This is a genomic window from Streptomyces sp. cmx-18-6, from assembly GCF_046548915.1.
Classification (GTDB): Bacteria; Actinomycetota; Actinomycetes; order Streptomycetales; family Streptomycetaceae; genus Streptomyces.
Map to the genome: position 1 here is coordinate 286,375 of NZ_JAEBEP010000009.1, position 56,647 is coordinate 343,021.

At 72.4% G+C, this 56,647-nt stretch carries 46 protein-coding genes and 1 pseudogene (2 of these 47 running past the window's edge); 17 read left to right on the forward strand and 30 right to left on the reverse strand.

The genetic code is table 11. The annotated features are described in order from the left end of the window. The 3 genes from ACLJPL_RS22605 to ACLJPL_RS22615 form a co-directional block, all read left to right on the forward strand. A protein-coding gene (locus tag ACLJPL_RS22605) for a GOLPH3/VPS74 family protein (RefSeq protein WP_093692004.1) crosses the window boundary here: on the forward strand, positions 1-115 show its final stretch. The gene continues 605 nt to the left of window position 1, outside the view; 115 of the gene's 720 nt are visible here — the last part of the coding sequence; the start codon falls outside the window, past its left edge; its stop codon occupies positions 113-115. A 370-nt stretch (positions 116-485) separates the two neighbouring features. Continuing rightward, a complete protein-coding gene (locus tag ACLJPL_RS22610) occupies positions 486-1,343 on the forward strand; it encodes a helix-turn-helix domain-containing protein (RefSeq protein WP_411082698.1) in 858 nt (285 codons plus the stop codon). 300 nt (positions 1,344-1,643) lie between these two features. Next, positions 1,644-1,850: a DUF397 domain-containing protein gene (locus ACLJPL_RS22615; RefSeq protein ID WP_411082699.1), complete on the forward strand. Its 207-nt coding sequence runs from the start codon at positions 1,644-1,646 to the stop codon at positions 1,848-1,850. A 180-nt stretch (positions 1,851-2,030) separates the two neighbouring features. Here ACLJPL_RS22615 and ACLJPL_RS22620 read toward each other — a convergent pair whose 3' ends face one another. Beyond that, positions 2,031-2,876 carry a hypothetical protein gene (locus ACLJPL_RS22620; protein WP_411082700.1) on the reverse strand — a complete coding sequence of 282 codons (846 nt, stop codon included), beginning with the start codon at positions 2,874-2,876 and terminating at the stop codon, positions 2,031-2,033. 108 nt (positions 2,877-2,984) lie between these two features. On the opposite strand from ACLJPL_RS22620, the gene ACLJPL_RS22625 reads away from it, so the two are divergent. Then, a complete protein-coding gene (locus ACLJPL_RS22625; RefSeq protein ID WP_411082701.1) occupies positions 2,985-3,767 on the forward strand; it encodes an SDR family oxidoreductase in 783 nt (260 codons plus the stop codon). A gap of 27 nt (positions 3,768-3,794) precedes the next feature. Here ACLJPL_RS22625 and ACLJPL_RS22630 read toward each other — a convergent pair whose 3' ends face one another. From ACLJPL_RS22630 to ACLJPL_RS22640, 3 genes are all read right to left on the reverse strand, one after another. Continuing rightward, on the reverse strand, positions 3,795-4,913 hold the full coding sequence (locus tag ACLJPL_RS22630) for an ADP-ribosylglycohydrolase family protein (protein ID WP_411082702.1): 1,119 nt from the start codon (positions 4,911-4,913) through the stop codon (positions 3,795-3,797). A 185-nt stretch (positions 4,914-5,098) separates the two neighbouring features. Next, on the reverse strand, positions 5,099-5,722 hold the full coding sequence (locus ACLJPL_RS22635) for an AAA family ATPase (protein WP_411082703.1): 624 nt from the start codon (positions 5,720-5,722) through the stop codon (positions 5,099-5,101). A gap of 9 nt (positions 5,723-5,731) precedes the next feature. Further along, positions 5,732-8,143, reverse strand: coding sequence for a tetratricopeptide repeat protein (locus ACLJPL_RS22640; RefSeq protein WP_411082704.1), 2,412 nt, complete (start codon positions 8,141-8,143; stop codon positions 5,732-5,734). Here ACLJPL_RS22640 and ACLJPL_RS22645 point away from each other — a divergent pair. Continuing rightward, complete coding sequence (locus tag ACLJPL_RS22645; protein ID WP_411082705.1) at positions 8,142-8,267, forward strand: hypothetical protein; 126 nt, start codon at positions 8,142-8,144, stop codon at positions 8,265-8,267. The two genes, ACLJPL_RS22640 and ACLJPL_RS22645, sit on opposite strands and share 2 nt — an antisense overlap. A 74-nt stretch (positions 8,268-8,341) precedes the next feature. On the opposite strand, the gene ACLJPL_RS22650 is transcribed toward ACLJPL_RS22645, so the two are convergent. The 4 genes from ACLJPL_RS22650 to ACLJPL_RS22665 form a co-directional block, all read right to left on the reverse strand. Next, positions 8,342-8,947, reverse strand: a complete 606-nt coding sequence (locus ACLJPL_RS22650) for an HD domain-containing protein (RefSeq protein WP_411082764.1) — start codon at positions 8,945-8,947, stop codon at positions 8,342-8,344. A gap of 273 nt (positions 8,948-9,220) precedes the next feature. Next, positions 9,221-11,740, reverse strand: coding sequence for a hypothetical protein (locus tag ACLJPL_RS22655; protein WP_411082706.1), 2,520 nt, complete (start codon positions 11,738-11,740; stop codon positions 9,221-9,223). Continuing rightward, a complete protein-coding gene (locus ACLJPL_RS22660; RefSeq protein WP_411082707.1) occupies positions 11,737-14,658 on the reverse strand; it encodes an ATP-binding protein in 2,922 nt (973 codons plus the stop codon). Before ACLJPL_RS22660 ends, ACLJPL_RS22655 begins: the two co-directional genes overlap by 4 nt. A 5-nt stretch (positions 14,659-14,663) precedes the next feature. After that, positions 14,664-16,529 (reverse strand): hypothetical protein, encoded by a 1,866-nt coding sequence (locus tag ACLJPL_RS22665; protein WP_411082708.1) that lies wholly within the window; start codon positions 16,527-16,529, stop codon positions 14,664-14,666. A 227-nt stretch (positions 16,530-16,756) separates the two neighbouring features. Between ACLJPL_RS22665 and ACLJPL_RS22670 the strand changes: the two genes are divergently transcribed. After that, entirely contained in the window at positions 16,757-17,368 is a 612-nt protein-coding gene (locus tag ACLJPL_RS22670) for a hypothetical protein (protein ID WP_411082709.1), read from the forward strand. 178 nt (positions 17,369-17,546) lie between these two features. On the opposite strand, the gene ACLJPL_RS22675 is transcribed toward ACLJPL_RS22670, so the two are convergent. The 4 genes from ACLJPL_RS22675 to ACLJPL_RS22690 all read right to left on the reverse strand — a co-directional run bounded on the left by ACLJPL_RS22675 (position 17,547) and on the right by ACLJPL_RS22690 (position 21,567). Then, positions 17,547-17,756: a helix-turn-helix domain-containing protein gene (locus ACLJPL_RS22675; RefSeq protein WP_411082710.1), complete on the reverse strand. Its 210-nt coding sequence runs from the start codon at positions 17,754-17,756 to the stop codon at positions 17,547-17,549. Then, positions 17,756-18,253, reverse strand: a complete 498-nt coding sequence (locus ACLJPL_RS22680) for a DUF2975 domain-containing protein (RefSeq protein ID WP_411082711.1) — start codon at positions 18,251-18,253, stop codon at positions 17,756-17,758. Before ACLJPL_RS22680 ends, ACLJPL_RS22675 begins: the two co-directional genes overlap by 1 nt. 42 nt (positions 18,254-18,295) lie before the next feature. Beyond that, positions 18,296-19,675 carry an MFS transporter gene (locus ACLJPL_RS22685; RefSeq protein WP_411082712.1) on the reverse strand — a complete coding sequence of 460 codons (1,380 nt, stop codon included), beginning with the start codon at positions 19,673-19,675 and terminating at the stop codon, positions 18,296-18,298. Positions 19,676-20,094: 419 nt separating this feature from the next. Further along, positions 20,095-21,567, reverse strand: a complete 1,473-nt coding sequence (locus ACLJPL_RS22690) for an FAD-binding protein (RefSeq protein ID WP_411082713.1) — start codon at positions 21,565-21,567, stop codon at positions 20,095-20,097. Positions 21,568-21,769: 202 nt separating this feature from the next. Here ACLJPL_RS22690 and ACLJPL_RS22695 point away from each other — a divergent pair, with 202 nt between their 5' ends. Further along, entirely contained in the window at positions 21,770-23,041 is a 1,272-nt protein-coding gene (locus tag ACLJPL_RS22695; protein ID WP_411082714.1) for a LuxR C-terminal-related transcriptional regulator, read from the forward strand. An 8-nt stretch (positions 23,042-23,049) separates the two neighbouring features. Here the strand turns inward: ACLJPL_RS22695 and ACLJPL_RS22700 are convergent, their stop codons facing one another. Together ACLJPL_RS22700 and ACLJPL_RS22705 are read right to left on the reverse strand one after the other, a co-directional pair. Beyond that, positions 23,050-23,952 (reverse strand): NPP1 family protein, encoded by a 903-nt coding sequence (locus ACLJPL_RS22700; RefSeq protein WP_411082715.1) that lies wholly within the window; start codon positions 23,950-23,952, stop codon positions 23,050-23,052. 171 nt (positions 23,953-24,123) lie between these two features. After that, entirely contained in the window at positions 24,124-26,712 is a 2,589-nt protein-coding gene (locus tag ACLJPL_RS22705) for a bifunctional FO biosynthesis protein CofGH (RefSeq protein WP_411082716.1), read from the reverse strand. Positions 26,713-26,855: 143 nt separating this feature from the next. Here ACLJPL_RS22705 and ACLJPL_RS22710 point away from each other — a divergent pair, with 143 nt between their 5' ends. After that, positions 26,856-27,695, forward strand: a complete 840-nt coding sequence (locus tag ACLJPL_RS22710) for an alpha/beta fold hydrolase (protein WP_411082717.1) — start codon at positions 26,856-26,858, stop codon at positions 27,693-27,695. 95 nt (positions 27,696-27,790) lie between these two features. Beyond that, the gene (locus ACLJPL_RS22715) at positions 27,791-28,498 is read left to right on the forward strand and encodes an HAD family hydrolase (RefSeq protein ID WP_411082765.1); all 708 of its coding nucleotides are present in this window, start codon (positions 27,791-27,793) and stop codon (positions 28,496-28,498) included. Positions 28,499-28,741: 243 nt separating this feature from the next. Here ACLJPL_RS22715 and ACLJPL_RS22720 read toward each other — a convergent pair whose 3' ends face one another. Then, positions 28,742-29,194 carry an Lrp/AsnC family transcriptional regulator gene (locus ACLJPL_RS22720; protein WP_411082718.1) on the reverse strand — a complete coding sequence of 151 codons (453 nt, stop codon included), beginning with the start codon at positions 29,192-29,194 and terminating at the stop codon, positions 28,742-28,744. 152 nt (positions 29,195-29,346) lie between these two features. Between ACLJPL_RS22720 and ACLJPL_RS22725 the strand changes: the two genes are divergently transcribed. Next, complete coding sequence (locus tag ACLJPL_RS22725; RefSeq protein WP_411082719.1) at positions 29,347-30,291, forward strand: SMP-30/gluconolactonase/LRE family protein; 945 nt, start codon at positions 29,347-29,349, stop codon at positions 30,289-30,291. A gap of 203 nt (positions 30,292-30,494) precedes the next feature. Here ACLJPL_RS22725 and ACLJPL_RS22730 read toward each other — a convergent pair whose 3' ends face one another. Beyond that, on the reverse strand, positions 30,495-31,979 hold the full coding sequence (locus ACLJPL_RS22730) for a peptidoglycan D,D-transpeptidase FtsI family protein (RefSeq protein ID WP_411082720.1): 1,485 nt from the start codon (positions 31,977-31,979) through the stop codon (positions 30,495-30,497). Positions 31,980-32,195: 216 nt separating this feature from the next. Beyond that, positions 32,196-33,041: an LLM class F420-dependent oxidoreductase gene (locus ACLJPL_RS22735; RefSeq protein WP_411082721.1), complete on the reverse strand. Its 846-nt coding sequence runs from the start codon at positions 33,039-33,041 to the stop codon at positions 32,196-32,198. A gap of 252 nt (positions 33,042-33,293) precedes the next feature. Between ACLJPL_RS22735 and ACLJPL_RS22740 the strand changes: the two genes are divergently transcribed. Continuing rightward, positions 33,294-34,868: a CehA/McbA family metallohydrolase gene (locus ACLJPL_RS22740; protein WP_411082722.1), complete on the forward strand. Its 1,575-nt coding sequence runs from the start codon at positions 33,294-33,296 to the stop codon at positions 34,866-34,868. A 60-nt stretch (positions 34,869-34,928) separates the two neighbouring features. Here the strand turns inward: ACLJPL_RS22740 and ACLJPL_RS22745 are convergent, their stop codons facing one another. Next, positions 34,929-35,654 (reverse strand): hypothetical protein, encoded by a 726-nt coding sequence (locus tag ACLJPL_RS22745; protein ID WP_411082723.1) that lies wholly within the window; start codon positions 35,652-35,654, stop codon positions 34,929-34,931. Between the two features lie 236 nt (positions 35,655-35,890). Here ACLJPL_RS22745 and ACLJPL_RS22750 point away from each other — a divergent pair, with 236 nt between their 5' ends. Further along, complete coding sequence (locus tag ACLJPL_RS22750) at positions 35,891-36,358, forward strand: sel1 repeat family protein (protein WP_411082724.1); 468 nt, start codon at positions 35,891-35,893, stop codon at positions 36,356-36,358. A 223-nt stretch (positions 36,359-36,581) separates the two neighbouring features. On the opposite strand, the gene ACLJPL_RS22755 is transcribed toward ACLJPL_RS22750, so the two are convergent. Then, positions 36,582-39,482: a GNAT family N-acetyltransferase gene (locus ACLJPL_RS22755; RefSeq protein ID WP_411082725.1), complete on the reverse strand. Its 2,901-nt coding sequence runs from the start codon at positions 39,480-39,482 to the stop codon at positions 36,582-36,584. Between the two features lie 126 nt (positions 39,483-39,608). Between ACLJPL_RS22755 and ACLJPL_RS22760 the strand changes: the two genes are divergently transcribed. After that, positions 39,609-40,337: a siderophore-interacting protein gene (locus tag ACLJPL_RS22760; RefSeq protein ID WP_411082766.1), complete on the forward strand. Its 729-nt coding sequence runs from the start codon at positions 39,609-39,611 to the stop codon at positions 40,335-40,337. 49 nt (positions 40,338-40,386) lie between these two features. Here ACLJPL_RS22760 and ACLJPL_RS22765 read toward each other — a convergent pair whose 3' ends face one another. The 8 genes from ACLJPL_RS22765 to ACLJPL_RS22800 all read right to left on the reverse strand — a co-directional run bounded on the left by ACLJPL_RS22765 (position 40,387) and on the right by ACLJPL_RS22800 (position 49,652). Continuing rightward, positions 40,387-40,548: a hypothetical protein gene (locus ACLJPL_RS22765; protein ID WP_411082726.1), complete on the reverse strand. Its 162-nt coding sequence runs from the start codon at positions 40,546-40,548 to the stop codon at positions 40,387-40,389. Positions 40,549-40,602: 54 nt separating this feature from the next. Then, positions 40,603-42,186: an APC family permease gene (locus tag ACLJPL_RS22770; protein ID WP_411082727.1), complete on the reverse strand. Its 1,584-nt coding sequence runs from the start codon at positions 42,184-42,186 to the stop codon at positions 40,603-40,605. Positions 42,187-42,426: 240 nt separating this feature from the next. After that, a complete protein-coding gene (locus ACLJPL_RS22775; protein WP_411082767.1) occupies positions 42,427-43,893 on the reverse strand; it encodes an aldehyde dehydrogenase family protein in 1,467 nt (488 codons plus the stop codon). 32 nt (positions 43,894-43,925) lie between these two features. Continuing rightward, on the reverse strand, positions 43,926-45,665 hold the full coding sequence (locus ACLJPL_RS22780) for an N-acyl-D-amino-acid deacylase family protein (RefSeq protein ID WP_411082728.1): 1,740 nt from the start codon (positions 45,663-45,665) through the stop codon (positions 43,926-43,928). A gap of 287 nt (positions 45,666-45,952) precedes the next feature. Continuing rightward, positions 45,953-47,074, reverse strand: coding sequence for an LLM class flavin-dependent oxidoreductase (locus ACLJPL_RS22785; protein WP_411082729.1), 1,122 nt, complete (start codon positions 47,072-47,074; stop codon positions 45,953-45,955). 135 nt (positions 47,075-47,209) lie between these two features. After that, positions 47,210-47,995 carry an SDR family NAD(P)-dependent oxidoreductase gene (locus tag ACLJPL_RS22790; RefSeq protein ID WP_411082730.1) on the reverse strand — a complete coding sequence of 262 codons (786 nt, stop codon included), beginning with the start codon at positions 47,993-47,995 and terminating at the stop codon, positions 47,210-47,212. A 10-nt stretch (positions 47,996-48,005) separates the two neighbouring features. Then, on the reverse strand, positions 48,006-48,914 hold the full coding sequence (locus ACLJPL_RS22795) for a TIGR03619 family F420-dependent LLM class oxidoreductase (protein WP_411082731.1): 909 nt from the start codon (positions 48,912-48,914) through the stop codon (positions 48,006-48,008). A 330-nt stretch (positions 48,915-49,244) separates the two neighbouring features. Further along, complete coding sequence (locus ACLJPL_RS22800; RefSeq protein ID WP_411082732.1) at positions 49,245-49,652, reverse strand: ArsR/SmtB family transcription factor; 408 nt, start codon at positions 49,650-49,652, stop codon at positions 49,245-49,247. 284 nt (positions 49,653-49,936) lie between these two features. Between ACLJPL_RS22800 and ACLJPL_RS22805 the strand changes: the two genes are divergently transcribed. Next, positions 49,937-51,337, forward strand: coding sequence for a peptidase (locus ACLJPL_RS22805; protein WP_411082733.1), 1,401 nt, complete (start codon positions 49,937-49,939; stop codon positions 51,335-51,337). A 294-nt stretch (positions 51,338-51,631) separates the two neighbouring features. After that, positions 51,632-52,681: an aldo/keto reductase gene (locus tag ACLJPL_RS22810; protein WP_411082734.1), complete on the forward strand. Its 1,050-nt coding sequence runs from the start codon at positions 51,632-51,634 to the stop codon at positions 52,679-52,681. On the opposite strand, the gene ACLJPL_RS22815 is transcribed toward ACLJPL_RS22810, so the two are convergent. Next, complete coding sequence (locus tag ACLJPL_RS22815) at positions 52,678-53,250, reverse strand: hypothetical protein (RefSeq protein ID WP_411082735.1); 573 nt, start codon at positions 53,248-53,250, stop codon at positions 52,678-52,680. The two genes, ACLJPL_RS22810 and ACLJPL_RS22815, sit on opposite strands and share 4 nt — an antisense overlap. A gap of 344 nt (positions 53,251-53,594) precedes the next feature. After that, positions 53,595-54,446 carry a helix-turn-helix domain-containing protein gene (locus tag ACLJPL_RS22820; protein WP_411082736.1) on the reverse strand — a complete coding sequence of 284 codons (852 nt, stop codon included), beginning with the start codon at positions 54,444-54,446 and terminating at the stop codon, positions 53,595-53,597. Between the two features lie 164 nt (positions 54,447-54,610). On the opposite strand from ACLJPL_RS22820, the gene ACLJPL_RS22825 reads away from it, so the two are divergent. Then, complete coding sequence (locus ACLJPL_RS22825) at positions 54,611-55,042, forward strand: ATP-binding protein (protein ID WP_411082737.1); 432 nt, start codon at positions 54,611-54,613, stop codon at positions 55,040-55,042. 84 nt (positions 55,043-55,126) lie between these two features. Beyond that, a pseudogene (locus ACLJPL_RS22830) lies at positions 55,127-55,762 on the forward strand (TetR family transcriptional regulator); the annotation flags it as partial. On the opposite strand, the gene ACLJPL_RS22835 reads toward ACLJPL_RS22830, so the two are convergent. Further along, positions 55,713-56,647: the 3' portion of a PhlD gene (locus ACLJPL_RS22835; RefSeq protein WP_411082738.1), read on the reverse strand. Its footprint extends 331 nt past the window's final position; 935 of the gene's 1,266 nt are visible here — the last part of the coding sequence; the start codon falls outside the window, past its right edge; its stop codon occupies positions 55,713-55,715. The pseudogene ACLJPL_RS22830 and the gene ACLJPL_RS22835 overlap by 50 nt on opposite strands.

The window sequence follows — 56,647 nt, forward strand, 5'->3', positions numbered from 1 at the left end:
CGTCCAGAACGGTGTGGCAGTCCAGCCGCGCCGTACGCAGCAGGCAGCGGGCGTTCCGTTGCAGCCGCAAGCACAGGCGCGTCGCGGCAGCATGGCGCACACCGCCGCGAGCTGACCCGGCACGCTCGGGCAGCACCGCGGAACCGCACGCCCGAGCAGAACCGCACGACCGCACCACCGAGCACGACCGCAGGCCGCGCAGAGGACCGCGCGGACGGCGGACAACCGCACACCGCCGCACCGTCGTCACAGACCCGGTTCGGGAGCCGCACCACGCGCGGGGCAGCCGGGATCCACCGGCTGCCCCGCGCGCTTGCGCGCCGTATCGCACGCCGTCCCGCGCGCCGGTGCGTGCTCCGGTGCGCGGCCGGGTGCTTATACCGCACGCACCTGCTTGTGGCCGTTTCCCAGCGCGGCCGGGGCAAGGGGTGGCAATCTGCTGAGCAGTAGATACGCACAGCTACATAGCCGGAGGTGCCGTTTCCGTGCCGTCCAACGTCAATCCCACTGTCAGGCGACGCAGGTTGGGCCAGGAATTGCGCCGCCTGCGCGAAATCAAAGGCATGACGGCCGAGGAGGTCGCGGAGCGCCTGCTCGTCTCCCAGTCGAAGATCAGCCGCCTGGAGAACGGCCGCCGCTCCATCAGCCAGCGCGACGTGCGCGACCTCTGCGGGGTGTACGAGGTCGAGGACGTCCGCATCGTCGACTCCCTCATGCAGATGGCCAAGGACTCGCGTCAGCAGGGCTGGTGGCACGCCTTCGGCGACATCCCGTACAGCGTCTACATCGGTCTGGAGACGGACGCGGAATCGCTGCGGGTGTACGAACCCCAGATGGTTCCCGGCCTGCTCCAGACCCGGGCGTACGCCGAGGCGCTGATCAGCGGCGCGCTTCCCGAGGCCCCGCCGTCGGACATCGAGAAGCGGGTCAACGTACGGTCGCGGCGTCAGGACCGGGTCAACGCGCCGGAGAGCCCGCTGCGCCTGTGGGCCGTCATCGACGAGTCGGCCCTGCGCCGGAAGGTCGGCGACAAGCAGGTGATGATCGACCAGTTGGAGCACCTCATCGAGCAGTCGCACCTGCCTCATGTGACCGTGCAGGTGCTGCCGTTCGAGATGGGGGCGCACCCCGGGATCAACGGGCAGTACGCGATCCTGGAGTTCCCGGACGCCGCGGACTCCAGCGTCGTCTACATCGAGGGCGTCACGAGCGATCTCTATCTGGAGAAGGCGCACGACGTGCAGCGCTACAGCGTGATGTACGAACACCTGCGGGCCCAGGCGCTGAACGTGGAGCAGACGCGGGAGTTCATCAGCAAGATCGCCAAGTCGTACACCGACTGAGGACCGGCTGAAGGACGGGTGAAGTCGACTGAGGCCGAGTGAAGATCAACTGATGTCCCGTGTCCCGCACCGACTGGTTCAGGACATCGCACCGCCCGTTCGACCGGACCCCGGCGGGCACCGAGTGAGTGGCGGCGGCACCATACACCGCCGCCGACTCACGACGTAAGGGTTGTAGGCAATATGCCATCCGGTCGAGTGAACGGCCATCTCATAGAAGGGGCTTGGCGAGTAGCGTCGATCACGCCAACCGGGAATCAGGTTGGTGCTACTCACCCAACTCTCTGAACCGGAGTGAACATGGCTATTCTTCAGGGTGCTACGGACATGTGGACGAAGTCGTCCTACTCCGGGGGCAACGGCGCGTGCGTCGAGGTCAAGTCCCCCGTCGCTCTGTCCATCGCCGTGCGTGACTCGAAGGCGCCCGAGGGCCCCTCGCTCACCTTCGTCCCCGGTGCGTGGAACGCGTTCGTGCGTGACGTCGCCGCGGGCACGGTCAACGCCTGATCGACGCCTGACCGACGCCTGTCGCCACGCATCGCCGGCATCACACGCGTCATCTGCACCACCTGCACTATCCGCATCACCCGCACCACCTGAGGGAGCCCTCTCGACCGGTCCGCCGTCCTGGCCGAGGGGGCTCGGCCCATGGCCCCCGCATCCGGCCCTCCGGCCCGGCCCCCGACCTCACCTCAACCGGTCGACGTACCGATCGGTCCCCGGCACGGTCGGAACGAACGGGGCGACCAGCTCGACCCGCCCCAGCCCCGCCTCCGCGACCGCCGCGTCCAGCCCCGTGAAGTGCGCCTCCCAGCAGGCCCGGGGATCCTCCTGGAGGAACCACAGCAGCGTCAGCCGGGTCCCCACCCCCTCGACCTGCTTCACGTACGCCATACGGTCCCCGGGCAGCGGCACCGGCCGGAAGACCGTCACCATGGCCGCCGGCGAACCGCTCAGCCGCTGCGGCAGGTGCCGGGAGCGCAGCCACTCCAGCAGCTCCGCCCGGCGCTCGGGCCCCTCGGCGTCGACGACCTGGAGGACCAGTCCCTCGTACGGGTGGTCGAGCGCGTGGAAGTCCCGGGGTCCGGCGGCTCCGTCGCGGTAGACGGTGGCCTCGTGGTCCTGGAAGGCCGTGAAGACGTGGGTCCGGTCCTGGTGGACCCGGCCGTCCCGGTTGAGCCGTTTGTTGATGGCGACGGTCCACTTCATGTGCTCGTCGTAGCGCCCCTCGGTCACCCAGTACGTCGACAGGTAGCACCCGGCCCCGGCCGGCTGCGCGACCGCCGACTTCTGCGGATAGCGCAGCTCCTGGAGGTCCTTGGTCGCCACCCACCGCCGGCCGGCGAAGATCCACGGCATGGCGGTGGCGCCCGCGTAGTAGTGGTCGTCCTCGTACCAGCGGTTGTACGCGTACTCGTGGCCCGGATGCGGTTCGACCATGGTGATCAGGGCATGCCCGGGGCGGACCCCGTACGGCCCCACGGCCGCCAGCTCCGCGTACCTGTCGGCATCGTTCCCGCGCTCAACCGCCATGTCGCCTGCCCTCCGCTTCCATCCGCCTCGCCCCTCCCCTTCCATCCGCCCCCGTCGCCCCCTACTCTGACGCTCCGTCAGATAAAGGACCAGAGCCGGGAGGCGACGATGTTGCTCGCGGGGAAGACCGTCGTCGTCTCGGGCGTCGGCGCGGGGCTCGGCCATCGGGTCGCGGAGACCGTCGTACGGGACGGCGGGCGCGCGGTGCTCGGAGCGCGTACGGCGGCGAACCTGGCCAAGTCGGCGGCGGAGATCGACCCCGAGGGCCGGCACACCGCCCAGCTGCCGACCGACATCACCGACGAGGCGCAGTGCGAGGCACTGGCCGCGCTGGCGGTCGAACGGTTCGGCGGGATCGACGCGGTGGTCCATGTCGCCGCCTGGGACGGCTACTTCGGCGGCCTGGAGGACGCGGACTTCACCACCTGGCAGTCGGTCATCGACGTGAACCTGCTCGGTACGCTGCGGATGACCCGGGCCTGCCTGCCCGCCCTCAAGGAGCGCGGCGGTTCGGTGGTGGTGATCGGCACGCAGTCCGCGGTGGCCGCCCCCTCCCAGGTGCGGCAGGCGGCGTACGCGGCGTCCAAGGGGGCGTTGACGTCGGCGATGTACTCGCTGGCACGGGAGTTGGGGCCGCACCGCATCCGGGTCAACACGGTGCTGCCGGGCTGGATGTGGGGCCCGCCGGTGCAGGCGTACGTCCAATTCACCGCGCACACCGACGGCGTACCGGAGTCCGAGGTGCTGGCCCGGCTCACCGAGCGGATGGCCCTGCCGGAGCTGGCAACGGACGGGGATGTGGCGGAGGCGGTCGCCTTCCTGGCCTCCGACCGGGCCAGGGCGATCACCGGGCAGTCCCTGCTGGTCAACGCCGGCGAACTGATGCGCTGAGAGCCCCTCCCCCGAAAGGGACCCGCTTCACGCCCCGCGCGGGTAGCGGGCCAGCCATCCGGGGGCGGCGGCGCTCGGGCTGTGCAGGGCCGGGCCCTGGGTCATCTCCATCGCGAAGTCGTCGGCCAGTTCGAGGAGGGTGGGGCGGCCCTCCAGCTCCGCGAGCCAGGCCGGCGGCAGCGCGGTCTCACCGTGCAGCGCGCCGAGCAGCGCCCCGCAGACGGACCCGGTGGCGCGGGAGGGCCCGCCGTGGTTCACGGCCAGGCGCAGCCCGTGCCGTACGTCCTCGCTGACCAGCGCGCAGTACACGGCCCCGGCGAGCACCTCCTCGGCCGCGTCGCCCGCCCCCAGCGCCTCGATCAGGGCGGGGCCCGGGATGCCCTGCCGCACGGACCCGAGAGCCTGGCGCAGGGCCTCGGTCACCGGTTCGTGGCCGGGGCGTTCGGTGAGCAGCCCCAGGGTGTGCTGCACGGAACCGTCCAGGGTGTCCCCGCGCGCCAGCCCGTGCACCAGTACGGCGAAGGCTCCGGCGGCCAGTTGGGCGGCGGGGTGGCCGTGGGAGTGGGCCGCGCACTCGACGGCGAGCTGGAGCACGAGCTGCGGTTCCCACCCCACGAGCAGCCCGAACGGCGCGGACCGGGTGAGCGCGGCCGCGTCCCGGGCGGTGGGGTTCTTGGGGCGTTCCAGTGTGCCCATGACGGTGTCGCCGAAGCCGCCGAGGCATTCCCGGGTGGGGTCGCGGCGGGCGTAGAGCCACTCCTCGGCGGCCAGCCACCCGTTGTCCTTGCGCCGCTCGTCGGGCCCCCAGTCGTGCTGGGTGGCAGCCCAGCGCAGGTGGGCGCGGTGCACGTCGGTGGGCGGATGCCAGGCTCCGGTGTCGCGGCGGACCTGGGCGCGGATCAGCCCGTCCACGGTGAACAGGGTGAGCTGGGTGAGAGCGGTGACGGCCCCGCGTCTGCCGTACGCGACGACGTAGTCGGTGACCCCCTCGGGCCCGTGGGCCTCGCGGATCTCCTCCAGCGCGAGCCCGCTGACCCCCGCTCCGAGCGCGTCGCCGACCGCCCCGCCGAGCAGGGCCCCGCGCACCCGGCTGCGGAAGTCCTGCTGCTCACGCCGACCCCAGACCGCCGCAGTCCCTGTGCTCACCCCGCCGCCTCCCGACACCCCGTGGTCGCCGCCTGTGCGGGCCTCCGCGGGCGACCGCCCCAGCACTGTAATCGAACGGGAACGGGGGGTAGAGGGGGCGACCGGGGAGCGGTACGGGGTACGTACAGGTATGTCGAGGGACGTCCCGCAGGTCGTTTTTGACCGGGCCGGTGGGGGCTCGGGCCCTACGGTCCGGGCGTGTCCCCCTGCCGCGCCACGGCGGCGAGAACGGCGTCGGCCGCCTCGTCCACCGTCCGCAGGGCCCCGACGTCGATCCGGTCCAGCCCGAGCGCGTCCACGGCCTCCACCATCAGTTCCTGGTAGCGGCCGGTGCGGGCCAGGAACCGGTCCATGAGCAGCCGCTCCCCGTCCGCGGCCTCCCCATAGCGCCCCGCCGCCCGCACCCGATCGCGTACGACGGTGGCTTCGGCGGTCAGCCAGACGGCGGCCGTACGCGGCAGTGCCAGCCGTGCGACCCGTTCGGGCCGGAGCGCCGAGCCCTCCAGCACCAGGCCCGGCCCGGTGGTTCGCGCGGCGGCGGCCGTGACCAACTCCTCGACGCGCGGCCAGAGCCGTTCGTAGTGGGCGAGGACGGAGTCGATGAGCTCGTCGGTGGTCAGGGTCGCGTAGTGCTCGGCGACATGGGGCGGCACCTCGTGCCCCGGCGTACGCCACGGCCGTCCCGGGTGCCGGGCCAGCCCGTCCGTGGAGCGGTGCTCGAAGCCGAGCCGCTCCGCCACCGCCTGGGCGACGGTCGACTTCCCGGTGTTCGAGGTCCCGCCGATCAGCACCGCCCGCACATCGCGCATGCCCCGAGCCTAAGACCTCCCGCCCCCGCCCAGCCGCTCCCGCTGAGTCCTGGCCCACGCGTAGCCCGGGTCCAGCTCCAGCGCCCGGTCCAGGTCCGCGCGCGCCTCCGCCGGGCGGCCCAGGGCCTCCAGCGCGAGGGCCCTGCTGCCGTACGCCCAGGCGTAGTCGGGGTCCAGGGCGAGGGCCCGGTCGTAGCAGGCGACGGCCTCCTCGTGGCGGCCCGTCGCCCGGTACACCTCGCCCCGCTCCCCCTCCGTCCCCGCCAGCCCGGGGGTGAGCTCCTCGGTCCGGTCCAGGTCGGCGAGCGCGCCCACCGGGTCGCCCAGCGCCGTGCGCACCCGGGCCCGCCGCACCAGCGCCCACCCGTACTCCGGCCACAGCGCGACCGCCCGGTCGAAGTCGTCGAGCGCCGCCTCGTTCCGGCCCAGGCGGTGGCGGACCAGGCCCCGACTGGCTAACGGCACCGGGGCGTTCGGGTCCAGGGCGTGGGCCCGGTCCAGCACGGTCAGGGCCTCCTCCAGCCGGCCCGTCCTGCGGTACGTCTCGCCCCGCTCGTACACCGCCCAGGCCCACGCCGGGGCGATCTCCTCCGCCCGGTCCAGGTCCGCGAGCGCCTCCTCGTAGCGGCCGAGCGACCGCAGGATCACCGCCCTTCCCTGGTAGGCGCGTTCACTGCGCGGGTCCACGGCGATCGCCCGCCCGTGGTCGGACAGCGCGGCGGCCGACTCCCCGGCCCGGAAGCGGTCCCAGCCCCGCGCCACGAGGGCGGCCGCCCGGTCGGTGTCCGTCAACTCGGCGCGGGTGAGGAGGAGTCCGAGTACGGCGGTGGGGCGGGGGCCGTGATCGGTTATGGCGGCGAGGAGGTCCCGGCCCCAGTCCCGCAGTACGGCGTTGTCGGCGTCCTCGCCCGCCTCCCCGAGCGTCTGGGCCCAGTGCCGGACGCGGGAGGGCCGCTGGTCGCACAGCGCGATCCCGGCGCGCAGGGCCTCGGGCAGCGCGGTGCGGGGGCGGGCGCAGAGCCGGTGGTAGAGCACTTCCAGGGCCGCCCGACGCCAGGGCTGCTCGGCCCAGAGCCGTTCCGGGTCGATGCCCTCGGCCGCCGCGTCCCGGCGCGCCGCGAAGGCTTCGGCCAGCCGGTCGTGCGCCGCCTTCCAGCGCTGCGGCGATCCGGTGCGCTGGAGCCGGAGCATCGGGGCCCGGACGACGGCGTGATAGCGGGAGTGCCCGGAATGCCGCTCGGCGACGAACGGCAGCTCGTGCAGCCATTCGTAGAGGCCGGACACGGCGTGCGGCCCGTCCTGCGGTGCGCCCACGGCCACGGCGACCAGGTCCTCGTCGAAGCGGCGGGGCACCGCACAGGCGAGCGCGGCAGCCCGGCGGGCCGGGTCGCCCTCGCCCGCCAGGAAGCGTTCGACGGCGGTGGCGTTCGCCTCACCGGCCGCGCCGGGGTTGGCGGCGAGCGTCGACACGAGGACCGGCAGCCCGCCGGAGAGCCGCAGCACCTCCCGTACGACGGGCTCGGCCACCACGCCCCGTCCCGTGAGGAGTTGGCGCGACTCGGCCTCGGTGAACGGTGCGAGCGGCACGTCGGCGACCATGCGGACCCGGTCGCCCCAGTGCAGGGGGTCCAGGCGGCGCTGGCCGGACAGCGTCAGGACGAGGTTCGCGGGCAGTTCGCCGTACCGCCCGGGGGCCAGCAAGTCCGTCAGCCACCGGTCCAGTTGGGGCGCGGTGCGCTCGTAGGTGTCCAGGAACAGGGCGACCCAGGGCACGGTGTCCGCGACCCGGTCGATCTCGGCGACGAACACCGGGGTGAGGACCCGCACCGGTTCCGCCAGCAGCCGGGCCTCCTCCTGCTGCCGGGCCCGCCCCCCGAACACCGCCCGCAGCCCGCCCGCGCCCCGGGCCAGCACCGCCGGGTCGATGCCCCCGGCCAGCGCCCCGACGACCGGTATCGCCCCGGCAGCGATCAGCCCGGCCTGGGCCGCGGCGAGCGCCCCGGCCGAAGGCCCTTCGTTCGACGCCTCGTTGTCCGCCGCGAGCCGACCGGCCGCGTCGTGAAGCGCCCGCCGGTAGGTGCCGAGGAGCCGGTCCAGCGCTTTCAGCGGATGCCCCTGCTCGGCGAACTGCTCGGCCAGGGACGCGAGTACGTCCGGCACCGAGTCCGCGCTCTCGTCGACCGACGCGGTGACGGCCCCGAACTCCCCGGCCGCTTCACGCCATTCCCGTACGAGCGAGGTCTTGCCGACCCCCGCGTTGCCCCGCACATGGAAGACGAACCGGTGCCGGGGGTCCTCGGGCGGGGTCGTCAAGTTCCGTCGGAAGAGGTCGAGTTCAGCCTGCCGCCCGACGAAGGCGGCGCGCCGCTGCCCTTCGATGATCTGCTGGAGGGAGAGGCGGCGGGGGTTGGACGGAGGCATGGGCCCCAGTCTGTCAGTCGGCCTCGACGTCCGGGAGCCGCTGCCCCCGACTGCGCGCGACGATCAGCGCCTCATCACCGCCCCCGCCTGGGCGGCCTTCGTGGAGTTCGCGGCCGAGGGCTGAACCGGGACCCATCGCCGTACGCCGTAGGGTCCGCGCTTCCGTCCTCGACCGGGCCGGAGGCGCGGCCCCTTCCGTCAGGCGGGGCGGGTGTCCAGGTGTCGATAGGCGTCCCGCCAGGAGCGGTAGGTGTCTTCGAACCAGGGAATCCCGGCAGCGAGCGGGAGGACGTTCTCGCATGTCTCGCGGTAGTAGCTGCGCTGCTTCTCGGGCCGTGGATGCGTCCCCAGCCTCTGCACATTGCTGTAGCGATCGGCCAGTTTGAGCGACACGACCTCCTGCGGGGCGGACCGGATGCTGTGGAGGTACCGCAGGCGGACCGGGCCGGGGTCCTCCCCGGGAGCGGGATCCGGCTTGGTCACCCAGGCCACCAGCTCCGCCACGCGGGGGCCGAACGCCTCCCGGACCTCTTCGATCGTGCAGTCCGTGTCCTCCACCACGTCGTGGAGCACCGCCGAGATCAGCACATCCTCATCATGGATACCGGCACCCAGCACCAGGATCTCCACGACCTCGAAGAGATGCTCCGCATACGGCTCCCCGGCGGGCCGCCGCTGGGTCCCGTGGAACCGCCGGGCGAACTCCACGGCCGCGTCCAGGCGCTCCAGTGAGACTGAGGGGGCGTGGAGTGCCAGTTCTCGGCGTCCGGTGTTCCAGTCGTGCCACGAGTCGAACACGCGCATCGTCACGGCTACTCCGCCTCCGACTCTTCCAAGGTCCGCCTGTACTCCGGCCATCGAGGCAGGGTCGACGGGGGTTCGCCCTCACGGACCGGCCGGGTCTCGAATTCCCCCACGATGCGTCGGCGTGTGATCTCGTCGAAGGATTCCTTCCTGATGCCCTTCATTTCCTCCGGCGACGCGCACTCCCGCTCATCGATCACGAACACGGGGGAACTGAACCCATCGGCGGACTTCCGATGAAAAATAGAGATCCACGTGAACCTGCGCATCTGCTCACTTGTCACTGGAATGCCTCCGAATCGTCTCTTCCTGGTCCAACGCCGCCGCTTCCGCCTGCATGGTACGCACGACCCGTTTCTCGTCGTCCGACGCGTTGACATGATCCTTGTAGACCGTGTTGTGTTCGAGGTCGGCCGCGACGGAGGCCCGCTTCGTGGTGAGCTGCAGTTCGTAGGTGTACGGCTTGCCTCCCGCCTCGATGCTCACCACCATGGGAATGACCCGGTAGTTCGGATTCCCATTTTTGGGCTCGGCGTACATGTTCTCGATCTCCAGAATGCGCCCCCCTTCGCCACCCACGCCGAAATGCTCCTTCGCTCCTTCGAGGAGTGATTCAAGCTGTGCGGTGTCCTTCGCGGTGATCCGCGCGCCCACCGCGTCGATCACATCCCCCACCTGATAGTCCGGGCGGGCCGGTCTGCCCTCACTTCCCGAGGTCATGCGCTGCACTTTGTCGACCAGGCCATCGGCGGATTTGGTACGCGCGGAGAATTCCACCCCCTCCGCGTCCGGCAACCTGTCGATGAGGCCGATCACGTCCTCGAACACCGCCGGCTCCACCTCATGCTGCAACCGATCCGCGTAGTCACTGAGATGTTCGCTCTGCTCGCCGCTCACGTCCGGGCCGAGTGTGCGTGCCTCGGGGTCGGCCGCTTTGGACTCCTGTACGTACACACCCTTTCTGCTCTCGCCGTCCACCCTGTTGATGTCATCGCTCACGCGATCGAACAACGGACCCCGACCGGGGTTCTGAGCGGTGTACGACGTCAGGGAACCCTCCTTCCCCAGCAATCGTCCCTCCGCGACCTCCTTGATGATGCCCATCGTCGCTTCGGCTCGCCCTGGCTCCTTGAGCCCTTCGGTCAGGTCCAGCCTGTTCGTGTCCTCGATCAGTTTGGAGAGCACTGACGTCACCTCGGGGTGCTGGTCCCCCAGAGCTTCCCTGACGACATCAAGCCGCTGATCCGGCGCTCCGTGCCGCGTGTCGGCTCCGAGATCCCCTGGGCCGTCCGCCTTCGCGGTCCCCTGGTGCTCCGGCCCCTGCGAGGGGGCGCCCTCGGCGGCTGTCGCGGCGTCGGGGGAGGCATCGTGACCGGCATCGGGCGAGAAGCGGCCGCCGCCTTGGTTTTCCCGCGCGCCGGCCATCGCTCGATGCACGTCCCCTCTCGCGGCGGCCTCGGAGACGGTTGCGCTCACCGCGCTGGTGATCGTGCCCGCCACATCCAAAGCTGCCTCGGCCACCGCCGCTCCGACCTCGATACCCGCTTCGACGCCGGCATCGACGCCCGTGTCGGCGTCGGTTCCGCCGGTGTCCGACAAGGAGTCCCCGGCAGGCTGCGAGGGGTCTCCGCCCTGCGGACGGCCATCCGGACCGGGTTCGGGGTCCACGGTGTTGTCAGCGGGTGGTGAGAAATCCGTGGAGCCCTCCGGACGCCCCACCCCCTCCGCGCGCGGCTGCTGCTCGGATGTCTCCCCTTGTGTTTCCTCCCGTGCTTCCCCCTGCCGGGGCGGTACGTCCTCGGTGCGCGCGCCGTCGCCGTGTCGCCCAGCGAGTTCGCTTCCCGGTCCGGACGGTTCCGGAGCACCTTCCCCGCCCCGCGCATCGGCGTCGGGCCCGGCCTCAGGCGACTCCGCGCCCTGTTCCGCCGGAGCCGAGGGGCGTTCGGCGGTCTCGGGTGCGCTTGTGGCCGCCCCCGACCGTTCTGACGCCTCGTTGTCCTCCGCTGGGGAAGCGCCCGCGCCAGCCTCGTGCCGGGTTTCTGCGGGGTCGTGCGACGCGTCGTCCGCAGGGGTGTGCGACCCGGTCCGGTCGGGCAGGTCGCTTCCCTTTTCGTCCGTGTGGTCGGGCGTTGTGGCCCCGTCCCGGTCGGGCTCGGGGGGATCGTCCGCGTCGGGCGTTGTGGCCCGGTCACCGTCGGATGCGGTGGCCCCGTCCGGGTCGGGTTCGCCAGTCCCGCCGTCCGCGTCGGGCTCGTCGCTTCGGGACGCCGCGTCCGGGGTGTCCGGGGTGTCGGGCTCTGTCACCGGCTCGGCATCGTCCCCGTCCGGCTTCCGCGGGTCGTCGTCCTGAGCATCCGCCGGGGGCTCGTCCGGCGCAGGCTCCTCGAAGTCCTCGTCGCTGAACTCTGCGCCCTCCGGTGGGTTCTTCCAGCCGTCGTCCGCCCCCACCCGGCCCTTTTCATTCCGGTCGTACGTCTGCGCCGCGGCGTCGGCCGTGTTCTGGTCCTGTGGCAATGAGCCGCTGTCCGTCTTCAGCCCCTCGTCCCCGGACACCGCCTCGTCACTCGTGCCGCTCTTGTCGTTCTTGTCATACGTCTCGTGCTCGCGGCCGTTGACCGCGCCGGGCGCCCCACTCCCCTCACCGGGCGAACTCCGACCGGGCGGCTCGTTCGCACTCCCGGTGGGATCCTCTGCTCCCTCCCGGGGACTGTCCGATCCACCCCGGGAGTCGTTGGCGGGCGGCGGGGGCGGAGGGGGTGGAGAAACATCCGTACCGAACCCGTGGTCGCTCATCCGCACTCCTTGGCAATGCGCTCGACCAGCTGGGAGAGTGCCGGGGCCAGCCGCTCACCCGTGCACGCGAGGTGGAACGCACGCTCCACCTGTGCGGCGGTGGTCCCGCCGGTGAGGGCGAGTATCGCGGTGCGCAGGCCGCTGGCGCGGACGTCCCCGACGCGTGCGTGGACGCGGTCCTCGGCGTAGTGGGGCAACTCCTGGATCTCATTGATGCGGTCGATCGTGGCGGTGCTCGTCAGGACGAGACCGCGTGCCGCCCAGTCCGCGACCTCCGCGGGGTCGATCACGAAGTCCTCGCCCTTCCTGCGCGCGGCGTGCAGCGTCAGCAGGACGTCTCTCCAACGGTAATTGGCGTAGGCCAGCCGCCGGGGATCGCCGGTCGGCGGCGGTCCGTGCCCGAGATCGTGGGTGAGCCGGCACAGGAGACCTTCGGCGAACTCCTCGGGGTCCACTTCGGCGCGCATGAGCGGCGCACGTGCGGCGGTGGCCCGTTCGACCGCGTAGATGAGGGCGCACTCGCGGTGCCGGGCCGACAGCGTGTTCAGTCGCTCCCGCAGCGGTGTCGCGGATCGGGGTGCGGCCTTGCCCATCGCCTGTGCGGACGCCACTGCCTCCGCCCACACCACCAGGAGGGGGTCGTCGCTGTGGTAGGTCGCGTCGTTCATGGTGCGCAGGGTGCAGGGGTCAGCACCGCAGGCCGCCGGACACAGCGGACTGCGGCTGCCCAACAGCGGCGGCACCGTTCTCGCCGCCGCCGAACTCTCCCGGTGCTCGTCGTGAGGGAGGGCCAGAAGAAGCGGACGGTCCATTCCGTCCGCGGCCACCGCCGCTCGCCCCGGCGGAAGGGAGACGACGTACTCGCTCTGATCGCTCTGGAGGTTCATCGTCGCACCGACCGCCTGCCGGTCGTCGGCCGCGGGAAGCCGGTGCATGATCTTCAGCGCGCTGTTCTTGACGACGTCGGGCAGGATCTTGCTGGGGATCTGCTCGACGATGACGACCCCCTCCCCGTAGGCGCGGATCTCCGCCAGGAGCGAGGCGAAGAGTTCGACGGCCGCCGCGGCGGGCCCGTTCTCGACGTTCTTGAGGAGCCGGTGAGCCTCCTCCACCACCAGGATGTGGCTCAGCGGGACGCCTCCCTCCCCGTGATGGACCCGCAGGTGCTCGACCAGGCGGATCAGGACGGTGCCGATGAGGAACGCCTTGTCCTGGTCGTTGGTGAGGGATTCGAGTTCGAGTACGACATTGCCGGCGAGCAGGCCCGCGATGTCGAGCGGGTGGCCGCCCTCGAAGAAGCGGCCGGGTGTGCCCTCCCGCAGGCTGCCGATGCGGACGTCCACGAAACCTCGGACATCGGCGGTGACCTCCTTCCCGTACCCGATGGACTCCACGACGCGCTGCGCGCTCCGCTGGAGATCGCCGAGCGTGGGATAGCGGCCGCTGCGGGGTTCGTCGGGATCGGTCAGCCGGAACTTGGGCCGGTGGACCGGCCGTGGCTCGCCGGTGACCAGGTCCCAGCCGGTGGCGGTGTAGCACTGGGTCAGAGCCCGTGCCAGAACCTGCGGGAAGGGCTCGTGGCCCTCGAACGCCGCCAGGAACAGCGCCCGGACGAGGTCCACATGGCTCTGCAACGGGAAGCCCGGCTCCGGTTCGAGCGGATTGAGGGAGGCCGGGGCGACGTCGACGGCCCCCGGCCTGATCACGGTGACGGAGCCCGCCGTGCCCAGGCGGCCGGCCATGCGCGCGTACTCGGCCTTGGCAGGCTCTATCGCCAGCCACGGTATGGGGTCCTGGTGCGTGGAGAGGGCCGTGAGGAGGCTCCGTACGGTCTGGGATTTCCCGGAACCCGTCGCACCGCAGACGAACGCGTGCCGGTTCAGGGTGGGTCGCGCGATCCTCAGTTCACCGCTGGGGCACAGGGCGGCGTCAAGGATGCGGCCCAGCGGAAATCCCGCCGCCGGCCCCCCGCCCTCGGCGTCGTCGGCGGTCACATCGAAGGTGTGGGGCGCCACCATGCGGATGCCCGGCAGTTCCCTGCTGGGCGGCCTGGCCAGTGCCGCCACCAGTTCGGCGGGGGCGAGGAAAGGAGAGCTTCCCGGTACCCCGTCCGAGACGACGGGCTCGGCCAGTGCCTGCCGGAGCGGTACGGGCCGCCCGGTCGGAACGAGCAGATACGGCAGGTCATCCAGGTCTCCGGCACCACAGAGCAGGGCGGCGGCCGCGTGCGCGGCCCCGGCATCCTGCCCGCCCACCAGTACATGCACGAGCCACAGACCGGTGCCCAGTGCCAGGGTCAGCTCCCGGTGCCGCGCCTCGGCCCGCTCCAGGGCGAGCCGGTCCGCAGCCGAGTTCTCCCGCTGGCGCAGCCGTGGAATCCGCAGAGCGAGCGCCGACCGCTCCTGTTCGAGCCGCTCCGCCCGCACCGGCTCCGCCATCAGCAGCCAGGCGAAGGCATTCGGCAGATGGGCGACGGCGTCGTCGAAGGAGCCGCGCCGTCCGGCAGGCAGTGCCCGGTCGTCAGCGCCCAGTTTGAGGGCGTCGGGGAAGCCCGTGCAGCGCAGCCAGTGCGGAAACCCCTGGAGGAGAGCGGACACCTCGCCGGTGTCCACCGGATCGGCGGTGGCTCCCGGCGGGTAGAGCAGCGCCGGCCCCGGACCGGCGGCGGGCGGGAAGAAGGGGCTTCCGCCCGCCAGGATGTGCAGCGGCTCGCCCGAACCCGGCCGTACCCAGGCGGTGGCGATGGCCGCCCCCTCACCCTGAAGGCCGAGTACGGCATGGGCGGCGGTGACCGCCGCTGTGAGCTGCGCGGGCGTACGGTCCTCCTCGCCCGGGACCTCGGCACGCCGTGGCAGCGTCCGTATCCGATGGAACCGGTGGGAGGGGAACAGGCCGTCCGGTGGCTGCGCCTTCGGCATCCCGCTCATGTCAGGGCCGGGCGGGGCAGCGTCGAGAGCCGGGGCAGCGCGGTGATGCCCGGGTTGCAGTCGGCGAAGACGACCCGGCGTCCTTGGGAACCGGATTCGACCACCACCATTCCGGTCGCGGGCAGCGCCTGGAGCTGAGTGGGCTCGACGGTGAACTCGTAGACCCGCGACAGGGTTTCCCCCTCCGTGGTGGAGCGGGCCGTCGACGTGTTGGTGGTCTCCTGCCAGCTGCGCGAGAGCGAGGTGGTGAACGTTCGCGAGGCGCCCCAGTTCTTTCCCGATGTGGAGTTCAGGAAGCCGCTGCTGGAAACCGAGCCGCCCTGGCTCGAACCGGTGGACGTGGATTCGCCGACCTGCTCGCCGTAGCTGCTGCCGCGTCCGTCTGTGAGGGTTTCTCCCACCTGCTTGGTGAGCTGGTTGATCAGGAACGTGTGGTTCTGACCGATGAACTGTGCGGCGTCGCGGGCCTCGTGCCCGTTGCCGATCCGCATGAAGACGGTGGCGCTGTCCGATCCGCCCGCCACCTTCACGGTGTCCTCCCGCAGATGCTCGAAGAGCAGAGTCAGCCGGATACCGGCGGCGCGAGCCTGCCGTGCCATCGACTCCAGAGCGGAGCGGCGCAGCTGATCGGCCCCGGCGATCACCAGCATCCCGGTGCCCGCCGTGAACCGGCGCTGCCGCAGACGGTGCAGGATCCGGAAGAAGGTGATCCGGTCGGTCAGCTCCTTGCGCCGGTCGAGGAGATCGTCGGTGGCGAGGATGGTGAGCCGGCCCGGCAGCCACAATTCGGCGGGGGCCGGGTCCGCGCCCGCCCGTGCGGGCGACTTGGCCATGAGTTCCATCAGGCCGCGGACATGGCGCAGCTCGTTCTGGACGCGTTCGCCCTGCCCCACCAGGTCGATGGCCTGCGAAAGCGCCTCGACCTCATGCGGGGCGAGCGGCCCGGCGTCCGCGTCCGGCTCATGGATGCGCAGCAGCACTCGCAGTCCGGCGGCCAGCCGTGCGTAGGTCACCGGGGCGTCGAGTGACCGGACGGTGGTCTCGATCAGATCGGCGTCGATCGAGTGCAGATCGACCTCCGCGCCCTCCGGCCGCATCGACTGCAACGCCTCGGCCAGACACTCGGCCAGCTCCTCCGGGGTGCACCCGTCGAGCAGGTCCTCGGTCACGGAGGCGGCCGGAAGGGGTACATGCTCCACGGGCACGTCCTGGTGGGCGGCCAGGACCGCCAGTTCCAGCGCGATCGACTGCTGACTGAAGTCGAGTACGAGCATGGCCTGGCCGTTGCGGAGCAGCGGGCCGCCGACGGTGGCCAGCAGGCTGGCCCAGCCGTTTCCGGTTCCGCCGAACACGTCGATGCGGCTCGGCCTGGAGTCCAGCCGCACCGGGTACCAGAGGTCGGCCTGCGCGGAGTGGAGGCGCTGCTGTGCCTCGTGTTCGGCCACGAGCCTTCGCCAGTGCTCCACGTTCCGCTGGTGGTCGCTCCACAGTTGCTCGCGCCGACGCCGCGCGGCGCTGCGGGCTGCGGAGATCCGCAACCGCGGGGTCGCGACGATCGCGACCACGATGACGAGCAGCGCGACACCGTACTGCGCACTGCCGAAGATGCCGACGAGGAGCATCAGGGCTATGGCGCACCCGATGCCCCTGCCCCCCTTCTTCTGCGCGGCTGCGGCCTCCAGCCGACGCAGCTCCTGGTCGTGCGGTTCCGTCCACACCGGGGGTGTGTTCGCCAAGTGGTAGGGAACCAGGGCCGGCGGTTCCACGTACTCCCAGCCCCAGCGCTCCTCGCCCTCGAATACCCGCACCGCCAACTGCGCACTGTCCTCGGCCCCGCCGTACCCGGCGCCCCCGTCACTCACTCGCTTCTCTCCCCGCATTCGAACCAGACTCGCAGGTATGCCACAACACGATCTATCGGAAGGCGACTTGGCTCGAATGCCATGCAACTGAGACTCAAAACGAACAGTCGGGCAGCTGGGGAACAGGATCCGCACGTCATGCATACCGGACCGGGACGCGGGCCCTGGTGTTCACCGGTGGGTATTGCGGTGGCGGGCAGGGTGTGGGTGGTGTGAGAGTTCGGGGCATGGGCATCTCCGTGGCGTACCCCGTGTTTCGCACCACCGACGCGGCCGAGGCGTACGCGCAGGCGATTCGTCTGTGCGGGCTGCTGGAGGAGCTCGGCGACGAGGTCGCCCTCTTCGCCGAGCTGACGAACGTCGCGGACCTGCGCAGGGTGGCCGCCGTGCTGCCCGAGGGGCCCTTCGACTACCCGGACGCCCGCACCGACCCGACTACGGGCGACTTCGCCGAATTCGGCCTGGAGGTGGCCACGGCGGACGACGCGTCGCTGGAGGCTGAGCTGCCGTTGTCGCTGATGGTGGATGTGCCGGCCGGTGCGGTCGGGGCTGCCGGGGCGGTCGAGGAACGCTTCGTGGGGGCGATCGGGCGGGGGATCGCGAGCGTCGAATGGTCGGGGCGGTGGCCGGACGAACCGGAGTTCGCGTTGTACGGCTCGGCGGCGGGCTACGACCGCGTCAGCGTCACGTTCAACGGCGACACCGCCCAGGCGGAACAACCGGCGGACCACCACACCGTCTTCGTGCAGGTGGACAAGCGGGGCGACCTCCCCCGTGCCGAACGCCTCGCCGCCCTCATCGGCGGCACCGTGCTGGGCGAGGCGCAGCAGGGGTGGTGAGGCCGGCCCTGCCCGGGGGCGGCGGCGCGGGGGCTGCCGGGGCGGGGACTTCCGGCGCAGGGGCTACCGGGCAGGGGCTGCCGGGCGGGGACTACCGGCGCAGGAGCTACCGGGGCGGGGCTGCCGGGGCGGGGCCGCCGGGACGAGGCCGCCGGGACGAGGCCGCCGGGGCGGGGCGTCACTCGTCGGGCACGTAGCGTAGGACGTCACCGGGCTGGCACTCCAGTACGCGGCAGATCGCCTCCAGCGTCGCGAACCGCACCGCCTTCGCGCGGCCGTTCTTGAGGACGGCGACGTTGGCCGGCGTGATGCCGACCGCCGCCGCGAACTCGCCCACCGACATGCGCCGTTCGGCGAGCAGTACGTCGAGTTCGACCACGATCGCCATCAGATGACCTCGGAGAGTTCCGTCCGCATGTCCATCGCCTTGCCGAGCAGCGTGCGCATGATGACCATCAGCATGGCGAAGGCCGCCCCCACCGCGACGCACGCCGACGCGGTGAACAGCGCGCTCTCCACGTCCATGCCGTCGTCCGGCGACGGGACGGTGTCCAGGGTCAGATGCGTCGCCGCCGCCAGGACGATCAGGGTCGCCGCGACCGACGCGCCGATGACGGTGTCGACCCAACGGAAGGCGGCGGGCGTGAACAGCGCGTCGCGCTCGACCATCGCGAGCAGCATCCAGATAGCCCCCAGCGCCACCTGCACGCAGGCGACGCCGAGGATCCCGCCGATCGCGTAGGGCAGGGCGTAGGGCTCATACGGAGGGAAGACGTCCACTTCGTTGGCCACCGTCGCCGGGATGACCAGGATCTGGCCGAAGAGGCCGAACAGGACGGCCGATGCGATGCCGATACGGAGGATAGCCACCAGAAGTCTGTGCATCTATCGATATTCGATCGATATCTATCGAAAGTCAAGAGATGTTCACTTCTCGGGGCGTCCTCGGGGCGGCAGGAACGCGACCAGCGCGGCGACCAGCGGGAAGAGCGCGACGATCGCCAGCGCCGTGGACAGCGGCAGCGACTTCGCCAGCGCCCCCACCGTCGCGCTGCCGATGCCGCCGCCGACGAAGAACGTCAGGTTCAGCAGGCCCATCGCGCCGCCGCGCCGGGCCGGTTCGATGTGCGCCGCCATCAGCGCGGTGGTGAAGACCTGGGTCACGGAGAACGCGGCGAAGCCGAGGGAGGCCCCGAGGATCGGCAGGACGACGCCCCCACCGGCCGGCACGACGGCGAGAGCCGCCGCGAAGGCGAGGGCCACCGCGCCCAGGAGCCGGTTCCCGTGCTCGCCGCCGGTCAGCCGGCCCGCCAGCCGGGAGAGCACCGCGCCGACGACCGCGCCCGGCAGCAGCCAGGCCCCGACCGACAGCACGCTCCAGCCGTGGTCGCGCACGAGAAGCTGCGGCACGGCGTACATCGCGGCGAACAGGCCGCCGTACACCCCGATCCCGATGACGGCGGCCCGCAGGAAGACCCGGTCGGTGACGAGCGCGCGCGGGACGAAGGACGCCTCGCGGGTGCGAACGCGCCACGTGAGAGCGGTAGTCGAGAGGAGCAGTACGAGGGTGGTGGCGGTCACCAGCGAAGCGCTCAGGGCGAGGGCGGACGACTGGATCAGTACGAGAAACGCCATGGCGGTCAGCGTCAGCAGGGCCGCGCCCGGCAGGTCCATGGGTCGGTGAGCGGTCTTCGGGGTGTCCGAGCGGTCGTTCTTCGGTGCTCCGGGCAGGCAGAGCGGGGCCGCGAGCAGGGAGAGCGCGGGGAGGACCAGGGCCAGCCGCCATGTCACCCATGCGGTGAGCACACCGCCCGCGAGGGTCGCGGCGGCCGAGAAGACCGCCATCGTCGCGCCGAACCCGGCGAACACCCTGGGACGTTGCTCCGGTGCGACGGACGCCGTCAGCGCCATGGCACAGGCCGCCATCCCGCCGGAACCGGCGGCCTGGACGAAGCGCCCCGCCACCAGGACGCCGAGGTTGGGCGCGAGGAGGCAGACGAGCGCGCCGACGCCCAGCGCGAGGGAGCCCAGGAACAGGGCGGTTCGCACGCCCCGCGCGTCGGCCAGGCGGCCGAAGAGCGCGGTGCCCACGCCCAGGGCAAGGGCGTGCGCGGTGAGGACCCAGGCGGTGGCGGCGGGCGTGGAGTCCAGGGCGGACGCCACGTCGGGAAGGGCCACCCCGGCGGCGGTGACGCCGAAGACGACCGGGCCGAAGAGGGCCCCGTAACGCAGGCCCGCCGAACGGGCGTTGGGCGGTGAGGCGGTGGCCCGGGGGGCGGTGGGCGGTGCGGGGTCGTGGCGGGTCATGACGGCTCCAGGGGCGGGAGGGTTGGTGACGGGAGGGGCAGGTGACGGGCGGGCCAGGTAATGGGCGGGGCTGGTGTTGGGAGGACTGGTAGGGGCTGGTGCTGGGACGGCTTACGCGGGCGGTACGACGGGGCGTGGGACGCGTGCGCGGCGCGAAAGGGCGTGCGTTACGCGGGCGGCACGAAGGGCCGTGGGACACGTGCGCGGCACGAAGGGCCGTGGGACACGTGCGCGGCACGAAGGGCCGTGGGATACCTGCGCGGCGCGAAAGGGCGTGCGTTACGCGGGCGGCACGAAGGGCCGTGGGACACGTGCGCGGCACGAAGGGCCGTGGGACACGTGCGCGGCGCGAAGGGACGTGGGTTACCTGCGCGGCGCGAAGGGACGTGGGGCACCTGCGCGGCGCGAAAGGCTCTGCATTACGTGCGCGGTGCGATGGTGTGGCCGAGGCGGAACACGTTCCCCGGGTCGTACTCCGCCTTCACCCGCGCCAGACGCGCCAGGGTCTCCGGGTCGAAACAGTCCGCCGCCGAGCCCGCACCGGCCGATTCGGCGTCCGCCGAGCCGGGGCCCGCCGGGTCCGCGCCCGCCGTATCGGGGCCCACTGTGCCCGCGCCCGCGAGGAAGTTCAGGTAGCGGCGGCCCGTGCCCCACGGTTCCATCGGCGGCAGGACCGCGTCGGGCGTGCCCGGCGGCGAGAGCGTGGAGAGGGTGTACGCGCCGTCCCGGACGCCGACCGCGTTGGGCGGCTCGGCGGGGCGGGCGAGCGCACCGCCCAGGTGGCGCAGCTCGACCATCAGGTCGCCGCAGCGCGAACCGGGCCCGGCCGCCCGCAGCAGGGCCTCCACCGCCTCGTCGCTCAACTCCCGCAGCACGATGTTGCGTTCGTCGTACGGGAGTGGGTGGGTCGGGTCCTGGTGGATGTCGGCGACAGCCGCGTACGGCATCTCGGCGACCGTGTCCGCCAGGGGTGTCCCGCTCGCGCGCAACGGGCGGACGAGCCGCTCCCCCTCGTCGGCCGGTCCCGTGAAGGCGATCCGTACGTGCACGGTGAGCCGCCCCCGCAGCGACTCCGGGACTTCCGGCGCGTCCGGCAGCCGCAGGAGCGCCACGGACGACGTCATCTCCTCCGGCACCGTCGCCGTCCACCGCCGCCAGGCGTGCAGGACCCCCGCCGCCTGCTCGCCGGGGAAGCGGAGCCCGCCGCCGTAGAGCCGGCGTACGGGCATCAGGCCGAACCAGAGCCCGGTGACGATGCCGAAGTCGCCCTTTCCGCCGCGCAGCGCCCAGAACAGGTCCGGGTGCCGGTCGCGCGTGACCTGGCGCAGGACGCCGTCCGCCGTGACGAGCTCGATGCGCGTGACGTGGTCCGCCGCGAAGCCGTAGCGGCGTCCCAGCGGGCCGAGGCCGCCGCCCAGGGTGTAGCCGACCACGCCGACGAGCGGGGACGACCCGTTGAGCGGGGCGAGGCCGTGCGGCGCGGCGCGGGCGACGACCTGGTGCCACTGGGCTCCGGCCTCGACGTACGCGGTACGGGTCAGGGGGTCGACGGCGACCGCGTTCATCCGGCGGGTGGAGACGACGACCCCGCCGCGCGCGGGGGCGGCGGGCCCGTGACCGGTCGCCCGAACGCCCACGGGGAGGCCCCGGGCCGTGGCGAAGGCGACCGCCGCGCGCACGTCGGCGGCGCTCAGTGCGGCGACGACCACGTCCGGGCGGTGGTCCGCGAGCCCGATCCGGTTGAAGCCCGCGAGCTCCTGCTCGTACCCGGGGTCCTCGGGGGTGAAGACCTCCCCCTCGACCTGCGCGACGAGCCCTCCGAGAGCATCCCAGGTACTCGCGGTACTCGCGGCGGGATCGTCGCGCTGTTCCATCGCTCGTCGTCCTGTCATGGTCACGCCCCTTCGTCCCTCAGCTGCCATGCCGTGCAAGCTGCCGTGCCGTGCGGCGGCCGGGTGGAGAGCGCCGCTGCGGTGAGAAGCACTGTTCTCCGGTCGGCGGCCCTCCCCCATCCCCCGACCAGGGGGCGTGGTCGTGGCCCACCCCCTCAGATGGGGGGTTGGTTGTCGCCGCCGATGCTGGGAGAGTCGAAGGATGACCCGTTCGACACGCGCACGGACCGGTACCGGCCGGGCCCGGGCGGAACTGCTCTCCGGGGCGGCGAAGGCCACCGACGCGCTCGGCCTGTTCGCCGAAGCCTCGACCCGGTTGCGTCGGCTCCTGCCGTACGACGCGGCCGTCTGGCGCGTCACCGACCCGGTGACCGGCCTGATGACCGCGCCGATCCGGGCGGAGAACCTGGACGAGGGCGGCTGCGCCGTCTACTGGGAAGCGGAGCTCTTCACGGACAACGTCAACTTGTTCCGCGATCTGGCCCGGGCCCCGGTGCCGGTCGCCGGGCTGCGCCGGGCCACCGGCGACCTGCCCGCCCGCAGCACGCTCTACGAGTCCTTCATGCGCCCGCGCGGGTTCCGGGACGAGCTGCGCGCGGTCCTGCGCGTCGGAGGGCGGCCGCAGGGGCACATCAGCCTGTTCCGGGCGGAGGGGCGGGCGGCCTTCGACGACGCGGACACGGGGCTGATCGCGTCCCTGGTCACGCCGCTCGGCAGCCGCCTGCGGTCGTTCGCGGAGCCCTCACGGGCGCCCTGGGAGGAGCCGCCGGGCGGGGCGGTGCCACCGGGCGGGACGCCTGCGCCCGACTCCCCGTACGAGCGTGGCTCACTCCCGTACGACCGCAGCTCACCCCCGTACGAGCGCGGCTCGCTCCCGTACGAGCGCGGCTCGCTCCCGTACGGTCCCGGGCTGCTGCTCTTCGGGCCCGGGGGCGGGCTCCTGTCCGTCAACGACGACGCCCTGGCCTACCTGGACGCCCTCCCCGAAGGGCCGGCCGTGCCCTCGCCCCAGGGGATCCGGGTACCGGCGTGGGTGCAGGCCACCGCGATGAAGGCCCGTGCCGTCGCCGAGGGACGGGACCGGGGGGCGGCGCGCGCCCGGGTACGGGACCGGGCGGGGCGCTGGCTGGTCTGCCACGCCTCCTGCCTGCGCGAGGCGGACGGCGGGCTGGGGGCGTCGGCGGTGGTGATCGAGCCCGCGAAGTCCTCGGAGATCGTTCCGCTCATCGTGGACGCGTACGAGCTCACCGACCGGGAGACGGAGGTGACCCAGTGCATCGCGCGCGGCCTGCCCACCGGTGAGATCGCCGCCGTGCTGCACCTGTCGCCGCACACGGTCCGGGACCACATCAAGGCGGTCTTCGAGAAGGTCGGGGTCTCCAGCAGGGGCGCGCTGGTGGGCCGGTTGTTCACCGAGTACTACGCGCCCCCGGCCGAGCGGAACATCACGCGGGTCCAGGTCCGGAGCGGCTGACCCGGCTGTCAGGCCCAGGGGTCGAAGGGGATGCCGCCCGGCTTGGAGTTGTTGAGGAGGTTGCGGAAGCGGCCGTCCTTGTCGGTGACCTTGATGGTGGCGGCCCCGAAGTCGGCGTTCATGAGCCTGTCGCGCAACTGCGTGCTGGGGAAGCCGTTCCAGTCGACGATCGGGGGGCGGCGCCAGTCGCCGTAGTGGTTCTCCGGCGGCTCGTCGTTGCTGTTGGCGAGGCGGAAGAAATGCGTGCTCGGGCCGTCCTTGTGGTAGACGACCTTGGGGTGCGAACCGTCGAACCGCACCTGGGAGCGCGGGTAGGTCTTGACGGTGCTGTGCTGGGTGGTCGAGACGTAATCCACCTGATCGGAGCCCTGGTTGACCCAGGAGACGACGTGCTCGAAGTCGTGGCGGTGACCGCCCAGACCGCTGCCGTGGACGGCCTGGTCCTTCTCGAAGTAGCTCGCGTAGACGATGGCGCACCAGCCGTTGTTGCACGTGGAGCGGGCGTACGTCTGGGAGTTGTCCAGGTCGGACCGGTCCCGGCAACTCCCGTTGATCGCCCCGGTCGTCTTCAGTCCGGGCGCGAGGGTGCCGTCCGGGCCGATGGCGGGGGTGGCGTAGCAGCCGTCACCGTCGTAGTCGAAGACGGGCGAGAAGGACTGTTCGTAACCTCCGGCGTTCTGGGGGAGGTTGGGCGGCGGGTCGGCGTGGGCGGCGGAAGCGGCGCCGAGCACGAGAAGGCCGGCGGCGGCGAGGACGGCGGCGGTGCGGGCGGCGCGGCGGCGCTCGGGGGCTGCGGCGGCGGGCGGGTCGGGCAGCGGCGACAGCGACGGAATCAGCGGGACCGGTGCTATAGACGGTATTAGCGATATCGGCGGAATCAGCGGTACCGGTGGTATCGGCGGAGTTCGCATGGTCTCTCGCTCCTGGCTGGTCATCACGTGGCGATGGGGCGACTCCCGCAAGGGTTGCCCTGTTCATGACAGAAGGAAACGGAAGTGGAACCCTTCGGGCCGGGAAATCCGCGAACTCTCCGGGGGCGGAGGCCCGGGGGCGGGGCATCACACCCACCCCCGGCCCCTCCCTCAGCTGGGCAGCACCGGCAGCAGCTCCGGCAGGTGGCCGTCCGACGCCGTGGCCGCCGCCACCCGTTCCGCCGGGACCTCCCCGTACAGCGTGGTGCGCGGGCGGGCCGGTCGGCCCGCCAGGTCCGCGATGGCGGTGAGATCCTGGATGGAGCGGTACGAGCCGTAACTCGACCCCGCCATACGGGAGATGGTCTCCTCCATCAGCGTGCCGCCCAGGTCGTTCGCGCCCGAGCGGAGCATCTCCGCCGCACCCTCCGTGCCGAGCTTCACCCAGCTCGTCTGGATGTTGGTGATGTGCGGGTGGAGCAGGAGTCGCGCCATCGCCGTGACCGCGCGGTTGTCGCGGTCGGTCGGGCCCGGGCGGGCGATGCCGGCGAGGTAGACCGGGGCGTTGGTGTGGATGAAGGGAAGCGTGACGAACTCCGTCAACCCGCCCGTCTCCTGCTGGAGTCGGGACAGGGTCCGGAAGTGGCCCAGCCAGTGGCGGGGCTGGTCGACATGCCCGTACATCATCGTCGACGACGAGCGCAGGCCCACCTCATGCGCCGTCCTGATGACCTCCAGCCAGGTGGCCGTGGGCAGTTTGCCCTTGGTGAGCACCCAGCGGACCTCGTCGTCCAGGATCTCCGCCGCCGTGCCGGGGATCGAGTCGAGTCCCGCCTCCTTGGCGGCGATCAGCCAGTCGCGGATCGACATGCCGGTGCGGGTCGCCCCGTTGACGACCTCCATCGGGGAGAACGCGTGCACGTGCATGCCGGGGACGCGCTCCTTCACCGCCCGCGCGATGTCGAAGTACGCCGTGCCCGGCAGGTCCGGGTGGATGCCGCCCTGCATGCAGACCTCGACCGCGCCCACGTCCCACGCCTGCGCCGCCCGGTCCGCGACCTGGTCCAGGGAGAGGGTGTAGGCGTCGGCGTCCGTGCGGCGCTGGGCGAAGGCGCAGAAACGGCAGCCGGTGTAGCAGACGTTGGTGAAGTTGATGTTCCGCGTGACGATGTACGTGACGTCGTCGCCGACCACGTCCCGGCGCAGCGCGTCCGCGATCCGGCACAGCTCATCCAGCGCCGGGCCGTCCGCGTGGAGCAGGGCCAGGGCCTGGTCGTCGGTGAGCTTCGTCGGGTCGTCGGCGGCCTGGCTCAGCGCCTGGCGCACGTCGGCGTCGATGCGGGACGGGACCATGCCGGGGGCCGCCGCCTCGCGGAGCGCCTCCCAGTCCCCGTACACCTCGTCGAAGTCGTCGCGGCGGTCGCCGGTGCGGCCCTCGGTGTCGATGGTGGCGTGCAGGTCGGTGCGGCCTGAGGCGTTGAAGCCCTCGTCCGGCTCCTGCCACGGCAGCCCGGTGGGCAGCGCGCCCTCGCGGGCGAGGCCCGTCTCCGGGTCGGCCAGGGCGCGGACGTGCGGGAGGAGGCGGGGGTCGAGCCACGGCTCGCCGCGCTGGATGAACTCCGGGTAGATGGTGAGGCGTTCGCGGAGCCGGAAGCCCGACTCGGCTGTCTTCTGCGCCAGTTCGTCGATGTGCGGCCACGGGCGTTCGGGGTTCACGTGGTCGGGGGTGAGCGGCGAGACCCCGCCCCAGTCGTCGATGCCCGCGCCGATGAGGAGCGCGTACTCGGCGTCGACCAGGTTCGGCGGGGCCTGGATGCGGGCGGAGGGGCCGAGGATGTGCCGGGCGACCGCGATGGCGGCGGCGAGTTCCTCCAGCTCCGCGTCGGGCATCCCGCGCATCGCGGTGTCCGGCTTGGCGCGGAAGTTCTGGACGATGACTTCCTGGATGCCGTGGTAGGCGCGGGCCGTCTTGCGCAGCTCGAAGAGGGAGTCGGCGCGCTCCTCGTACGACTCCCCGATCCCGATCAGGATGCCGGTGGTGAACGGCACGTTGGAACGGCCCGCGTCCTCCAGCACGCGCAGCCGTACCGCCGGTTCCTTGTCCGGGGAGCCGTGGTGCGGGCCGCCCGGCTCGGACCACAGGCGGGTGGCCGTCGTCTCCAGCATCATCCCCATGGACGGCGCGACCGGCTTGAGGCGCTGGAGGTCGGTCCAGGTCATGACACCCGGGTTGAGGTGGGGCAGCAGGCCCGTCTCCTCCAGGACCCGGATCGCCATGGCGCGTACGTACGCCAGCGTGTCGTCGTACCCCTCCGCCTCCAGCCACTCCCGCGCCTCGGGCCAGCGGTCCTCGGGCCGGTCCCCGAGGGTGAACAGCGCCTCCTTGCAGCCCATGGCCGCACCCTCGCGGGCGATGTCCAGCACCTCGTCGGGAGACAGGAACATCCCATGACCGGCCCGGCGCAGCTTGCCGGGCACGGTGACGAAGGTGCAGTAGTGGCACTTGTCGCGGCAGAGGCGGGTGAGGGGGATGAAGACCTTGCGCGAGTACGTGATGACGCCCGGCCGGCCCGCCGCTTCCAGGCCCGCGTCACGGACGCGGGCGGCGGACGCCGCGAGATCCGTCAGGTCGTCGCCGCGCGCCTGGAGCAGGACGGCGGCCTCGGTGGCATCGAGGGCGACACCGTCACGGGCACGTTTGAGCGCGCGCCGCATGGCGTTGGAGGTGGGGCGTCCGCTCTGAGGCTCGGGATCGGTCATGAACCGAGCATACGAGCGAGGCGCGCGCGCCGGACCAGGGCCTCGACACCGATGAGTTTCGCTTCGAACGGCTGTCTACCCCTGCGGCGGCCGTCAGGACCGCCGCGAAACGCGCAGCAGAACTATGAAGTGGAGAAGCCACCATGTCGTCAGCACAGGCGAAAGCGGCCGTCGTGAGCGCGGCGGTCGTGTCCGCGGACGGGACGCGCATCGCGTTCGAGGAGTCCGGGCACGGCCCCGCCGTCATCCTGGTCGCCTCGGCACTCGCCGACCGTTCGGACGCGAAGAAGCTGGCCGCCCTGCTCGCCGGGCACTTCACCGTGATCAACTACGACCGGCGGGGCCGGGGCGCGAGCGGCGACGGCGAGAGCTACGCCGTCGAGCGGGAGATCGAGGACATCGCGGCGCTGATCGAGCACGCGGGCGGCTCCGCCTCGCTGTTCGGTACGTCCTCGGGTGCGGTGCTGGCGTTGCGGGCGGCGGCCTCCGGGCTGAGCGTCGAACGGCTCGCGCTGCACGAGCCGCCGTTCTCGGTGGACGCCGGCGACTTCGGGCCGCCGGAGGGGTTCGGGCGGCAGATCGAGGAGCTCCTCGCGGAGGACCGGCGGGGCGAGGCGGTCAAGGCGTTCATGGTGAAGGCCCAGGGGATGCCCGGGCTCCTGGTCGGGTCGATGCGGCTGATGCCGGGCGTCTGGTCGACGCTCAAGGGGCTCGCGCACACGTTGCCGTACGACATCGCGGTCATGGGCGACACGCAGAGGGGTGTGCCGCTGACGGCCGGGGAGTGGTCGCCGGCCGCGATGCCGACGCTCGTCCTGACCGGCTCGAAGAGCCCGGACGGCTTCCGTCACGCCGCACGGGCGGTCACCGAGGTGCTGCCCGACGCGCGGCACGAGGTGCTGCCCGGGCTGAACCACGGGGCGGTGGTGATGGCCCCCAAGAAGCTCGCCCCGCCGCTGGTCGCCTTCCTGGGCGGGGCGTAGCGCGAGCCGGCCCCGGGGATTCGCCACCCGTGCGGGGCCGACTCGCCGGATGAGACGCCTCGGGCGGTGGTCGCGCCCGTAGGGTCGGGACGGTGATGGAAACGATCGTCCTCGGCATCGGTGAAACCCTCGTACGCGACGACCGGCGCTGGGCCTCCTGGGCCAACTGGCTCGGGGTGCCCGCGCACACGCTCAGCGCCCTGGTGGGCGCGGCCGTCGCCCAGGGCCGCGACGCGACGGACGCGCTGCGCGTCCTGCGGCCCGGCATGGACGTCGGCGAGGCATACCTCGCCCGCGCGGCCGCCGGACGCGGCGAGCACCTCGACGAGTCGGACCTCTACCCGGACGTCCGGCCCGCGCTGGCGGAGCTGCGGGCCGCGGGCGTCCGGGTCGTGGTGGCGGGGAACGGGACGGTCCGGGCCGGGGAGCTGCTGCGGGCGCTGGACCTGCCCGCCGACCTGGTGGTCGCCTCGGACGAGTGGGGCGTACGGAAGCCGGACCCGGCCTTCTTCGCGCGGGTGGTGGAGGTGTCGGGGGCGGCCCCGGAAGCGACGCTGTACGTGGGCGACCACCCGGCGGACGACCTGTTCCCGGCCGCCGCCGCGGGCCTGCGGACGGCCCATCTGCGGCGGGGACCGTACGGGCACTGGTGGGCGGACCACCCGGACGTGGTGGAGACGGCGGACTTCCGCGTCGGCGCGTTGACGGAGCTGGTGGGGGTGGTGGCGTCGGCGGAGGCGAAGGAAGAGCCGGCGGAGGAGACGGGGGGAGCGCGGAGGGGGGCGCTGAGGTCGGTGCGGTAGGCCCGGTGCGGTGGATCCGGTGCGGTGGATCCGGTGCGGTGGATCCGGTGCGGTGGATCCGGTGCGGTGGATCCGGTGCGGTGGATCGGGTCCAGTAGGCCCGGTGCGGTAGATCCGGTCCGGTAGGCCCGGTGCGGTGGATCCAGTGCGGTGGATCCAGTGCAGTTGGCCCGGTGCGGTTGGTCGGTGGCGTCGGGCCGGAACGACCCCCCACCGCCCTCGTCCCTATCCCGCCCCCGTCCCTCACCCCTCGTCGTCGGTGCGCGGCGGGACCGGGCGTTCGAAGAACGTCTCCAGCACGACCGTGGCCTGTGTCCCGCTGACGCCGTCGATCGCGTAGATCCGGCGCAGCACGTCCTGCAACTGCTCGGTGGTCCCGGTCCTGACCTTCACGAGCACCGCCGCACTGCCCGCGATGACGTGCGCCTCCACGATCTCGGGCAACGCGGCGAAGTCCTCCGCCGATTCGCCCATCCAGGACACCGAGTCGACCATCACATAGGCCAGGACGGCATGGCCCGCCGCCACCGGGTCCACCTCGACGGTGGTACGCCGGATCACCCCGCGTTCCCGGAGCTTCCGCACGCGCTCGTGGGCGGCCCCGGCGGACAGACCCACGGCCCGGCCCAGCGCGGCATAGGACTGCGTGGCGTCCTGCTGGAGATGCGCCAGCAAGGAGCGGTCGATGTGATCCACAACTCTCCATTCGGAATAGGCTTGATCGAACCATATCCCATACGGCAATCTCTGCGCCGAGCCATAGATGGTTCGGTTTACATCCAGCCGCATCCACCTGTATCCAGCTGTATCCAGTTACATTCCGTTACCTTCAGAGGGGGAGGGCCCACATGACCAGCGAGCGTGGCGCGCTGTACGAGATGTTCGACGACCGGTTCCGTACCGGGCGCTGCATGAACGGCGATGACGGCCTGGAGGTCCTGTACACCGGCTGCCGCTGGGCCGAGGGGCCCCTCTATCTGCCCGCCCTGCGGCAGTTGATCTGGAGCGACATCCCCAACGACCGGATGCTGCGCTGGGACGAGGAGACCGGCGCGGTCGGCGTCTTCCGTCGCACGGCCGGTCACACCAACGGCAACACCCTCGATCTCCAGGGCCGGTTGATCACCTGCGAGCAGGGCAACCGCCGCGTCACCCGCACCGAGCACGACGGCACGATCACGGTCCTGGCCGACCGCTGGCAGGGCAAGCGGCTCAACAGCCCGAACGACGCGACGGTCAGGTCGGACGGGTCCGTCTACTTCTCCGACCCGGACTTCGGCATCACCAGCGACTACGAGGGGTATCGCGCGGAGAGCGAGATCGGCTCCAACAACGTCTACCGCGTCGACCCGGCGACGGGTGACGTGCGCAGGGTCGCGGACTGCTTCGGCGCTCCCAACGGGCTCGTCTTCTCGGCCGACGAACGGCAGTTGTACGTCTCCGACACCCGGGCGGGCGTCATCCGGTACTTCGACGTGCGCGAGGACGGCACGCTGTCGGACGGCAAGGTCTTCGCCGAGGCCCAAGCGCGCGGGGCGGCCCGCTTCGACAACCTCCGCTTCGACGACGACGGCCGGCTCTGGGCCGCCGCGATGGGCGACGGAGTGCACTGTTACGACCCGGACGGCACCCTGATAGGACGGCTGAACGTTCCCGAGAACGTCTCCAACATCGCCTGGGGCGGGGCCAAGCGCAACCGGCTCTTCATCACCGCCGAGACGAGCCTCTACTCCGTGGTCATGGGCGTCACGGGCACGCACCCGACCGGACCGGGACGCAGGCCCTGGGCGTAGCGCCGGTCCTGGGCGGGTGCGGAGCCCGGTGAACCTGCGAGGGCCTCGCGCCTGAGGGGCCTCTGAGAGCCGGGCCCACCCCGGCAAGGGTCCCGTCCTCGAACGCCGGACGGGCTGGAGCGGGGCCCACTGCGCCGGAGTGGGCACCACCGGGCTGGAGTGGGCCCACTGCACGGGAGTGGGCCCACTGCACAGGAGTGGCCCTACTCCCCCAGCACCGCCTGCATCACGCTCTTCGCGATCGGGGCGCCCAGCCGGCCGCCCGAGATGTCCGAGCGGGAGATGTCCATGTCCGTGGGGTCGATGAAGACCGCCACCGCCACCGAACGCCCGTCGTCCTTCTTGCCGTAGCTGACGAACCAGCCGTACGGCACCGCGTCGCGCACGTTCACGCCGCGCTGGGCGGTGCCCGTCTTGCCGCCGACCGTGACACCGTCGATCAGGGCGCGCTGGGCGCTGCCCTCCTTCGCGGTGTGCTCCATCATCTCCTGGACCTTCTTCGCCGTCTCGGGCGATACGGCCTGGCTCATCTCGGCCGGTTCGTTCTTCTCCAGCGTGGACAGGTCCGGGCCGCGCAGCTCGTCCACGAGGTACGGCTGCATCAGCTTGCCGTCGTTGGCGAGCGCCGCCGTCACCATCGCCATCTGCATCGGGGTGCTGGTGAGGCTGCCCTGGCCCATGCCGGTGAGGGCGGTGCCGGGCTTGTCGAGCTTCGGCGGGTAGAGGCTCTTCGTGGCGAGCAGGTCGCCGAACTCCTCCGCGTACACGTCCTCGTTGAAGCCGAACTTCTCCGCCGTCTCCCGCATCCGGTCCTCGCCCAGCTCGGCCGCCGCGTCGAGGAAGACGTTGTTGCAGGAGTACTGCATGGCGGTCTTCATGGACGCCTTGTTGCAGACGCCGTCCCCCGCCTCGCTGCCGATCTTGTTCCTGGAGAGCGGCAGCGGATACGGCGAGACCGCGTCCGTCCGGGCGTCCACGTCCGTGACCACGCCGTGCTCCAGCGCCGCCGCGGCGGTGAGGATCTTGAAGGTGGAACCGGGCGGGAACGTCTCGCGCAGCGGGCGGTTGGCCAGCGGCTTGCTCTTGTCGTCCAGGAGGGCCTTGAACCGGTCGCTCTCCTTGAACGAGATCCCGGCGAAGACCCCGGGGTCGTACGAAGGCGTCGAGACCAGGGCCAGCACCTGGCCCGTGCGCGGGTCCAGGGCGACGACCGCGCCCCGCGCGCCCAGGTCGGTCAGCCCCTTGTAGCCGGCCTTCTGCGCCTTGGCGTCGATGGTGGTGACCACGCTGCCGCCGCGCCTGGGCTGGCCGGTCAGGACGTCCTTGGCATGGCGGAAGGCGAAGCGGTCGTCCTGGCCGCTGAGGATGCTGTCGTACGTCCGCTCCAGCAGCGAGGTGCCCTGGGCCTGGGAGGCGTAACCGGTGACGGGTGCGTACATCGGCCCGTCCTTGAAGGTCCGCCGGAACGTGTAGTCCCTGCTGTCGGTCTCCTTCGAGCCGGTGATCGCCTTGCCGCCGACGATGATGTCGCCGCGCGGGGTCGCGAACCGGTCGAACCGGACCCGGGCGTTCTTCTCGTGCTGGGACAGCTCCACCCGGTCGATCTGCTGCAGCCAGTTCGCGCGCAGCAGCAGCGCGAGCACCAGCAGCCCGCAGAAGATGGCTATGTGCCGCAACGGCCTGTTCATTCCACTCCCCACCCGGCGGGCCGACGCCCCGCACGCACGAAAGCGCGTGCGGGGCGTGCCCACGTATGCGATCCCCGGGGTTAAGGATGCCCTGCCGACGCTCCCGGTTGCACGGGGCCCGTGCGCGGGGCGACGGGAGGGGCGGTGCGGGACGGGTCGGATCCAGGCGATTCGGGGGCTCGCGGCGGTTCGGTACGAGTTCGGTATGCGGGGGCCTCAGAGGTGCGCCGCGTACCCGTCCAGCACCCGCAGCACCTCCGGCTCGCCCGCCGGGGGCAGCTGGAGCACGACCTCCTCGATGCCCAGGTCCGCGTAGTGGGCGAGCTTCCCGGGGTCGGGGAGGACGGCGTACGGCACCACCTGGAGGTCCTTCGCCTCGCGCCCGGCCTCCTCCCAGACGGCCCGCAGCTTCGGCACGGACTCCGTCAGGCCCCGGCCGCCGATGGGCAGCCAGCCGTCCGCGTGCTCCGCGATCGCCGCGAACAGCTTCGGGCCCGCCCCGCCGCCGATCAGGGTGCGCGGGCCGACGAGGGGGCCGCGCGGGGCCCGCACCGGTTTCGGGTACGCGAAGCTCGCCTCGACCGACCCGAACTCCCCTTCGTACGCGGTCGGTTCGGCCGACCACAGGGCCCGCATCAGCGCCAGCCGGTCGCGGAGCAGCTCCCGGCGCGTGGACCAGGTGACCCCGTGGTCGGCGGCCTCCTCGACGTTCCAGCCGTAGCCGACGCCGAGCGTGAACCGGCCGCCGGAGAGGTGGTCCAGGGTCGCCGCCTGCTTGGCCAGGTCGATCGGGTCGTGCTGGGCGACCAGCGTGATCCCGGTGCCGAGCGCGATCCGCTCGGTGACGGCTGCCGCCTGGCCGAGCGCCACGAACGGGTCCAGGGTGCGGCCGTACTCGCGGGGCAGGTCGCCGCCCGCCGGATACGGGGTGCGGCGGCTCACCGGGATGTGGGTGTGCTCGGGCAGGTAGAGCCCGGCGAACCCGCGCTGTTCCAGCTCGCGCGCCAGCCGCACGGGCGTCACCGTCTCGTCGGTGAGGAAGATCGTTGTGGAGATCCGCATCAAGAGCCCCTCCGTCGTCGTCAATCGGTCATTGAGTCGATCGGTCCTTGAGTCGATCGGTCCTTGAGTCGATCGGTCACTGAGTCAACAGATCACTCAGTCAACAGATCACTGAGTCGATCGGCCAGTGAGTCGATACGCCATCAGTCAGTACGCCATCAGTCGGCACGGCGTCCTTCTGTACGCCGTCCGTCGTCCGTACGCAGCGCCAACGTAAGCCGTACGTCGGTGAAATCCGAGACCGTGGTGGCCATGAACACCGACCACGAACCGAACGCACCGCAGCCGGACCCGCGACCGCGGCCGCCCCGGACGCCGATCGCCCGCCGCGGCCTGCTCGCCGGGAGCGCCGCCGCCGGCCTGACGCTGACCGGGGTGAGCTTCGCCCAGGCCGCGCAGAGTTCCGGGGGATCCACCCACACCCGTACCGTGCGCGGCACCCTCCCCGCCACCTCGCCCGACTACGTCTACCTACCCGTCGACGTTCCGCGCGGGGTCGGCGAGATCGCCGTCTCGTACGCGTACGAGAAGCCGCCGGTCCCGCCCGGCGTCCAGGGCAACGCCCTCGACATCGGCCTCTTCGACGAGCGCGGCACGGATCTCGGCGGGCATGGCTTCCGGGGCTGGTCGGGCGGGGCCCGTACCTCCTTCTTCGTACGGGGCGACGCGGCGACCCCCGGCTATCTCGCCGGCCCGGTGCGGGCCGGGACCTGGCACATCGTGCTGGCCCCCTACACGGTCGCGCCCGAGGGCCTGCCGTACGAGGTGACCGTCACCCTGCGGTTCGGGGAGCCGGGCCGCACTCCCGCACCGGTGTACCCGCCGGAGCGGGCGAAGGGGCGGGGGCGCGCCTGGTACCGGGGCGACTGCCACATCCACACCGTGCACTCGGACGGGCGGCGCACCCCGGCCGAGGCAGCCGCCGCCGCGCGGGCCGCCGGGCTCGACTTCATCAACAGCAGCGAGCACAACACCTCCTCCGCGCACGGGGCCTGGGGCGGGCTCTGGGGCGACGACCTGCTGATCCTCACCGGCGAGGAGATCACCACCCGCAACGGCCATGTGGTCGCGGTCGGCACCGACCCGGGCACGTTCGTCGACTGGCGCTACCGGGCCCGGGACCAGCGGTTCGGCCGGTACGCCCGGCAGGTGCACCGGGCCGGAGGGCTCGTGGTGCCGGCCCACCCGCACGCGACCTGCATCGGCTGCAACTGGAAGTTCGGCTTCGCGGAGGCGGACGCGGTCGAGGTGTGGAACGGCCCCTACACCCCGGACGACGAGATCGCCCTCGCGGAGTGGGACAACGCGCTCATCGCCTCCGTACAGGGAGCGGTACGGGGGTCGATGGGCTGGCTCCCCGCCCTCGGCAGCAGCGACGCCCACCGCGAACCGGACCGGCTGGGCCTGCCGCAGACGGTGGTGCTGGCGGACGACCTGTCCCGGCGCGCGATCCTCGCGGGCCTCCGGGCCGGCCGCTCCTACCTCGCCGAATCCTCCGACGTCACCCTCTCCCTCACCGCGTCGGACGGGCGCGGCCGGCACGCGGGCATCGGCGAGCGGCTGCGCCCGGCGTCGGCGGACGCCCCGGTCACCGTACGACTGGAGGCCACCGGCGTCCCCGGCCTCACCGCCCGCCTCGTCACCGACCAGGGCCCCCTGCTCACCGCCGCGCTGCCCGCCTCGGGCCGGGGCGTGGTGGAGTGGCGCACGACACCCGGCCGCTCCGCCTACGTACGCGCCGAGGTCCGGCACCCGCCGACCGTGCCGGGGCTGCCGGGGGCGTTCGCGGCGCTCACCAATCCGGTGTTCCTCGGTGGGGGCCAGTAGTTCGGGCGGGCCGCACGCGAGACGCGGCGGTCAGGCATGCCGGGTACCGGCCGTCGCCGCTCACCGGTCCGGCAGAACGAGGAAGATTTCGGAGAACGTGAGGCCGTGCCGGTCGGTCACCAGCCCGCACGGGCAGCCCAGGGTCACCCGCTCCCAGTCGCAGGCCACCGTCCAGGGGCCGTCCGCACGCGCGCACCCGGCGCAGCGGACCGTGTCGGCCGTCCACACGTCGTGGGCGGGCCTCCCGTAGTGCCGGAACCGGCCCGCGTACCGCTCCTGCCAGGGAACGGCCGAGGGCGTGCGGGGGGCGCTCCCGGGCGGGGCGGGGGCGGCCAGAGCGGTGAACAGCGCGATCAGGTCGGGCAGCAGGGCTTCCCCCGCCCCGGTCGGCGGCTCCTGCGAGCCGTCAGCCGTGTCCTGGGGGATCGGATAGTGCGGGGCGGCCGCGGCGGGCGGTGGATTCGGAGCGGCGTACCACGGCAGGAAGGCGCGGGCGACTGCGGCCGACAGGGCTGCGGCCGGGGGACTGACCGCCCCGGCGTCGAGATGGTGGACGGCGGCGCGCCAGATTCGTTGGAGCCGCCGGTCGCGGTCCACGGCGCGCGCCCGCGCACTGTCGGCCCCACGGGTCGGGAGGGGGGCGGCCAAGCGGTGGAGGACCTGGGCCGCCGCGTCGGCGTCCGCCGCGTCCGGGCGCCATTCCCCGGCGTCCAGCCACTGCCGGGCGCGGGCCGACTCACGGCTCAGGGCGAGGACCGGCAGCCGTGGGGGAGGGGAGATCGTCACTGGAGTGTCCTGACTGGAGTGCCCTGGCTGGAGTGCCCTGACCGGAGTGCCCTGACCGGAGTGCCCTGGCTGGAGTGTCCTGTCTCGGGCGGTGCCCGCCCGCTGGTGATCGGACGGCCTGCGGATCACTTTTCAGGGCTTTCGGCGGGACCGGCCGGGCCCCACGGTACGGAAAGCGCCGGAGGGGGAAAGCAAGGGGGCACGGAGAGCTGACCCCCGGAAGGACGTGGGACGGGATGGGAACGGGGCTGGGCCTGGGCTTCTTCCTGTTGCCCGCGGGTGGCGCGCTGAGTCTGACCGGCGTGATCACCGGCAACGGCACGCTGATCGGCCTGAGCTGGATCATGTGGCTGCTCGGCGTCCTGCTGCTCTTCGCCCGCCGCGACCGCCGCCCCGCGTCCCCGGAGGCGCTGGCCGCCGCCGCTGCCGCCGGGGACGCCCGCGCGGTGCGGCGGCTGCGGACGCTCGCCCTGGCCGCGCGGGGCGAGGGGCGGCCGCGGGCGGCGGAACGGATGCTGCGGCAGGCGGCGGAGGCCGGTGACGTGGAGTCGATGTGGGAGCTGGGCCGCCTGGTCCAGGAGCGGGACGGGACGGTGGCGGCGGAGCCGTGGTTCCGGATGGCGGCCGGGCACGGGCACGTCGTCGCCAAGCGCCTCTTCCGGGAGGGCGGGACGCTGGACCCGGACGGGACGGAGCCGCTGTAGCCGGGCCGGGGGTGGGGTCGCCGTGGCCCACCGGGGAGGGTGGGGCCGGCATGGCCCACCGGGGAGGGGGGGTCGGCGCAGCCGTACGACCCCTGTACGTACGGCTGCTGCGGGCCCACCCTTCCCCAGCCCAGCCCAGCCCAGGCCCCCCAGCTCAGGCCAGACCCACCGCCCCCAGCCCAGACCAGACCCCCAGCTCAGGCCAGACCTACCGCCCCCCGGCTCAGGCCAGGCCCAGCGCCGCCCGGGTCAGGAACGCCAGCCGGGCCGTCTTCTCCGGCTTCTGGATCTCCGGGCCCAGCTCGAACCCGACCCGGACCATCCGGGCGAGCGCCTTGTCGTTGCGGGCGTCCGGCTCGACGACGACCCGCAGGTGGGCCGGGTCGCTGAAGACGTAGCCGATGAACGCGGTGAGGAGGGCGTCCGTGTACCCCTTCACCGCTCCATCGCCCTCGGCGGGGGCGATCAGCAGGTGGATGCCGAAGTCGCCGGGCTGGACGTCGTAGCACTCGCCCACCGGGTCGGCGTCCGGTTCGTAACTCTGGAAGAGCGCGGCCGGGACGCCGTCGCGCAGGGCCAGATAGGCGTGGTGCGTGGGCAGCGAGTCGACGAACTCGTAGATCTCCCGCACCTGTTCGCGGGTGTGGTCGGCCATGCCCCAGAAGCGGGCGCGCTCCTCGGTGACCCAGCCGTGCACAAGGTCGGCGTCGGCCGCCGGGTCGACCGGGACCAGGCGGACCACGCCGAAGCCCTCGACCTTCTGCTCGTGCACGGCGGGGCGCAGGGCGGGGACGGTGGTGGCGGTCATGGCGGTGATGTTCTCCTCGGTGCGGCGCAACAGGTTCCAGTCGGTGACCACCGGGGCCAGTGCGCCGCTCGCCCACAGCTCCCTCTGGTCGCGGTGGTGGGCGGAGCCCGGCACTCCGGACGCGCCGAACGGCACCACCCACAGGCTGTCCTCACGGCGGGCCAGGTCCCAGACGTACCGGGCGGCGGGCCCTCGCGCGAAGAGGTCGGTGATCCCGGGGACGCTGGACGTGGAGAGCACGCAGTCGTGGTCGCCCGCGAGCCCCGGCCACACCTCCTCCGGCGTCGCGTCCGGCAGCGCCTGCCACGGGGAGACCCGGTGGACCTCGCCCCAGGCGCTCGGGCCGGCGCCCTCCGCGTGCGTGGCGGCGACCGCCTCCGCCGAGGCCGCGACGATCGCGAGGCGGTCCTCGTACGGGAGGAGCCCGACCGTGAGCAGGGTCTCCAGCGCATAGCCGATCCGGGGCACGGCGGCGAGCCAGGGGCGGAAGAGCGGCGGGTACGCGGTCGAGCGCCAGGGGTCGGCGTCGCCCGTGACGGCGCTCAGGGCGGGGTGGCCGGCCAGTCGGTGCACGACGTCCGCGCGCAGCCGGGCGTAGAGGGTGGCGTCGGTGCTGTCCGCGTCCATGTGGCGGTCCCAGCGCAGCAGCCGGTCCCGCAGGCGTTCGGCGTCGGGGCCGAGGTCCGGGGCCCAGGCCAGCAGGGAGAGGAGGCGGCGGGAGGAGGCGAGGCGGGTGTCGGTGTGGACGGCGGCCATGTCGGCGGCCGACCAGGGCGGGCCGGTGGTCCCGCTCCCTCCCGCGCCCGGCGGCGTGCCGAGCAACTCCCTTATGCGGTCGGCCCGGTGCGGCGGTGCGAACTCGACGCCGAGGGGGGCGGCGAGGCCGCGCTCGTTGGCCATCACGGCGGTGCCGGTGGCGGCGTCGACCTCGGTACGGGGCAGGGGCTCACCGCCCTCGCGCCAGGCGTACACGGGGTCGTGCGCGGGCACGACCCGGAGGCGGTTCTCGTACGGGCGTACGGGGACGTGCCCGGCGACCCGGTGCAGGGTGGCCCCCGTGGTGTCGGCGGCCAGCACCACGTTGACGGGCTCGACCCAGCCGTCGAGGGCGGCGTCGAGATCGGCCACCGTACGGGCCCGGAGCAGCGCGGGCAGCACGTCGAAGCCGAGGTCGCCGGTGACGCGGGGCGGGTAGCGGAGGCTGATGAGGGGTGCGCCGGAGGCCGCGCCGGTGTCCGGATCATCACGGTCGATGCCCTGATCACCCCGCACGTCCCCGAACCCGTCACCGTCCCCTACGTCCCCGAAACCGTCACCGTCCCCTACACCCCCGCACCCGTCACCGTCCTGTACGTCCCCGATGATCACCGGCCCCCGGTCCGTCTCCACGACCTCGACCGTCTCCGGCTCGCCCCCGGCCACCTCGATGGTCTCCGTGTGGGCGTGGACCCGGTACCAGCCGTCCGGGCCGAGCGCTTCGACGTCCCCGTCCGCCGTGCGGCGCACCCGCTCCCGGTAGAGGTCCTGGTAGTCGGCCATCGCGTTGGTGATCGCCCAGGCCACGCCCCCCGTGTGCCCGAAGTGGGCGATGCCCGGGACGCCGGGGACGGCGAGGCCCACCACGTCGAACTCGGGGCAGGCGAGCCGGAGTTGCTGGTAGACGCCGGGGTCCTCGATGAAGCGGTGGGGGTCGCCCGCGATGACCGGGGCCCCGGTGGCGGTGCGGGCTCCGGTGAGCAGCCAGCCGTTGCTGCCGGCGGTGCCGGGGCCGTCCGTCGCGAAGAGGGTCATGCGGTCGTCGCCGAGCCGGCGGGCCACCTCTTCGCGCCAGAGTTTGGTGGGGAACCCCGCGAACAGGATGTGGGTGGAGAGCCAGACGCCGAGCGGGGTCCAGGGCTCCCAGCGGCCCGGGGCGAGCCCGGCGGCGGCGAACTCCGGTGCCCGGGCGGCCCCTTCGGCCAGGCCCGCGTCGACCCCGTCGACGTACGCGTCCACCCAGGCGGCGGTCTGCGGCGCGAGTTGGTCGTAGCAGCGGCGGGCGGTGTCCGCGAGCCGGGCCCGCCGGGCGAACCGGTCCCAGTCGAGACCCTCCGCACCCAGGTACGCGGCGGTGGTCCCCCGCACCCGGTGGCGCTCGGTCTCCAGCTGCCAGGCGCGGTCCACGGCGGCGTTGTGGCCCTGGGCGCGGGCGAGCGCGAGGGCGCTGCCGGCCCGCAGGTGGGGTATCCCGCAGTCGTCCCGGAAGACCTCGAAGCCGTCCGGCCCCCGACCCCGCCCGCTCTGGCCCGGTCTCTCGCTGTCGACGTCAGCGGTCATCGCTCTGCCCATCCCCTGCTCCCGGTGGTTTTCAGCCACTCCCCAGCCCCCGAGATTTAGGTTAGCCTAACCTAAAGTGACCCTTTGGGCAGTGGGCCGGGGCACCAGGGGAAGGCGGGCGACACCGTGGGTCATGGCTGGGAAGGCGTGGTTCTCAAACTGTTCCGGGGGCGGGACTTCACGTTCACCGTGACCGGTGCGGAGCAAGTCACCGACCGGTTCCGCCGGGTGCATCTGACGGACGGCGGACTGCTGGCCGCGACCGGCGGGGCGCACCCGACGATGTGGGTGCGGCTCTGGTTCGAGAACGCCGGCAAACCGCATCAGCGCGCCTACACCCTGGTCGACCCGGATCCCGAGGCCGGGACCTTCAGTCTGGAATTCGCCCTCCACGAGGGGCCCGCCTGCGACTGGGCGCGGGCCACGAAGCCGGGCGACACGGTCGACGCGACGCTCCAGGGCACCGGCTTCACCCTGCCGGACCCCGCGCCGAAGCGGCTCTTCGTGATCGGTGACCCGGCCGCGCTCCCCGCGATCAACTCGCTGCTGGACGCGATCCCGGACACCCCGGCGACGATCTGGTTCGAGACCTCGGACGAGGACGACCGGAAGCTGCCGTTCCGGCTCGACGAGGCCCACCACACCCTGCACCACGTCGAGCGCCGCGAGGCCGGTGCGCACCTGGTGGCCGAGGTGAAGGCGGCCCTGCCGGGGCTGCTGGGCGAGGACCACTCGGACGCGTACGTCTGGGTCGCCTGCGACACGTCGACCACCCGGACCCTGTCCGCGTACCTCCGCAAGGAGCTGGGCCTGCCCAAGGACCGGGTGAACGCGCTGGGTTACTGGCGGCCGTAGGGCCTGTCGTCGAACTGTCGCGCAGGGGCTCCGGCACGCGCCGGGGCCCTCACGCGTTCCGGGACCGCAGCGACCTGCGCAGCAGGACCCCGCCGATGCCCACCAGGCTCGGGAAGCCGCTCTTCGGCATGGCGATCGTGCCCACCGCGCCGATGGCGCCGTGGGCGATGCCGACCACCTGGAGCAGACGTCCCGCCGAAGCTCGTGTCATGGCCTCATCGTACGAGCGGCCCGGCCGCTCCCGGGGGCCGCCTCGCCCCGGCCCTCAGTCCTCGACCACGAGGGCGGGGGTCTCCTTCGTCAGGACCTCGCCCCGGAAGAACGCCGGGCTGCGGCGCTCCATCGCGACCATCAGCACCACGCCCAGGAGCAGCAGCCCCACCCCGATGACGAAGACCGAGCCGACGCCGAGGACCGAGGAGCCGGAGCCGTACGCCGGGTCCCACATGTCGTAGAGGGTCTTGGCGAACACGGCGGCCAGCAGCAGGCCCCCGACCGCCGGGAAGAGGCCCTTGAAGACCAGGTCCCGTCCGGAGCGGGTCAGTTCGGCGCGGAAGTACCAGACGCAGGCGAAGGCGGTCAGCGCGTAGTAGAAGCAGATCATGAGGCCGAGCGCGTAGATGGTGTCGATCAGGACGTGCTCGCTGATCAGGGTCATCACGGTGTAGAAGACGCCGGTGCCGACGCCCGCCGTGATCGTCGCCCGGCCGGGCGTCTTGAAGCGGGGGTGGACCTTGGCGTACGAGGCCGGCATCGCCTCGTACGCGGACATCGCCAGGACCGTGCGGGCCACCGGGATGAACGTGGTCTGGAGGCTGGCGGCGGCCGAGGCGAGGACGGCGACGAAGAGCAGCACGCCGAGGCCGGGGCCCATCACCGGTCCGGCGAGGGCGGCGAAGACGTTGTCGGAGGTCTCCGGGTTGGCGAGGCCGAGCCCCAAGGCGCCGGAGCCGACCGCCATCTGGGCGGCGATGCCGGTGGCCAGGTAGGAGCCGACCAGGACGACCATCGCGATGAGCGCCGCGCGGCCCGGGGTCTTCTCGCTGCCGGTGGTCTCCTCGTTGGCGGTCAGACAGGCGTCCCAGCCCCAGAACATGAAGATCGAGAGGGAGAGGCCCGCGGTGAAGGCCGCGAAGGACTGGACGGCGAAGGGGTTCAGCCAGGACCAGGAGAAGTCGATCGAGGTGGCGAAGGACGCGTCCGCGCCGCCCGCCTTGGACAGGGCCATCGTCACGAAGAGCGCGAGCACGGCCAACTGGAGCCCGACCAGGGCGTACTGGACGCCCTTGGTGGCGGTCATCCCCCGGTAGCTGATCGCGGTGGCGGCGGCGATGAGGGCGAGGCAGGTGCCGATGTGGACGAGCTTGTTGTCGTCCAGGGCGGCGATCGAGGCGCTGTTGGCGACCTCGCCGGCCAGCAGCCAGAAGTACGAGGTGGCGACGCCCGCCAGGTTGGACAGGACGATGATCGTCGCGATGACCAGGCCCCAGCCGCACATCCAGCCGACGCGCGGCCCGAACGCCTTCACCGTCCAGGTGAAGGAGGTGCCGCAGTCCGGCATGGCCCGGTTGAGCTCGCGGTAGGCGAAGGCGACGAGCAGCATCGGCAGGAACCCGGCCAGGAAGACGGCGGGCATCTGCACGCCGACCTCCCCGGCGGTGGAGCCGAGGGTGGAGGTCAGGCAGTAGACGGGGGCGACGGTGGAGACGCCGATGACGGCGCTGCCCATGAGGCCGACGGAGTTCCCGCCGAGGCCCTTGCCCCGTACGCCGCCGTGTGCGGCGGCGTCGGCCGGGGCGCTTCCCCGTACCGTGTCTCCGGCCCGTGGCCGCGCGTCCAGCTGAGTCATGAGAAGGACGTTATGCGCTGCGATATCCACATCCGGAGGGTGAGACTCCAGCGTCTCACCCTTGGTTACACGGGCCGATATTGGATGAATACTTCATCAATTCAAGGTCACATGCGCGTGAAGCCTTGCAATGCATGCCGGTCACATGACGGTGGCCACGTACGGTAATCGCAGCACTGTCCGTTTCATCCCGTTTCAAAATTTTCCCGCGCTGTACGGGAACCCCCTCGGCACAGGCCCTCAGCCGGGCCAGACGATCGCCTGCGTCTCGCTGTAGGCGTGCAGCGCGTACGAGCCCACGTCCCGTCCCACGCCGCTCTTCTTGAACCCGCCGAACGGGGCCTCCATGTTCCGCCCGACCGTGTTGACGCCCACCCCGCCCGCCCGCAACTGCCGGGCGACGCGGAAGGCGCGGGCCACATCGCCGGACCAGACGTAGTCGATGAGGCCGTAGTCGCTGTCGTTGGCGAGTACGACGCCCTCCTCCTCGTCGTCGAAGGGGACGACCACGACGACCGGGCCGAAGATCTCCTCGCGCACGACCCGCATGCCGGGGGTGCAGTCGGCGAGGAGGGTCGGGGCGACATAGAAGCCCCGGTCCAGGTGGGCGGGCCGGGCGCCGCCCGCGACGACCCGCGCGCCCTCCTTCCGGCCCAGCTCCACGTACGCCTCCACGCGGTCGCGGTGGGCGGCGGAGATGACCGGGCCGACGACGGTGGCCCGGTCGGCCGGATCGCCCACGGTGAGCGCGCCGGCGTACGCGGCCAGCAGGGCGATCAGCTCGTCCTGCCGCGACCGGTGGACCAGGACGCGGGTCGGAGCCGTACAGATCTGTCCGCTGTAGAACGAGAAGGTGGTGCCGATGCCCGCGACGGCGGAGCCCAGATCCGCGTCCTCCAGGACGAGCGCGGCGCCCTTGCCGCCCAGCTCCATCAGCTGCCGCTTCATCCCGCGCCCGCACACCTCCGCGATGCGCTGACCGACCGCGGTGGAGCCGGTGAAGCTGACCATGTCGACGTCCGGGGAGTCCACGGCGGCCTCTCCCGCCTCCGCGCCCGAGCCGGTGACGACGTTCACCACCCCCGGCGGAACGCCCGCCTCCGCGAGGGCGGCGGCCATCCGGTAGACGGAGAGCGGGTCCTGCGGGGCGGGCTTCACCACGACCGTGTTGCCCATCGCGAGAGCGGGCGCGATCTTGCCGGCCGGGTTGGCCCAGGGGTTGTTGTACGAGGTGACGCAGGTGACCACGCCGACCGGCCGGCGGGCGGCCAGCGCCCCGAAGACCCCGGCCCGCCCCATCGGCCCGGCCTCGTTGATCTGCGGCGCGATCGGCTCCTCGACGGGCTCCAGGGCCCCCCGCGCGTACCGCCGGAAGCGGGCGATGCCGACCCCCACCTGCATGCCCCGGGCGGTGGAGGCGGTGGCTCCGCTCTCCGCGCGGGCGACGTCGGCGTGGGCGGGGAAGTCCCGCTGGATGATGTCGGCCGTACGGTCGAGGATCGCGGCGCGCTCCTCGGGGCGGGTGCGCGACCAGGGCCCGAAGGCCGCCCTGGCCGCCGCCGCGGCCTCGTACACCTGGGCGCGGCTCGCCTCGGGGGCGAGGCCGACGACCTGCTCGGTGGCGGGGTCGACGACCTCGTAATGACCGTGGGCGGGTTCGGTCCACTCCCCGCCGACGAAGAGCTTCCCGGGGCCGTCGTGGTTCACGCCGGCCGAAGGGCTTCCGGAGCCGTGGCCGCTCACGCCGTACTCACCGTCCGGGTGTCGCGGCCCGAGCGCAGCACCGTCCCCGGCACCGCGCCCGTCACCTTGTCGTCGCGCAGGGTCTCCACCCCGTTGACGCGTACGGACACGATCCCGATGGCCTTGGAGTCCAGGCGCGGGCTGTCCCCGGGCAGGTCGTGGACCAGGGTGGCGGGTCCGGCATCGATGCGCTCGGGATCGAAGAGGACCAGGTCGGCGTGGAAGCCCTCCTCGATCCGGCCGCGTTCGCGCAACCCGAAGAGGCGGGCCGGGTCGTCGGTGAGCATCTTCACGGCGGTGGTGAGCGGCACGAGTTTCCGCCCGCGCAGACAGTCCCCGAGGAAGCGCGTCGTGTACGGGGCCCCGCACATCCGGTCCAGGTGCGCGCCCGCGTCGGAGCCGCCGAGCATCACGTCCTCGTGCTCCCAGGTGCGCCGGCGCAGCTCCCAGGAGTCCGGGTCGTTGTCGGTGGGCATCGGCCACAGGACCGTACGCAGGTCGTCGGCGGCGCAGATCTCGACCAGGCAGTGGAAGGGGTCCTGCCCGCGTTCGGCGGCGATGTCGTTGACGACGCGCCCGCCGAGCCCTTCGTTGGCGGGGCTGTAGGTGTCCCCGATGACGTACCGGCCGAAGTCCGCGAGCCTTCGGAAGACGCCGGCCTCCTTGCTGTCGGCGCGGCGCAGCATCTCGGCGCGGGTGGCGGCGTCCCGGAGGCGTTCGACGCGCTCGGGCACGGGGAGGGCCAGGATCTCGCCCCAGCCGGGGATGAGGTTGAGGGCGCAGAAGGTGCCGAGGGACATGTTCATGGGGGTGAGGATCGGCATCGTGAGGGCGACGATCCGGCCGCCGGCCGCGCGGGCGCGTTCGCTGGGGATGAGCTGGCGCGGTACGCGTTCGGGGACGGCGGCGTCGATGGTGAGCACGTTCCAGTTGAGCGGGCGTCCGGCGGCGGCGCTCATGTCGACGAAGAGGTCGATCTCCTCGTCCGAGAACTGGTCCAGGCACCCGGCGACGATCGCTTCGAGCTGGGTCCCCTCGTGCTCCCCGACCGCGCGGGAGAGCGCGAGCAGCTCCTCGGGCCGCGCGTGCCGGGAGGCGACGGGCTCGCCGTCGCCGTCCGAGTGGGTGGAGGACTGGGTGGTGGAGAGCCCCCAGGCCCCGGCGTCCATGGCGTCGTGGAAGAGGGCGAGCATGGCGTCCAGCTGGGCCGGGGTGGGCTGCCCGCCCACGGCATCGGCACCCATGACATGCCGCCGCAGGGCACAGTGCCCGACCATGAACCCGGCGTTGACGGCGATACGTCCTTCGAGGGCGTCGAGGTACTCGCGGAAGGTTGACCAGGTCCAGTCGACGCCTTCCTCCAGGGCCGCCAGCGCCATCCCCTCGACCCGCGACATCATGCGGCGGGTGTAGTCGGCGTCCTCGGGCCGGTCGGGGTGCAGGGGCGCGAGGGTGAACCCGCAGTTGCCGCCGGCGACGGTGGTGACGCCGTGGTTCATGGACGGGGTGGCGTAGGGGTCCCAGAAGAGCTGGGCGTCGTAGTGGGTGTGCGGGTCGACGAAGCCGGGGGCGAGGACCAGGCCGTGGGCGTCCTCGCTGGTGACGGCGTCCTCGGTGACGGTCCCCGGCTCGGCGACGACGGCGATGCGGCCGTCGCGGACGCCGACGTCGGCGGTGTAGGCGGGGCCGCCGGCGCCGTCCACGACGGTCGCGCGGCGGATGAGGTGGTCGAGCATGACGGTTTCCCTTCTGGGGGTTGCTTCCCCGGGGCGGGTGGGGCTGCCGTCCCGGGGTGGTGGACGGCCGGGGTGCGCACGCTTGGCCGCGGTGCGTACCCCGGCTCACCTGGGCGACGGTCCGGGATGACGCCGCCCCGCTTTCGGCGGGGGCTCCGCCCCCACACCCCCGCTCCTCAAACGCCGGAGGGGCTTGATTGGCCCGGCCCGCATATTCAGCCCCGCCGGCGATTGAGGCGCGGGGTCCGGGGCGGAGCCCCGTGTGGGTCCGGGGTGGGCCGGCCGCCTCAGGCCGTGGCTCGGAATCGCGAGGTCCGATGGACCGGATCCGTGTCGATCTTCGGAATCACCTGCTCCCCGATCAGCCGGATCGTCGTCATCGTGTCCTCGGGACTGATCCCGATCGGCAGCCCGAAGCTCAGCTGATCCGCCCCCGCCTGATCCCACCGCCGGCACTGCTTCAGCACCTCGTCCGGGTCCCCGCAGATCATCAACTCCTCAGCGATGAGCAGCTCGACGATCTCCTCGGTGTACTCCGGCAGCAACTGCGGCCACTCCGGAACCCCCTCCGGCCGGGGAAACGTGTCGTGGTAGCGGAACAGCAGCGACTGGAGGTAGTTCAGCCCCCCGCCCACCGCGATCTCCACCGCCTTGGCGTGCGTCTCGGCGCAGATCGCGGTGGAGGTGACCATCACGTTGTCGTTGACGAACGCCCCGACCGGCTCCGCGTCCTTGACCGCGTTCTTGTAGGACTCGACGACCCACTCCATGTCGGAGACCTTCTGCACGCTGAACCCCAGCACGCCGAGCCCCTTCCTGCCCGCCATGGCGTACGAGGACGGCGACCCGGCCGCGTACCACATGGCCGGGTGCCCGGCCCCGTACGGCTTCGGCAGGATCTTGCGCGGCGGCAGCGACCAGTGCTTGCCCTGGAAGCCGACGTACTCGTCCTGGAGCCACATCTTGGGAAACTCCGCGATCGTCTCCTCCCACAGCTCCTTGGTGTGGTTCATGTCGGTGACGCCCGGCATGAACCCGAGGATCTCGTGGCTGCCGGCCCCGCGCCCGGTGCCGAACTCGAAGCGCCCTTCGGAGAGATGGTCGAGCATGGCGACCTTCTCCGCGACCTTCACCGGATGGTTGACGGGCGCGAGCGGGTTGAAGATGCCCGAGCCGAGGTGGATGCGTTCGGTGGCGTGCGCGAGATAGCCGAGGTACACGTCGTTGGCGGAGAGGTGCGAGTACTCCTCCAGGAAGTGATGCTCGGAGGCCCAGGCGTACTTGAAGCCGGACTTGTCCGCCTGGATGAGGTACTCGGTCTCCTCGATCAGTGCCTTGTGCTCTGCCTCGGGGTCCACCTTGGCGCGCGCGGCGGGCACGTACCCCTGAACAAAGAGCCCGAATTCCACGGAGGTTCACCGTCCTCAAGTATGACTGCCCAAGTCTTCCCGACGGTTTCTGACGCACCGTCAGATTATGGTGCGACCGACTGTTCCACCGCCGCCCCGACCCGTCAATAGCTGACGTCACGTCAGGTGCCCCGGTCAGAACAGGCTGACCCCCGCCAGCCACCCCCCGTCGATGACGAACGGCTGCCCGGTGATGTACGAGGAGTCCTCGGCGGTCAGGAAGAGGGCCAGGGCGGCCACCTCCTCGGGCCGCCCGATCCGCCCCATCGGCACGAGCTTGCGGTAGTACGCGTCCAGCGCCGCGTCCGACCTGCTCAGGTCGGCGTCCGGGTCGAGCAGGGCCGGGTTGCTCATCGCCGTGTCGATCGCGCCCGGACAGATCGCGTTGACCCGCACCCCCTTGCCCGCCAGCTCCAGCGCGGCCACCCGGGTCAGCCCCAGGACGGCGTGCTTGGTCGCGGCGTACGCGCCCACCAGCGCCATGCCCGTCAGACCGGTGTACGAGGACGTGTTGACGATCGTCCCGCCGCCCGCCGCCTCGATCTCCGGCGCGATCGCCCGGATGCCGAGGAACGCGCCCGTCAGGTTGACCTGCACCACCTGCTGGAACTCGGCCAGCGGGGTGTTGACGAGCTCGTTGAAGCGCAGGATGCCCGCGTTGTTGACGAGCCCGTCGATCTTCCCGAAGGCGTCCCGGGCCACGGCGACGGCCGCCGCCCACTCCTCCTCCCGCCCCACGTCCAGCCGCGCGAACCGGGCGACGTCCTCCCCCAACTCCTTCGCCAGTGCCTCCCCTTGCTCGACCAGCACATCGGCCACGATCACCCGCGCGCCCTCCGCCGCGAAGAGCCGCGCCTCCTGCTCGCCCTGCCCGCGCGCCGCCCCGGTGACGAGGACGACCCGCCCGTCCAGCTTGCCCATGACGCTCTCCCTATGCCGCGAGTAGAGGGGCCACGTCCGCACCGAACGCCGCCATCTGGTCGGTCAGTTCATCCACGCTCCGGCTCCGGAACCGCACCTGGATCTGGTGCACGCCCATCGCCCCGTACGCCCGCAGCGACTCCGCCAGCTTCTCCGGCTTCCCGGCGAGGGCCCGCCGCCCGACCGGCCACCCGGGCTCACCGACGTACAGCGGCTCGGTGATCGCACCGATCACGATCGGCTCCTCGACCCCCGCCTCCTCCCGCAGGGCGTGCACCCGGGCGATCCGCGCGGGCAGCCGGTCACGGGGATCGCCCTGCGGGAGCCAGCCGTCACCCCGCACGGCGGCCCGGCGCACGGCGGCGGGCGACGATCCGCCCACCCAGACCGGCACCCGTTCCTGGGCGGGACGCGGGAGTTGACCGAGCCCGCTGAAGGAGAACCGCTCCCCCGCGAACTCCGGGTACTCCTCGGGCCCGAGCGCCGCCCGCAGCGCGTCGATCGTCTCGTCGAGCACACCCCCGCGCCCGTCGAAGTCGGCCCCGACCGCATCGAATTCCTCCCGTACGTGGCCGGCCCCGACGCCCAGGATCAGCCGGCCGCCGCTGAGATGGTCGAGGGTGGCGTACTGCTTGGCGGTGACCAGCGGATGGCGCAGCCCGACGACGGCGACATGGCTCATCAGCAGCACGCGTTCGGTGACCCCGGCGAGGAAGGAGAGCGTGGCGACGGGGTCGTACCACACGGTGCTCATCCCCTCCGCGAGCCGTCGCGGGATGGCGATGTGGTCGCAGCTCGCGATGTAGGCGAAGCCGCCGCGATCGGCGGCCCGGGCGATGCGCGCGAGGTCGGCGGGGGTGGCCGCCGCCTCCCAGGGTTCCGCGTAGATGGCGCTCTGCGACTGGACGGGGAGCTGCATCCCGTACGCCGGCGGCCCGCCGGGCGAGGGGAGGGGTGGGGGGAAGGCTTGGGGGTGGGGTTGCGGTGGCGGCTGCGGGAGCGGTTGTGGTGGCGGCACGGCGGGCTCCTTCTCCTTCGACCCGGCCCGGGGCGATCCCCGCCGTCCCGGGTGACGGCCGCCATCGTCGTACCTGACGGGTCATCAGACAAGGGGGCGGGGGAAGCCCGTACCGGCCCGCTGCCGGGCGACCGGGGGCGCGGGTTCGGCGGTCCGGCTACGAGCGCCGGTGCGATCGCTCCGGCATCGCCCGCCCCGCGTACCGGCCCCCCACGCGTCGCCGGCCGCCGGTCAGACAGCGGAAGCGGCCGACGCGTCTCCGCGCGGCCCGGCCGCTTCCGCCGGGCGGGCGAGGCCGGTGGCGAGCCGGTCGGTCGCCTCGGGCACGAGCCGGTAGTACACCCAGGTCCCACGGCGCTCGGAGGCGACCAGCCCGGCCTGCTTCAGCAGTTTGAGGTGGTGGGAGATGGTCGGCTGCGACAGGTCGAACGCCGGTGTCAGATCGCAGACGCAGACCTCCCCGCCCCGGCGCGAGGCGATCATCGACAGCAGCCGCAGCCGCACCGGGTCGCCCAGGGCCTTGAAGACCGAAGCGAGTTCGGCGGCCTGCTCCGCCTCCAGCGGGGCGGTGAGCAGCGGTGGACAGCAGGGGTCCTGGACGCCGTCCTGACCGAGAACCACCAGCTCCTGCTTCGACATACCCCTACATTGACACCCATCAATTCAGTACGCAAATATCAGTGCGCACCTAGCGGAGGCCCCTCTCATGGTGTTCCTCACACCCGGAAGGCAGCCCGGGAGAGCAACTGCCCCTTTCGCGCCCTCTGTCTGTCCGGCTTCTGCGCCCATCGGCCCGGAAAGGCCGAAAACACCCGCCGCTCGGGGGCGCTTACGCCATACGATCACCGCTGGTCGCCCGCGTGTTCCACACCGCTGCGGCGGTCCGCTCCCATTCTCTTCGTTCCGGAACCCCAAGGGCTCATGTGAAGATTCGCCGCATTCTCGCCACGGCCGTCGCCGCCGCCGTGACCACGCCTGCCGTCATGCTCTCCGTCACTCCCGCGTTCGCCGACACCAAGCCCTCCGCGCAGACGCAGGACAAGCCGACGCAGAACGAGCAGGCGCAGAACGAGCAGGCGCAGGACAGGCAGGTGCAGGACAGGCAGGCCCAGAACGAGCAGGTGCAGGACAGGCCGGCGCAGGGCAAGCAGGCGCAGGGCAAGCCGACCGTCAAGGAGCTCGAAAAGGCGGCGGCCGAGGCGCAGAAGGCGTACGACGCGGCCGTCACGGCCAAGGAGACCGCGCGGACGGCGCAGCAGGCGGCGGAATCCGACACCGCGCCCCTCACGGTGGCGGCCAAGGCCGCGCAGAAGGCCGCGGAGGACGCCGCCGCCGCGAAGACCACCGCCGACCAGGCGGTCACGGACGCGCAAGCCGTGCTCGACGACCTGCCCGAGACGGCCACCGATGAGAAGAAGGCCGCCGCGGCGAAGACCCTCTCCGAGGCCCGGGCGACCGCCGCCACGGCGGCGACGGCCAAGGACACGGCCGACACCGCGGCCAGGACCGCGGCCGGCCTCGCGAGCGACGCACGGATCGCCGCGGCCCGCGACCTCGACCAGGCGACGAAGGCCCTGGAAGCGGCGTCCGCCGCCAAGACCGCCGCCGACGAGGCCCTGGCCCGCGCCAAGAAGGAGGAGGACCAGGGAGACAGGAAGTGCCCGCCCGAGCCGGGCCTCACCACGGTCGTCAGCGGCTTCCCCTCCACGGTCGCCGCCGGCACCTCCACCACCTTCTCGGTCCGGGTGTCCAACGGCACCGACAAGGACATGGAGCAGGTCCTCACGTACGCCAGCGCCACGGCGTTCGACACGGACACCTTCGAGGACATCACCGAGTTCCTGCGGCTCAAGTGGTCCACCGAGGCGTCCCCGAAGTGGAAGAACGTCGACGGCGACCTCTACGTCGACGCCATCGGCGCGCTCAAGCGCGGCGAGAAGGCGGACGTCAAGCTGCGTCTCGACGTCGACGCCGCCGCCCCGGCCGGGCAGGGCCTCACCTTGATCGCCGGCGACTACTTCAACGAGGACGGCTGCGGCATCACTCCCGAGGCCGCCGTGAACGGGTTCGACATCAAGGCGGCGGCCAAGCCGAGCAAGCCCAAGCCCACCCCCACTCCCGTCCCGAGCACCCCGGGCAACTCCGTTGTCACGCCGCAGAGTTCGGGTTCGGGCATCCCGGCGAACACCACGAACGGCACCCTCGCCGCCACCGGTTCGTCCGACGCCACCTCGCAGATGGCCCTCACGAGCGGGGCGGCCGTGCTGCTGGGCACGGGCGCGATGTTCCTGGCGCGCCGCCGCAGGGCGGGCTCCGACGCCTGAGCCGCGGGCGCGTAAGCCGTACGAATGCGGAGTCCGCACGCACGTGGAGTCCATACACACGTGAAGGCTGCACGCACGTGAAGTCCGTACGCGCGTGAAGGCTGCACGCACGTGAAGTCCGCACGCACGCAAAGGCTGTACGCACAGGAAGGAGGGGCTTCACCGCGGCAGGCGGCGGGGCCCCTCCGGCGTACGTCCCCGCCCTCCCCACCACCCCGGCCCCTTGCCTTCGACCGCACTCCAACTCCTACAGTGCCGAGGCGTACAGGGCACGGCACGGACAAAGGAGCGGACATGCGCTATCGCACACTCGGCGGTACCGGCATCAAGGTGAGCGCCCACTGCCTCGGCACCATGATGTTCGGCTCGGTGGGCAATCCCGATCACGAGGACTCCGTACGGATCATCCACGCCGCCCTCGACGCGGGCGTCAACTTCGTGGACACCGCGGACATGTACTCCTCCGGCGAGTCCGAAGTGATCGTCGGCAAGGCCCTCAAGGACCGGCGGGACGACGTCGTACTCGCCACGAAGGTCCACTTTCCGATGGGCGATGGCCCCAACCGGGGTGGCAACTCCCGGCGTTGGATCGTCAAGGAGGTGGAGGAGAGCCTGCGCCGGCTCGGCACGGACTGGATCGACCTCTACCAGGTCCACCGCCCCGACCACACGACGGACGTCGAGGAGACCCTCTCCGCGCTGACGGACCTGGTGCGGGAGGGCAAGATCCGCGCGTTCGGCTGCTCCACGTTCCCGGCGGAGGAGATCGTCGAGTCGCACGTCGTGGCGGAGCGCCGCGGCCTGGGCCGGTTCCGGACCGAGCAGCCGCCGTACTCGATCCTGGCGCGGGGCATCGAGAAGGCCGTCCTTCCCGTGTGCCGCCGCTACGGCATGGGCGTCCTCACCTGGAGCCCGCTGGCCTCCGGCTTCCTGACCGGCAAGTACCGCAAGGGCGGCGCCATCGACCTGTCCTCCGGACGCGCGCGGCTGAATCCCCAGCGCTTCGACCCGGCGGCCCCGCTGACGGCCACCAAGCTGGAGGTCGTCGAACAGCTCGTCGCCGTGGCCGACAGCATCGGCGCCACGCTGCCCGAACTGGCCGTCGCGTTCCCCATCGCCCACCCGGCCGTCACGTCGGTCATCATCGGCCCGCGCACGATGGACCAGTTGGAGGGCCTGCTGAAGGGCGCTTCGCTCACCCTGGACGACGAAACCCTGGACCGCATCGACGCGATCGTGCCCCCGGGGACGGACGTCTACCCGCCGGACGGCGCCTGGACCTCGCCCTCCCTGACCGAAGTCCCGCTGCGCAGGCGGCCGGTGGGGGAACGGGCGGCGGTCTAGGAGCCGCTGTCGCGCTGGTCGGCCCGGGTGCGCCCTCCCAGCAGGCGGGCCTGTTCCTTCTTCAGGGTGGTGAATCCCCGGCGCGCGTAGGCGGCGAGCTCCGCGCTGGGGAAGGACACCACCGAGAGGTGCTCCTCGTAATTGCCCTGGGCCCACCGGGCGGTGGTGATCTCGTATCCCGACACATGCGCGCAGAGCCGGAGGAGAAGCGGGGGCATCTCCGATTCGTTCAGCAGGTCCGCGTGTTTGACGACCAGGTCGCGCATGGCCCGGATGTTCGGCAGAAAGACCGTCGTGACCCAGAGCCGCCACTCGGCGAGCTCCTCGGCGGTGGGCTGGGTCTCCTGTGTGAACGGGGACTTGCCGCCCGGCCGCGCGTTGCGTGACGCGAACGCTTCGAAGGTGCGGCTGTTGGACTCCGTGAGGGCGAACAAGGGGCCGTAGAAGTCGCTGAGTTGGCGGTTCACCCGCGCGAGGCGTTCTTGGCGCTGCGACAGCCGCAGGCCGTTGAGGTAGGTGACGACATAGCCGGCGAGCGCCAGCCCGATGGTGACGGCCACTGCGATCATGGGGCCGATGCTAGGGCCTGTCGATGCTAGGGCCTGTCGTCGAACTGCCGTCGTCGGCCGAAGGGCGGCCGCGCGGCGCCCGGACCTCGCGGCGCTCCGGGCGGACCAGGCGGCACCGCTCACCCGGCCCGCACGGTCGGCGGCGGACCACCTGGCCGAGCTGCCCCACTCCGGGACCGGCGCCGGGGAGCCGCGCCAGCGCGTTCCGCCACCACTTTCCGCACGGGCCGGGCCGGAGCCGCGCCAGCGCATTCCGCCGCCACTTTCCGCACGGGCCGGGCCGGGCCGGAGCCGCGCCAGCGCGTTCCGCCACCACTTTCCGCACGGGCCGGGCCGGAGCCGCGCTAGCGCGTTCCGCCACCACTTTCCGTACGGGCGGGGCCGCCGCCCCGTACGTCGTCGGGGAGGTCCGGTTCGCGGGACGAGCGGGCCGCCGTGCCGGTGACCAGGCGGAGGCCGGGCGCGTGCAGGGGCTGCCAGCCCATGACGGTGATCCACGCGGGGCGGGGCTCCCAGCCGGGCAGGTACATGGGGCGGGTCGTGCCGTAGGAGTGGCTGCGCAGGTCCGCGGTGCTGTCCCACAGCTCCCTGACGCGGGGGTCCTCGCACACCCGGTCCACGATCGCCCGCAGCGCGGTGTTGCCCTCGGCCAGCGAACCCTGGCGGAGCTGCGCGAGGAGGAGCGGGGCCCACCGCTCCTCCCACTCCGCGCACTGCCGTCGCCCGGGGCCCTCCAGGAGCAGGTCCAGCATGATGTTGGCCCCGGGGCGGCGGACCCACGGCCAGTTGCGTGCGGCGCGCGCGTTGTACGCGAGGATGCCGAAGTCCGGGCCCTCCCACAGCGCGCCGCAGGGCAGGCTGTCCATCCAGTCGAGCAGGTCGTCCGGGACCTCCGGAACGGCGGGGGTGAGCAGGGGCGGCACGGGTCGCCGCGACCACCGGTAGAGCGCTCGCGTCTCGTCGGGGTGCAGGTCCAGCAGGCAGGCGATCCGGGCGATGGTGTCACTGCCCATCTGGCGCTCGCCGGACTCCAGCCGCTGGTAGTGGCGGGGGCTGATCTCCAGAAGCTGGGCCATGACCGTCTGGGTGACCGGCCCGTCCGGCCCCCCGGCCGCCCCTTCGAGAAGGTCCGCGATGCGCCGCCGCCCTCGCCACTGCCGCAGCAAGTGCGTCATATCGGTCGACGAATGGGACATTCGAGACCTCCAGATCGACACAGTTGCGAATACTTTACCCATAGCACGCATGACGGACACGACCTGTTCTGGTCGCGACCAGGCCGGGCCCTTCCACGCCGCGAGATCGAGGAGTCCCATGAAGGAGAAACCGACAGGCATACCTGTTTGGAGTGATTTCCGACATGACGTACCTGAATCTGCCGACGACCTACGCATCCGTCCATACCGCACGGCACTGGGCCGCCCCGCTCCTGCCGGCCGACGTACGGGAAGCGGCGGTGCTCGTCCTGTCCGAGCTGGTGACCAACGCCGTCGCCGCCGACGCGTATGTGGAGGCCCCCGACACCATCGGAGTGGAGGTCGTCGTCGACACCTCGGGGCGGGTCGCCCTGTACGTCACCGATTCCAACGACCGGCCCATCCCTCCGGCGCCCGCGGACGTACCGGCCGACGACGAGTCGGGGCGCGGCCTCCTTCTGCTGGACGCGCTCGCCGACGCCCACGGCTGGGCCCCGCGCACCTGCGGAGGCAAGTGCGTCTGGGCCCTGTTCCGCCGCGAGGGAGCCGTTGCCGAGGAGCCGGGGAGCCACCACTGCCTTCAGACCTGCGCCTGATGCCCGCAGACCTGTGCTGACGCCCGCCCGCGAAGCGGCCCGATCGGAGCGCGGGTAGCGTCGCAGAGAAGCCGAGGAGGCACTATGCAGGACCGCGCGGAGCAGACCGTCCGGCGCATCGTGGAGGCCGCCGGCGTGGTGATCGACCGCGACGGGTACACCGGCGCGGCGACCCCGGAGATCCAGCGCCGCGCCGGAGTCAGCCGGGGTGGCTTCGCCCACCACTTCCCCACCAAGGCCGACCTGGGCGACGCGATCCTGGCCCGGCAGCACGCCTATTTCCGCCAGGTCTCCGAGCGGGCGGAGTCGGGCCCCCCGCCCGACCTGTGGCTCCAGGCGCTCGTGGACATCAGCTACGACTACACGTACAGCATCATTCGCGACCCCGTGATGCGGGCGGCCGTACGGCTCTCGACCGAGCCCGGCCCCTACCAGAGCGCCGACAGCTACGCGGCCCCGCTGACCGCCGTCACCTCGGTCCTGGAGTCCGCCCGCCAGGCCGGTGAGCTCCAGCCGTACGTGATCCCCGCGCCGGTCGCCCAGACGCTCGTGGGGTGCTTCAGCGGGGTGCAGATCCTCTCTCTCGCCCTCGCCGACCGCGAGGGCCTCGACCAGCAGGTGAGCGCCATGTGGTACGTCTGCATGCCCGGCATCGCCCGACCGGACGTGTTCACCCGGCTGCGGCTGAATCCCCCGGGGGCTGGGCACTCCGATCCGCCGGGGCCCGAGCGCTCCGATCCCCCTGTGTCCGGGCAGCACGATCCCCCGGGGCCCGGGCAGCACGACCCTCCGGGGCCCGGCCGTCACGCAGGTACAGCCCGGCCGCGGTGAACCCAGGCCCGAACGCGACCGCCACCCCCGGCCCCTCCACCGGATCCCCGGCCAGGGTCCGGTCCAGTACGTCCAGGAGTGCCGCACCCCCCAGGTTGCCGTGGGAGAGGGACGCCCTCGCGTGCCGGCCGGCCGCCTCCTCGTCCAGGCCGAGGCCGGTGAGCGTGCCCGAGATGATGCCCGGCCCGCCGGGATGCACCGCGGCCCAGTCGACCGGCCGCCCGTCCAGCCACTCCGTCAGGTGGGGCAGGACCCGCCCGGGGGCCCGCTTCGCGTCCGGCCCCGAGTCGAAGGCGAGCCCGTTCGCGTCGATCACGCCCCAGTAGGCCCCCGCGCTGTCGGGCAGGACGAACTCCCACACGTCATCGACGACGAACCCCTCACTCCCCTCCCCCGCGCCCGCCGACACCACGGCGGCGGCGGCCGAGTCCCCGAAGAGCCCGCCGTAGAGGACCGCCTGCATGTCCGGCGGCCCGGAGGCGGGATTGTACAGGGTGCTGAGCTGCTCGGCGGCGACCACCAGGGCACGGCCGCCGCCGGGGCGGCCCCGCAGGAACCGTGTCGCGTGGACAAGCGCGTGCCCGCCCCCCGAGCACGCGACCGTGGCCAGCCCGATGCGGGCCACGTCCGGGCGCAGCCCGAGGAGGCCCACCAGGTCGACGTCCAGCCCGGGGACGGTCCAGGAGGTGGTGTGGGTGGTCACCAGCAGATCGACGTCCCGCGCCCTCAGCCCCGCCCGCTCCAGCGCACCGCCCGCGGCGGCGACGGCGAGCT

Coding starts and splice junctions, on each gene's coding strand:
- ACLJPL_RS22615 (WP_411082699.1), top strand. CDS start 1,644: ATGGCTATTCTTCAGGGTGCTACGGACATGTGGACGAAGTCGTCCTAC.
- ACLJPL_RS22620 (WP_411082700.1), bottom strand. CDS start 2,876: ATGGCGGTTGAGCGCGGGAACGATGCCGACAGGTACGCGGAGCTGGCG.
- ACLJPL_RS22625 (WP_411082701.1), top strand. CDS start 2,985: ATGTTGCTCGCGGGGAAGACCGTCGTCGTCTCGGGCGTCGGCGCGGGG.
- ACLJPL_RS22635 (WP_411082703.1), bottom strand. CDS start 5,722: ATGCGCGATGTGCGGGCGGTGCTGATCGGCGGGACCTCGAACACCGGG.
- ACLJPL_RS22645 (WP_411082705.1), top strand. CDS start 8,142: ATGGGCCCCAGTCTGTCAGTCGGCCTCGACGTCCGGGAGCCGCTGCCC.
- ACLJPL_RS22640 (WP_411082704.1), bottom strand. CDS start 8,143: ATGCCTCCGTCCAACCCCCGCCGCCTCTCCCTCCAGCAGATCATCGAA.
- ACLJPL_RS22650 (WP_411082764.1), bottom strand. CDS start 8,947: ATGCGCGTGTTCGACTCGTGGCACGACTGGAACACCGGACGCCGAGAA.
- ACLJPL_RS22655 (WP_411082706.1), bottom strand. CDS start 11,740: ATGAGCGACCACGGGTTCGGTACGGATGTTTCTCCACCCCCTCCGCCC.
- ACLJPL_RS22660 (WP_411082707.1), bottom strand. CDS start 14,658: ATGCCGAAGGCGCAGCCACCGGACGGCCTGTTCCCCTCCCACCGGTTC.
- ACLJPL_RS22670 (WP_411082709.1), top strand. CDS start 16,757: ATGGGCATCTCCGTGGCGTACCCCGTGTTTCGCACCACCGACGCGGCC.
- ACLJPL_RS22675 (WP_411082710.1), bottom strand. CDS start 17,756: ATGGCGATCGTGGTCGAACTCGACGTACTGCTCGCCGAACGGCGCATG.
- ACLJPL_RS22680 (WP_411082711.1), bottom strand. CDS start 18,253: ATGCACAGACTTCTGGTGGCTATCCTCCGTATCGGCATCGCATCGGCC.
- ACLJPL_RS22685 (WP_411082712.1), bottom strand. CDS start 19,675: ATGACCCGCCACGACCCCGCACCGCCCACCGCCCCCCGGGCCACCGCC.
- ACLJPL_RS22690 (WP_411082713.1), bottom strand. CDS start 21,567: ATGACAGGACGACGAGCGATGGAACAGCGCGACGATCCCGCCGCGAGT.
- ACLJPL_RS22695 (WP_411082714.1), top strand. CDS start 21,770: ATGACCCGTTCGACACGCGCACGGACCGGTACCGGCCGGGCCCGGGCG.
- ACLJPL_RS22700 (WP_411082715.1), bottom strand. CDS start 23,952: ATGCGAACTCCGCCGATACCACCGGTACCGCTGATTCCGCCGATATCG.
- ACLJPL_RS22705 (WP_411082716.1), bottom strand. CDS start 26,712: ATGACCGATCCCGAGCCTCAGAGCGGACGCCCCACCTCCAACGCCATG.
- ACLJPL_RS22710 (WP_411082717.1), top strand. CDS start 26,856: ATGTCGTCAGCACAGGCGAAAGCGGCCGTCGTGAGCGCGGCGGTCGTG.
- ACLJPL_RS22715 (WP_411082765.1), top strand. CDS start 27,791: ATGGAAACGATCGTCCTCGGCATCGGTGAAACCCTCGTACGCGACGAC.
- ACLJPL_RS22725 (WP_411082719.1), top strand. CDS start 29,347: ATGACCAGCGAGCGTGGCGCGCTGTACGAGATGTTCGACGACCGGTTC.
- ACLJPL_RS22730 (WP_411082720.1), bottom strand. CDS start 31,979: ATGAACAGGCCGTTGCGGCACATAGCCATCTTCTGCGGGCTGCTGGTG.
- ACLJPL_RS22735 (WP_411082721.1), bottom strand. CDS start 33,041: ATGCGGATCTCCACAACGATCTTCCTCACCGACGAGACGGTGACGCCC.
- ACLJPL_RS22740 (WP_411082722.1), top strand. CDS start 33,294: ATGAACACCGACCACGAACCGAACGCACCGCAGCCGGACCCGCGACCG.
- ACLJPL_RS22750 (WP_411082724.1), top strand. CDS start 35,891: ATGGGAACGGGGCTGGGCCTGGGCTTCTTCCTGTTGCCCGCGGGTGGC.
- ACLJPL_RS22755 (WP_411082725.1), bottom strand. CDS start 39,482: ATGACCGCTGACGTCGACAGCGAGAGACCGGGCCAGAGCGGGCGGGGT.
- ACLJPL_RS22765 (WP_411082726.1), bottom strand. CDS start 40,548: ATGACACGAGCTTCGGCGGGACGTCTGCTCCAGGTGGTCGGCATCGCC.
- ACLJPL_RS22770 (WP_411082727.1), bottom strand. CDS start 42,186: ATGACTCAGCTGGACGCGCGGCCACGGGCCGGAGACACGGTACGGGGA.
- ACLJPL_RS22780 (WP_411082728.1), bottom strand. CDS start 45,665: ATGCTCGACCACCTCATCCGCCGCGCGACCGTCGTGGACGGCGCCGGC.
- ACLJPL_RS22790 (WP_411082730.1), bottom strand. CDS start 47,995: ATGGGCAAGCTGGACGGGCGGGTCGTCCTCGTCACCGGGGCGGCGCGC.
- ACLJPL_RS22795 (WP_411082731.1), bottom strand. CDS start 48,914: ATGCAGCTCCCCGTCCAGTCGCAGAGCGCCATCTACGCGGAACCCTGG.
- ACLJPL_RS22800 (WP_411082732.1), bottom strand. CDS start 49,652: ATGTCGAAGCAGGAGCTGGTGGTTCTCGGTCAGGACGGCGTCCAGGAC.
- ACLJPL_RS22810 (WP_411082734.1), top strand. CDS start 51,632: ATGCGCTATCGCACACTCGGCGGTACCGGCATCAAGGTGAGCGCCCAC.
- ACLJPL_RS22815 (WP_411082735.1), bottom strand. CDS start 53,250: ATGATCGCAGTGGCCGTCACCATCGGGCTGGCGCTCGCCGGCTATGTC.
- ACLJPL_RS22820 (WP_411082736.1), bottom strand. CDS start 54,446: ATGTCCCATTCGTCGACCGATATGACGCACTTGCTGCGGCAGTGGCGA.
- ACLJPL_RS22825 (WP_411082737.1), top strand. CDS start 54,611: ATGACGTACCTGAATCTGCCGACGACCTACGCATCCGTCCATACCGCA.